At 63.8% G+C, this 56,457-nt stretch carries 55 protein-coding genes (1 of these 55 only partly in view); 33 read left to right on the top strand and 22 right to left on the bottom strand.

The annotated features are described in order from the left end of the window. The 8 genes from AT959_RS06055 to AT959_RS06020 form a co-directional block, all read left to right on the top strand. Positions 1–343 carry the 3' end of a DUF3422 family protein gene (locus AT959_RS06055; RefSeq protein ID WP_088178947.1) on the top strand. Its footprint begins 950 nt before the window's first position, so the window shows 343 of its 1,293 coding nt (coding positions 951–1,293); its start codon lies off the left edge, out of view; its stop codon occupies positions 341–343. A 35-nt stretch (positions 344–378) separates the two neighbouring features. After that, positions 379–1,311 carry a phosphoribosylaminoimidazolesuccinocarboxamide synthase gene (locus tag AT959_RS06050; RefSeq protein ID WP_088178946.1) on the top strand — a complete coding sequence of 311 codons (933 nt, stop codon included), beginning with the start codon at positions 379–381 and terminating at the stop codon, positions 1,309–1,311. 75 nt (positions 1,312–1,386) lie between these two features. Then, the gene (locus AT959_RS06045; protein ID WP_066881647.1) at positions 1,387–2,160 is read left to right on the top strand and encodes a DUF2189 domain-containing protein; all 774 of its coding nucleotides are present in this window, start codon (positions 1,387–1,389) and stop codon (positions 2,158–2,160) included. 64 nt (positions 2,161–2,224) lie between these two features. Continuing rightward, positions 2,225–4,279: a M3 family metallopeptidase gene (locus tag AT959_RS06040; RefSeq protein WP_205629837.1), complete on the top strand. Its 2,055-nt coding sequence runs from the start codon at positions 2,225–2,227 to the stop codon at positions 4,277–4,279. 19 nt (positions 4,280–4,298) lie between these two features. Continuing rightward, positions 4,299–4,787, top strand: a complete 489-nt coding sequence (locus AT959_RS06035; RefSeq protein ID WP_066881645.1) for a glutaredoxin family protein — start codon at positions 4,299–4,301, stop codon at positions 4,785–4,787. Then, positions 4,784–5,548 (top strand): exodeoxyribonuclease III, encoded by a 765-nt coding sequence (gene xth / locus AT959_RS06030; protein ID WP_066881643.1) that lies wholly within the window; start codon positions 4,784–4,786, stop codon positions 5,546–5,548. Before AT959_RS06035 ends, xth begins: the two co-directional genes overlap by 4 nt. Before the next feature lie 21 nt (positions 5,549–5,569). Continuing rightward, positions 5,570–6,250: a Crp/Fnr family transcriptional regulator gene (locus AT959_RS06025; protein WP_240481751.1), complete on the top strand. Its 681-nt coding sequence runs from the start codon at positions 5,570–5,572 to the stop codon at positions 6,248–6,250. Positions 6,251–6,324: 74 nt separating this feature from the next. Beyond that, a complete protein-coding gene (locus tag AT959_RS06020; protein WP_066881640.1) occupies positions 6,325–6,516 on the top strand; it encodes a YgaP family membrane protein in 192 nt (63 codons plus the stop codon). A 63-nt stretch (positions 6,517–6,579) separates the two neighbouring features. Here the strand turns inward: AT959_RS06020 and rsmA are convergent, their stop codons facing one another. From rsmA to AT959_RS06000, 4 genes are read right to left on the bottom strand one after another with little or no spacing between them, the layout of a single operon-like run. Beyond that, positions 6,580–7,347: a 16S rRNA (adenine(1518)-N(6)/adenine(1519)-N(6))-dimethyltransferase RsmA gene (gene rsmA, locus AT959_RS06015; RefSeq protein ID WP_066881638.1), complete on the bottom strand. Its 768-nt coding sequence runs from the start codon at positions 7,345–7,347 to the stop codon at positions 6,580–6,582. Continuing rightward, the gene (pdxA, locus tag AT959_RS06010) at positions 7,344–8,354 is read right to left on the bottom strand and encodes a 4-hydroxythreonine-4-phosphate dehydrogenase PdxA (protein ID WP_066881636.1); all 1,011 of its coding nucleotides are present in this window, start codon (positions 8,352–8,354) and stop codon (positions 7,344–7,346) included. The genes rsmA and pdxA overlap by 4 nt, the downstream gene beginning before the upstream one ends. Beyond that, entirely contained in the window at positions 8,354–9,661 is a 1,308-nt protein-coding gene (locus AT959_RS06005; protein ID WP_066881759.1) for a peptidylprolyl isomerase, read from the bottom strand. The genes pdxA and AT959_RS06005 overlap by 1 nt, the downstream gene beginning before the upstream one ends. A 5-nt stretch (positions 9,662–9,666) precedes the next feature. After that, entirely contained in the window at positions 9,667–12,207 is a 2,541-nt protein-coding gene (locus AT959_RS06000) for an LPS-assembly protein LptD (RefSeq protein WP_066881634.1), read from the bottom strand. Positions 12,208–12,298: 91 nt separating this feature from the next. On the opposite strand from AT959_RS06000, the gene AT959_RS05995 reads away from it, so the two are divergent. The 13 genes from AT959_RS05995 to hemF all read left to right on the top strand — a co-directional run bounded on the left by AT959_RS05995 (position 12,299) and on the right by hemF (position 25,073). Then, on the top strand, positions 12,299–13,321 hold the full coding sequence (locus AT959_RS05995) for an aminoglycoside phosphotransferase family protein (RefSeq protein ID WP_066881633.1): 1,023 nt from the start codon (positions 12,299–12,301) through the stop codon (positions 13,319–13,321). Between the two features lie 7 nt (positions 13,322–13,328). Further along, positions 13,329–14,015 carry an N-acetylmuramate alpha-1-phosphate uridylyltransferase MurU gene (gene murU, locus AT959_RS05990; RefSeq protein ID WP_066881632.1) on the top strand — a complete coding sequence of 229 codons (687 nt, stop codon included), beginning with the start codon at positions 13,329–13,331 and terminating at the stop codon, positions 14,013–14,015. Then, positions 14,012–15,322, top strand: coding sequence for an aminopeptidase P N-terminal domain-containing protein (locus tag AT959_RS05985; protein ID WP_066881630.1), 1,311 nt, complete (start codon positions 14,012–14,014; stop codon positions 15,320–15,322). The genes murU and AT959_RS05985 overlap by 4 nt, the downstream gene beginning before the upstream one ends. Next, a complete protein-coding gene (locus AT959_RS05980; protein ID WP_066881629.1) occupies positions 15,315–16,460 on the top strand; it encodes an FAD-dependent monooxygenase in 1,146 nt (381 codons plus the stop codon). The genes AT959_RS05985 and AT959_RS05980 overlap by 8 nt, the downstream gene beginning before the upstream one ends. Then, on the top strand, positions 16,451–17,338 hold the full coding sequence (locus AT959_RS05975) for a 1,4-dihydroxy-2-naphthoate polyprenyltransferase (protein WP_240481750.1): 888 nt from the start codon (positions 16,451–16,453) through the stop codon (positions 17,336–17,338). Before AT959_RS05980 ends, AT959_RS05975 begins: the two co-directional genes overlap by 10 nt. 70 nt (positions 17,339–17,408) lie before the next feature. After that, positions 17,409–18,698: an NCS2 family permease gene (locus AT959_RS05970; RefSeq protein WP_205629836.1), complete on the top strand. Its 1,290-nt coding sequence runs from the start codon at positions 17,409–17,411 to the stop codon at positions 18,696–18,698. A gap of 10 nt (positions 18,699–18,708) precedes the next feature. After that, on the top strand, positions 18,709–19,263 hold the full coding sequence (locus AT959_RS05965) for an adenine phosphoribosyltransferase (protein WP_066881628.1): 555 nt from the start codon (positions 18,709–18,711) through the stop codon (positions 19,261–19,263). A gap of 3 nt (positions 19,264–19,266) precedes the next feature. After that, a complete protein-coding gene (locus tag AT959_RS05960) occupies positions 19,267–19,827 on the top strand; it encodes a hypoxanthine-guanine phosphoribosyltransferase (protein ID WP_066881626.1) in 561 nt (186 codons plus the stop codon). A gap of 122 nt (positions 19,828–19,949) precedes the next feature. Further along, on the top strand, positions 19,950–20,966 hold the full coding sequence (gene dusB / locus AT959_RS05955; protein ID WP_066881624.1) for a tRNA dihydrouridine synthase DusB: 1,017 nt from the start codon (positions 19,950–19,952) through the stop codon (positions 20,964–20,966). Beyond that, on the top strand, positions 20,963–21,196 hold the full coding sequence (locus tag AT959_RS05950) for a Fis family transcriptional regulator (protein WP_066881622.1): 234 nt from the start codon (positions 20,963–20,965) through the stop codon (positions 21,194–21,196). The genes dusB and AT959_RS05950 overlap by 4 nt, the downstream gene beginning before the upstream one ends. Positions 21,197–21,201: 5 nt before the next feature. Continuing rightward, the gene (purH, locus tag AT959_RS05945; protein WP_066881620.1) at positions 21,202–22,794 is read left to right on the top strand and encodes a bifunctional phosphoribosylaminoimidazolecarboxamide formyltransferase/IMP cyclohydrolase; all 1,593 of its coding nucleotides are present in this window, start codon (positions 21,202–21,204) and stop codon (positions 22,792–22,794) included. Between the two features lie 27 nt (positions 22,795–22,821). After that, complete coding sequence (gene purD / locus AT959_RS05940; protein WP_066881618.1) at positions 22,822–24,099, top strand: phosphoribosylamine--glycine ligase; 1,278 nt, start codon at positions 22,822–22,824, stop codon at positions 24,097–24,099. A gap of 77 nt (positions 24,100–24,176) precedes the next feature. Then, on the top strand, positions 24,177–25,073 hold the full coding sequence (hemF, locus tag AT959_RS05935; protein WP_066881616.1) for an oxygen-dependent coproporphyrinogen oxidase: 897 nt from the start codon (positions 24,177–24,179) through the stop codon (positions 25,071–25,073). 18 nt (positions 25,074–25,091) lie between these two features. Here hemF and AT959_RS05930 read toward each other — a convergent pair whose 3' ends face one another. From AT959_RS05930 to hemC, 5 genes are read right to left on the bottom strand one after another with little or no spacing between them, the layout of a single operon-like run. Next, complete coding sequence (locus tag AT959_RS05930) at positions 25,092–25,331, bottom strand: hypothetical protein (RefSeq protein ID WP_066881614.1); 240 nt, start codon at positions 25,329–25,331, stop codon at positions 25,092–25,094. A 27-nt stretch (positions 25,332–25,358) separates the two neighbouring features. Further along, positions 25,359–26,543, bottom strand: a complete 1,185-nt coding sequence (locus tag AT959_RS05925) for a heme biosynthesis HemY N-terminal domain-containing protein (RefSeq protein ID WP_066881612.1) — start codon at positions 26,541–26,543, stop codon at positions 25,359–25,361. Further along, positions 26,540–27,556, bottom strand: a complete 1,017-nt coding sequence (locus AT959_RS05920; protein ID WP_240481748.1) for a uroporphyrinogen-III C-methyltransferase — start codon at positions 27,554–27,556, stop codon at positions 26,540–26,542. Before AT959_RS05920 ends, AT959_RS05925 begins: the two co-directional genes overlap by 4 nt. A gap of 32 nt (positions 27,557–27,588) precedes the next feature. Then, positions 27,589–28,371, bottom strand: a complete 783-nt coding sequence (locus tag AT959_RS05915) for a uroporphyrinogen-III synthase (protein WP_066881610.1) — start codon at positions 28,369–28,371, stop codon at positions 27,589–27,591. Beyond that, complete coding sequence (hemC, locus tag AT959_RS05910; RefSeq protein WP_066881608.1) at positions 28,368–29,303, bottom strand: hydroxymethylbilane synthase; 936 nt, start codon at positions 29,301–29,303, stop codon at positions 28,368–28,370. The genes AT959_RS05915 and hemC overlap by 4 nt, the downstream gene beginning before the upstream one ends. Positions 29,304–29,345: 42 nt before the next feature. Between hemC and AT959_RS05905 the strand changes: the two genes are divergently transcribed. The 4 genes from AT959_RS05905 (at position 29,346) to AT959_RS05890 (ending at position 33,698) form a co-directional block, all read left to right on the top strand. Next, a complete protein-coding gene (locus AT959_RS05905; RefSeq protein ID WP_066881606.1) occupies positions 29,346–29,969 on the top strand; it encodes a methyltransferase domain-containing protein in 624 nt (207 codons plus the stop codon). 50 nt (positions 29,970–30,019) lie between these two features. Beyond that, positions 30,020–30,568 (top strand): glutathione peroxidase, encoded by a 549-nt coding sequence (locus AT959_RS05900; RefSeq protein ID WP_066881605.1) that lies wholly within the window; start codon positions 30,020–30,022, stop codon positions 30,566–30,568. 96 nt (positions 30,569–30,664) lie between these two features. Next, on the top strand, positions 30,665–33,250 hold the full coding sequence (pepN, locus tag AT959_RS05895) for an aminopeptidase N (RefSeq protein WP_066881603.1): 2,586 nt from the start codon (positions 30,665–30,667) through the stop codon (positions 33,248–33,250). Positions 33,251–33,437: 187 nt separating this feature from the next. Continuing rightward, positions 33,438–33,698, top strand: a complete 261-nt coding sequence (locus tag AT959_RS05890; RefSeq protein WP_066881599.1) for a hypothetical protein — start codon at positions 33,438–33,440, stop codon at positions 33,696–33,698. 28 nt (positions 33,699–33,726) lie between these two features. Here AT959_RS05890 and AT959_RS05885 read toward each other — a convergent pair whose 3' ends face one another. The 3 genes from AT959_RS05885 to AT959_RS05875 are packed head-to-tail and all read right to left on the bottom strand — an operon-like array spanning position 33,727 to position 36,051. Further along, positions 33,727–34,242: a glutaredoxin family protein gene (locus AT959_RS05885; protein WP_066881752.1), complete on the bottom strand. Its 516-nt coding sequence runs from the start codon at positions 34,240–34,242 to the stop codon at positions 33,727–33,729. Between the two features lie 25 nt (positions 34,243–34,267). Further along, positions 34,268–35,059, bottom strand: a complete 792-nt coding sequence (locus tag AT959_RS05880; RefSeq protein WP_066881597.1) for a LytR/AlgR family response regulator transcription factor — start codon at positions 35,057–35,059, stop codon at positions 34,268–34,270. Continuing rightward, positions 35,035–36,051 (bottom strand): sensor histidine kinase, encoded by a 1,017-nt coding sequence (locus AT959_RS05875; protein WP_066881594.1) that lies wholly within the window; start codon positions 36,049–36,051, stop codon positions 35,035–35,037. Before AT959_RS05875 ends, AT959_RS05880 begins: the two co-directional genes overlap by 25 nt. Before the next feature lie 58 nt (positions 36,052–36,109). Between AT959_RS05875 and argH the strand changes: the two genes are divergently transcribed. The 3 genes from argH (at position 36,110) to AT959_RS05860 (ending at position 39,320) form a co-directional block, all read left to right on the top strand. Then, entirely contained in the window at positions 36,110–37,495 is a 1,386-nt protein-coding gene (gene argH, locus AT959_RS05870) for an argininosuccinate lyase (protein ID WP_066881592.1), read from the top strand. A gap of 18 nt (positions 37,496–37,513) precedes the next feature. Then, positions 37,514–38,794, top strand: coding sequence for a serine/threonine-protein kinase (locus AT959_RS05865; protein ID WP_066881591.1), 1,281 nt, complete (start codon positions 37,514–37,516; stop codon positions 38,792–38,794). A 148-nt stretch (positions 38,795–38,942) separates the two neighbouring features. Then, positions 38,943–39,320: an OsmC family protein gene (locus AT959_RS05860; RefSeq protein ID WP_066881590.1), complete on the top strand. Its 378-nt coding sequence runs from the start codon at positions 38,943–38,945 to the stop codon at positions 39,318–39,320. Positions 39,321–39,395: 75 nt separating this feature from the next. On the opposite strand, the gene grxD is transcribed toward AT959_RS05860, so the two are convergent. From grxD to prfA, 3 genes are read right to left on the bottom strand one after another with little or no spacing between them, the layout of a single operon-like run. After that, positions 39,396–39,731: a Grx4 family monothiol glutaredoxin gene (grxD, locus tag AT959_RS05855; RefSeq protein WP_066881588.1), complete on the bottom strand. Its 336-nt coding sequence runs from the start codon at positions 39,729–39,731 to the stop codon at positions 39,396–39,398. Between the two features lie 12 nt (positions 39,732–39,743). Next, positions 39,744–40,565 (bottom strand): peptide chain release factor N(5)-glutamine methyltransferase, encoded by an 822-nt coding sequence (gene prmC, locus AT959_RS05850; RefSeq protein WP_066881587.1) that lies wholly within the window; start codon positions 40,563–40,565, stop codon positions 39,744–39,746. Positions 40,566–40,567: 2 nt separating this feature from the next. Beyond that, positions 40,568–41,650 carry a peptide chain release factor 1 gene (prfA, locus tag AT959_RS05845; protein WP_066881583.1) on the bottom strand — a complete coding sequence of 361 codons (1,083 nt, stop codon included), beginning with the start codon at positions 41,648–41,650 and terminating at the stop codon, positions 40,568–40,570. Between the two features lie 131 nt (positions 41,651–41,781). Here prfA and AT959_RS05840 point away from each other — a divergent pair, with 131 nt between their 5' ends. After that, positions 41,782–43,449, top strand: a complete 1,668-nt coding sequence (locus tag AT959_RS05840) for a GGDEF domain-containing response regulator (protein WP_066881580.1) — start codon at positions 41,782–41,784, stop codon at positions 43,447–43,449. Here the strand turns inward: AT959_RS05840 and hemA are convergent. The 5 genes from hemA to AT959_RS05815 all read right to left on the bottom strand — a co-directional run bounded on the left by hemA (position 43,408) and on the right by AT959_RS05815 (position 48,529). Further along, the gene (hemA, locus tag AT959_RS05835; protein ID WP_066881578.1) at positions 43,408–44,658 is read right to left on the bottom strand and encodes a glutamyl-tRNA reductase; all 1,251 of its coding nucleotides are present in this window, start codon (positions 44,656–44,658) and stop codon (positions 43,408–43,410) included. The genes AT959_RS05840 and hemA overlap by 42 nt on opposite strands. A gap of 72 nt (positions 44,659–44,730) precedes the next feature. After that, positions 44,731–45,798: a sulfate/molybdate ABC transporter ATP-binding protein gene (locus tag AT959_RS05830; RefSeq protein WP_066881575.1), complete on the bottom strand. Its 1,068-nt coding sequence runs from the start codon at positions 45,796–45,798 to the stop codon at positions 44,731–44,733. Continuing rightward, on the bottom strand, positions 45,798–46,661 hold the full coding sequence (gene cysW, locus AT959_RS05825; RefSeq protein WP_066881573.1) for a sulfate ABC transporter permease subunit CysW: 864 nt from the start codon (positions 46,659–46,661) through the stop codon (positions 45,798–45,800). The genes AT959_RS05830 and cysW overlap by 1 nt, the downstream gene beginning before the upstream one ends. Continuing rightward, on the bottom strand, positions 46,658–47,530 hold the full coding sequence (gene cysT / locus AT959_RS05820; RefSeq protein ID WP_066881568.1) for a sulfate ABC transporter permease subunit CysT: 873 nt from the start codon (positions 47,528–47,530) through the stop codon (positions 46,658–46,660). Before cysT ends, cysW begins: the two co-directional genes overlap by 4 nt. Then, a complete protein-coding gene (locus AT959_RS05815; RefSeq protein ID WP_066881566.1) occupies positions 47,531–48,529 on the bottom strand; it encodes a sulfate ABC transporter substrate-binding protein in 999 nt (332 codons plus the stop codon). Between the two features lie 180 nt (positions 48,530–48,709). On the opposite strand from AT959_RS05815, the gene AT959_RS05810 reads away from it, so the two are divergent. After that, on the top strand, positions 48,710–49,279 hold the full coding sequence (locus AT959_RS05810) for an OmpA family protein (RefSeq protein WP_066881562.1): 570 nt from the start codon (positions 48,710–48,712) through the stop codon (positions 49,277–49,279). Between the two features lie 93 nt (positions 49,280–49,372). Here AT959_RS05810 and AT959_RS05805 read toward each other — a convergent pair whose 3' ends face one another. Further along, positions 49,373–49,561 carry a hypothetical protein gene (locus tag AT959_RS05805; RefSeq protein WP_066881558.1) on the bottom strand — a complete coding sequence of 63 codons (189 nt, stop codon included), beginning with the start codon at positions 49,559–49,561 and terminating at the stop codon, positions 49,373–49,375. A 232-nt stretch (positions 49,562–49,793) separates the two neighbouring features. On the opposite strand from AT959_RS05805, the gene ovoA reads away from it, so the two are divergent. From ovoA to AT959_RS05790, 3 genes are all read left to right on the top strand, one after another. Beyond that, positions 49,794–51,908 (top strand): 5-histidylcysteine sulfoxide synthase, encoded by a 2,115-nt coding sequence (gene ovoA, locus AT959_RS05800; RefSeq protein WP_066881553.1) that lies wholly within the window; start codon positions 49,794–49,796, stop codon positions 51,906–51,908. A 213-nt stretch (positions 51,909–52,121) separates the two neighbouring features. Then, the gene (locus AT959_RS05795; RefSeq protein WP_066881545.1) at positions 52,122–53,087 is read left to right on the top strand and encodes a methyltransferase; all 966 of its coding nucleotides are present in this window, start codon (positions 52,122–52,124) and stop codon (positions 53,085–53,087) included. A gap of 132 nt (positions 53,088–53,219) precedes the next feature. Next, positions 53,220–55,421, top strand: coding sequence for an OsmC domain/YcaO domain-containing protein (locus AT959_RS05790; RefSeq protein ID WP_066881543.1), 2,202 nt, complete (start codon positions 53,220–53,222; stop codon positions 55,419–55,421). A gap of 235 nt (positions 55,422–55,656) precedes the next feature. Here AT959_RS05790 and AT959_RS21030 read toward each other — a convergent pair whose 3' ends face one another. Beyond that, positions 55,657–55,824 carry a hypothetical protein gene (locus AT959_RS21030; protein WP_157651221.1) on the bottom strand — a complete coding sequence of 56 codons (168 nt, stop codon included), beginning with the start codon at positions 55,822–55,824 and terminating at the stop codon, positions 55,657–55,659. Positions 55,825–56,457: the final 633 nt, after the last annotated feature.

Raw genomic sequence — 56,457 nt, 5'->3', positions numbered from 1 at the left:
GGAAGACCTCTCGGCCCGTATTGCCCGGACCAGCCAACTGTTGCGTACCCGCGTCGATATCGAACTGGAACGCCAGAATCAGGAAGTGCTGTCGCAGATGAACCGCCGCGCCAAGCTGCAACTGCGCCTGCAGGAAACCGTCGAAGGCCTGTCGGTGGTCGTCCTCACCTACTACGGCTCGCAACTGGTGCAGTATCTGGCCAAGGGCAGCAAGGAACTGCACCACCTGAACACCGATCAGATCACCGCCATTTCGATTCCGGTGATCGCCTGCGTCGTGGCCTGGGGAACTCGCCAGATGCGCAAGAAGCTCGCCGCCGAAGAAGGCGAAGCCGCGCATTAATTTATAATTGTCGTTTTGCTTTCGGGAACATGACCGTGACCGCACCTCTCTTCCAGTCGTCCATCACCAGCCTGCCACTGCTCTCCAAGGGCAAGGTCCGCGACATCTACGCGGTCGACGCCGACAAACTGCTGATTATCACCACCGACCGCCTGTCGGCCTTCGACGTCATCCTGCCCGATCCGATCCCGCGCAAGGGTGAAGTGCTGCAGGCCGTCGCCAACTTCTGGTTCGAGAAGCTCGGCCACATCGTGCCGAACCAGCTGACCGGCATCGATCCGGAGTCGGTTGTTGCCGAGAATGAACGCAAGCAGGTGCGCGGCCGTGCCGTCGTCGTCAAGCGTCTGAAGCCGCTGCCGATCGAAGCCGTCGTCCGCGGCTACGTGATCGGCTCCGGCTGGAAGGATTACCAGGAAACCGGCGCCATCTGCGGCATCCCGCTACCGGCCGGCCTGAAAATGGCGGCCAAGCTGCCGGCCCCGATCTTCACCCCGGCGACCAAGGCCGAAGTCGGCGATCACGACGAAAACGTCTCCTTCGCCCAGGCCCAGGCCAACTGCGACAGCACCTTGGCCGACGCCCTGAAAGGCACCGGCAAGACCGGCGCCCAACTGTGCGCCGAAGCCCGCGACGCCGCCATCCGTCTGTACGAGGAAGCTTCGGTTTACGCGGCAACGCGCGGCATCATCATCGCCGACACCAAGTTCGAGTTCGGCATCGACGCCGCCGGCACGCTGCACCTGATCGACGAAGCGCTGACCCCGGATTCCTCGCGCTTCTGGCCGGCCGACCAGTATCAGGAAGGCAGCAACCCGCCGTCCTACGACAAGCAGTACGTCCGCGATTATCTCGAAACCTTGGACTGGGGCAAGGTCGCCCCCGGCCCGAAGCTACCGGATGATGTCGTGGCCCGGACCAGCGCCAAATACATCGAGGCCTACGAGCGCCTGACCGGCCAGGCGCTGTAAAAAGTACTACGTCATTACGGAACCCGGCCGCCATGGCCGGGTCAAACGGCAGTTCCGCCATTCGAGGAGGCTGCCATGAGACCGCATATCCATCTCCACTTGCCGGGCGTGTCACTGCCGGCGATCCGCCAAGTCGGCTGGGACCGGCCATTTTCCTGGCTGATGGCCGGGGTCGATGACCTCAAGGCGAACCCACTCCCCTCGCTGGCCTACGGCTTGCTGTTCGCCCTCGGTGGCGACCTGATCATCCTCGCCACGCTGCGTTACCCGTACCTGGTCACCGTCGCCATCTCCGGCTTTTTCCTCGTTGCGCCGCTGCTCGCCGCCGGCTTGTACGAGTTGAGCCGCCAAACCGCCCGCGGCAAGAAACCGCTGTTCATCGACTCCCTGCGCTGCTACCGGCGCAACGGCCAATCAATGGCCATGTTCGGCCTGCTCATCGCACTTGCCGTCGTCTTCTGGGAGCGCTTCTCGGCGATCGCTTTCGCCCTGCTCGGCCCGACTTCGAGCGGCGATACCGGCATTTTCCTCAGCCGCATCATCTTCAGCGGCGAGCATGACCTCTTTGCCCTGACCTGGCTGGCGCTCGGCGGCCTGCTCGCCCTGCTCGTCTTCGCGCTCAGCGTCATCTCGGTACCGATGATGCTTGATCAGGAGAGCGACTTCGTCACCGCCATGGCGACCAGTCTGCAAGCCTGCCTCGACAACCCCGGCCCGCTACTGCTCTGGGCGGCGCTCATCGTCGCCTTGACCCTGGTCGGCTTTGCCACCGCGCTCTTTGGCCTGATCCTGATTATGCCGATTCTCGGTCACGCCTCGTGGCACGCCTATCGGGAACTTGTAGAATAGGCCCATCGCCTCACCATCCGACGGGCGGCCTCGACCGCCCGTTTTTGTTGCCCGGAATACAATAATGACGACTACCAATCCCCTGCTCGATTTCACCGACCTCCCCCGCTTCGACACCGTTCGACCGGAAGACGTCAAACCTGCCATCGAATCACTGCTGGCCGACGGCCGTGCCCTGATCGAGCGCCTGACCGCCGACAGCACACCGGCCACCTGGGCCGATTTCGCCGGCGCCCTGTCCGATGGCCTGGAACCGTTCGGCCGTGCCTGGGGCATCGTCGGCCACCTGCACTCGGTCAATGACATCCCGGCCTGGCGCGAGGCCTACAATGAAATGCTGCCGGACGTTTCGCGCTTCTATGCCGAACTCGGCCAGAACCTCAAGCTGTTCGAGAAGTACAAGGCGCTACGCGCCAGTGCCGAGTACGCCACGCTGTCCGTCGAACAAAAGAAAGTCGTCGACAACGAAGTCCGCGATTTCCGCCTGAGCGGCGCCGAACTGCCGGAAGACCAGAAGCCGCGCTTCCAGGCGATCATGGAAGAGTTGTCGCAACTGTCGGCCAAGTTCTCCGAGAACGTGCTCGACGCGACCAACGCCTTCGCCGAAGTCGTCACCGACGAAGCGCTGCTCGCCGGCCTGCCCGACGACGCCAAGGAAGCCGCCCGTACGGCCGCCGAGAAGGCCGGTGTCGCCGGCTGGCGCTTCAGCCTGCAGGCGCCGTCCTACGGGCCGGTCATGCAATATGCCGACAACCGCGAACTGCGCGCCCGCATGTACCGCGCCTACGCCACCCGCGCCGCCGAATTCACCGACGGCAGCAGCAAGCCGGAATGGGACAACACCCCGGTCATGCAGCGCATGCTGGAGCTGCGCCAGGAAGACGCCAGGATGCTCGGTTTCAACAATTTTGCCGAAGTCTCGCTCGCCCCCAAGATGGCCGACACCCCGGCCCAGGTACTGGCCTTCCTGCGCGAATTGGCGGCCAAGGCCAAGCCGTTTGCCGAAAAGGACATCGCCGAACTGCGCACCTTTGCGCAGGACGAACTCGGTCTGGCCGACTTCCAGCCGTGGGATGCTGCCTACGTCTCCGAAAAACTGCTGCAGCAGCGCTATGCTTTCTCGGAGCAGGAAGTGAAGCAGTACTTCACCGAGCCGAAGGTTTTGGGCGGCCTGTTCAAGGTCATCGAGAGCCTGTTCAACGTCAAGGTCAAACCGGACACGGCGCCGGTCTGGCATGAGGATGTCCGTTTTTACCGTCTGGAGACGTCGACCGGCGGACTGGTCGGCCAGTTCTACCTCGACCTCTATGCCCGCGAAACCAAGCGCGGCGGAGCCTGGATGGACGAAGCCCGCTCACGTCGACGCACCGCTGGCGGCATCCAGAAGCCGATCGCCTACCTGAACTGCAACTTCGCCCGCCCGGTCGGCGACAAACCGAGCACTTTCACCCACGACGAAGTGACCACGCTGTTCCATGAAACCGGCCACGGCCTCCACCACCTGCTGACCCGCGGCGAGGAACTGGGCGTTTCCGGCATCCACGGCGTCGAATGGGATGCCGTCGAACTGCCCTCGCAATTCATGGAAAACTACTGCTGGGAGTGGGAGGTCGTCCAGGAGATGACCGCCCATGTCGACACCGGCGCCCCGCTGCCGCGCGAACTGTTCGACAAGATGCTGGCCGCCAAGAATTTCCAGAGCGGCATGATGGCGGTGCGCCAGATCGAGTTTTCGCTGTTCGACATGCTGCTGCATTCGGAATTCGACCCGGCCGGCTCGCAGAGCGTCATGGACTTGCTCAATGAAGTCCGCCAGGAAGTCGCCGTGCTCATGCCGCCGGCCTGGCATCGCTTCCCGAACAGCTTCTCGCACATTTTTGGCGGCGGCTACGGCGCCGGCTATTTCAGCTACAAGTGGGCCGAGGTGCTGTCGGCCGACGCCTACGCTGCCTTCGAGGAAGCCGGCGACCCGTTCGACGCCACCGTCGGCAAACGCTTCCTCGACGAGATCCTGTCGGTCGGCGGCTCACGTCCGGCGATCGAATCCTTCAAGGCCTTCCGCGGCCGCGAACCCAGTGTCGATGCACTGCTCCGCCACAGCGGTATGATTGCTGCGTAAGCCGTTCAGGGAGAACACCATGCGCCACTTTCTTGTGCTCTGCCTGCTGCTCGCCGGCAGCAGTGCCTTTGCCGAAACCTATCGCTGGCTCGACTCGGCGGGTCGCGTCGTCATTTCCGATACGCCACCACCGGGAAAGACCAAAGCCATCGTCAAGACTGGCGACTCTGCCGAGAGCAGCGACGCCCTGCCCTACGCCGTCAAGAAAGCGGCCGAAGACTTTCCGGTCACGCTGTACACAACGCCCGATTGCGTCAGCGAATGCAAACAGGCGCGTGACTTGCTGAACGGACGCGGTGTCCCTTTCAGCGAAAAAATGCTGCAGAAAGCCGAGGATTTTGCCGAACTGAAGCAACTGGTCGGCGACGCTTTCGTACCCAGCCTCAAGGTCGGCAAGCAAAGCTCGCGCGGCTTCGAAGCCAGCACCTACCACAACCTGCTCGATCTCGCCGGCTATCCAAAAACGGCGCCCTACGGCAGCAAACCCTCGGGCGGGCTGGCCAAGTGAAAATCGCTGCCTGGAATGTCAATTCGCTTAAAGTCCGCTTGCCCCACCTGCTCGACTGGCTGGCCGAGGCCAAGCCCGATGCCTTGTGCCTGCAGGAACTGAAGCTCGAAGACCATAATTTTCCGCGCGCCGAGATCGAAGCGGCCGGCTACCATGTCGCTTTTTCCGGCCAGAAGACCTACAACGGCGTGGCCCTGCTCGCCCGCCAGCCGATCACCGACGTCGTGGTCGGCAACCCGCATTTCCCCGATGAGCAGAAGCGCCTGATCACCGGCAGCGTCGGCGACACTCGCATCGTCTGCGCCTACATGCCGAATGGCCAGGAAGTCGGCTGCGACAAGTACGACTACAAGCTGCGCTGGCTGGATGCGCTGGCCGTCTGGCTCGGCGAGGAACTGGCGGCGCATCCGAAACTGGCCCTGTGCGGCGACTACAACATCGCCCCCGATGACCGCGACGTGCATGATCCGGTTCGCTGGGCCGATGGCATTCTCTGTTCGCCGCCCGAACGCGCCGCCTTCCAGCGCCTGCTTGGCCTCGGCCTAAGCGACAGTTTCCGGCTCTTCGAACAACCGGAAAAGACCTTTTCCTGGTGGGATTACCGGATGCTCGGTTTCCAGAAGAACCTCGGCCTGCGCATCGACCACATCCTGCTTTCGCAACCGCTCGCCGAAAAATGCACGGCGGCCGGCGTCGACCGCGCGCCGCGCAAACGCGAACGTCCGTCCGACCACGCGCCCGTCTGGGCAGAAGTCGGCTGATTCCCGATGATTCCGGCGACCATGGAAACAAAGGCTGGCCGTACGGTCGACCTGCAAAAAGTACTGGATTTGTATCCGGCCCTGGCCGGCCTGCCGGCAGATCGCCGGCAGGCCCTGCTCCAGCCGCAGGCCGTCATGCAGCTGCCGGCCGGCACCCAGGTCTTTGCCGAGCAGCAGCCCTGCCAGGGCTTTCCGCTACTGATCGAAGGCAGCATCAAGGTCGCCAAGCTGGCGGCCAGCGGCCGCGAACTGGTGCTCTACCGGGTAACGCCCGGCGGTTCATGCATCATCAGTTCCAGTTGCCTGCTTGGCCACAGCGACTATAACGCCCGCGGCATCGCCGAAACGCCGCTCACCCTGCTCGCCCTACCGGTCGCCGACTTTTCCCGGCTGATGCTCGAGCATGCACCTTTCCGCGACTTCGTCTTTCACCTGTTTGCCGAACGGATCGGCGAATTGATGCAACTGGTCGAGGAAGTCGCCTTTGCCCGCCTCGACCAGCGGCTGGCCAAGCTGCTGCTGGCCCGTAACGAGACGGTGATCAACGTCACGCACCAGCAACTGGCCGACGAACTAGGCAGCGTCCGCGAAATCGTCAGTCGCCTGCTCAAAGGCTTCGCCAGCCAGGGCCTGGTCATGCTCGGCCGCGAGCAGTTGAGCATCAGCGACCGGACCGGGCTGCAAAAACTCGCCGCTGTGTGACCCAGGTTACATACGCTGTCATCCGCGGTGGCTAAAGTAGGCGCCGTACCTATTTACTCAACGGAGAACAGATCATGAAAAGCAATGTTGGTGGTATCGATAAAATCCTGCGTATCGTTGTCGGCGCCGGCCTGATTGGCGCCACCGTCGCCGGCCTGCTGCCGGCCTGGGGCTATATCGGCATCGTACCCCTTGCCACAGGGCTGATGGGATGGTGCCCGCTCTACCCGCTGCTCGGCATGAGCACCTGCCCGATGAAGAAGTAAGCTGCCGTTTCCGGCACAAAAAAACCCGCCGGCGGCGGGTTTTCTTTTGGCGGTCGCCCTCCGTCAAGAAAGATAATTGGCGATCCGCACGTAGTCGGCAACCGGGATATCTTCAGCCCGGCGAGTCGGGTCGATGCCGAGTTCGGTGAAGCCGGCATCGCTCAGCACGCCTTTCAGCGTGTTGCGCAGCATCTTGCGCCGTTGCGAGAAGGCGGCGAGGACCACTTGCGACAACTTGGCGGTGCTTTTCGCGTTGAGTTCGGAAACATCCTTCGGAATCAGGCGGACGACGGCCGACTGGACCTTCGGTGGTGGCTCGAAACTCTCCGGTGGGACGTCGATCAGCCACTCGATGTGGAAGCGGTACTGCAGCATCACCGAGATGCGGCTGAAGTCGGACTCGCCGGGCTCTGCCACCATGCGCTCGACGACTTCCTTCTGCAGCATGAAGTGCATGTCGTAGACGATCTCGGCATAGTCCGCCAGATGGAAGAGCAGCGGCGTCGAGATGTTGTAGGGCAGGTTGCCGACCAGGCGCAGCTTGCGGCCGATGCTGGCGAAATCGAAGGCCAGCGCGTCGCCTTCGTGGATGGTCATGCGCTCGCGCGGGTATTGTTTTTTCAGGCGGGCGATCAGGTCGCGGTCGATCTCGACGACATGCAGGTGATCGAGGCGAGCCAGCAGCGGCTCGGTGATGGCGCCGAGGCCGGGACCGATTTCAACCAGGGTATCGCTGCGCTGCGGCGCAATGGCGGAAACGATGGCGCCGATGATGCCGCTATCGACGAGGAAATTCTGGCCGAAGCGCTTGCGGGCGACGTGCTCTTTCATTGAATCTGAACCTTTCTGGTGGCCATGCGGGCCGCTTCTGCCACCGCTTCGAACAGGCTGCCCGGATCGGCCCGGCCGCTGCCGGCGAGTTCGAGCGCGGTGCCGTGGTCGACCGAGGTGCGGATAATCGGCAGGCCGAGGGTGACATTGATGCCATGGCCGAAGGTGGCGTACTTCAGGGCGGTCAGGCCCTGATCGTGGTACATGGCGAGCACGGCATCGCCCTGGGCGAGGACCGGCGGCGTGAACATGGTGTCGGCCGGATGCGGGCCGGAGAGCAGCATGCCCTCGCTGCGCAGTTGGTCGAGCACCGGGCTGATGATGTCGATTTCCTCGCGACCAAGGTAACCGCCTTCGCCGGCATGCGGATTGAGGCCGGCGACCAGGATGCGTGGCGCGGCAATGCCGTACTTGCCGCGCAGGTCGGCGTGCAGGATGCGCAGGGTCTGGGCCAGAACGTCCGGCGTGATCGCTGCCGGCACATCCTTCAGCGGCAGGTGGGTGGTGACCAGCGCGACGCGCAGCGGCCCGCGCTCGGTGTTGCCGGCCAGCATCATGACGACCAGCGGCGTGCCGGTCTGTTCGGCGAGGTATTCGGTGTGGCCGGTGAAAGGCACGCCGGCTTCGTTGATGACGCCCTTGTGCACTGGCGCCGTCGCCATCGCCGCGAATTCGCCGGACTGGCAACCGGCCAGCGCCCGGTCGAGCAGGGCCAGCACATAGCGGCCATTGGCCGCATCGAGTCGCCCGGGCACCGCCGGTACGGCGAGCGGCATGTGCAGCACGTCCAGCGTGCCGGCCGGCAAAGGCCGGCGGTCGACACTGTTTTCGGGGCAAAAATCGCGGAAGCTGAGATTCAGGCCGAGTTGGGCGGCCCGTGAAGCCAGCAATTGGCGGTCACCCAAGATGACCGGCTGCGCCTCGCCGGCATAGTCGGCCAGGCGCAGGCAGAGTTCCGGCCCGATCCCGGCCGGTTCGCCGCTGGTGACCGCGATCAGCGGCCGCATTACTGCTCTTGCATCCGGTTTTCGACGTAGGTGCGGTCGCGCAACTGGCGCAGCCAGTCCTGATACGCCTCGTCGAGCTTGCGCTCGCGCAGGGCCTGGCGAGCGACACCACGCTGACGTTCGGCCGAGACGTCGCGCTCGCGGCGTTCCTGGACCTGGATGATGTGCATGCCGAACGGCGACTGGATGACCGGGCTCATTTCATTGACCTTCAGCGCATCCATCGCCCGCTCGAATTCCGGCACGGTATCGCCCGGATTCAGCCAGCCGAGATCGCCGCCCTTGGCAGCGGAGCCGTCCTGCGAATAAAGACGGGCCTGCTCGGCGAAATCGACGCCATTGACGATGCGCTCGCGGACGTTTTCCAGCTTGCGACGTGCTTCGGACTCGGAAACAATTTCGTTGATGCGGACCAGGATGTGCCGGGCCCGGGTTTGCTGGATCGAAGCCGGCGCGCTGCCGCCGCGCTTGCCGAGCAGCTTGACGATGTGGAAACCGGCCGAGGAGCGCAGCAGTTCGCTGATCTGGCCAGCCTGCAAGCGAGCGGCGACATCGGCATAGAGGCTGGGCAGGCGCTCCAGTTGCCGCCAGCCGAGGTCGCCGCCTTTCAGGGCATCCGGCGCATCGGAGAAGGCGGCGGTCAGTTCGGCGAAGTTCTCGCCGGCCAGCGCCCGCTTCAGCGCCTGCTCACCACGCAGGCGGAGTTTTTGCAGTTGTTCCGGGCTGGCCGACTCCGGGGCGCGCAACAGGATATGGGCCAGCTGATATTCCTCGCTGCCGCCGTTGGCAGCCTGGTTGGACAAATAATTGTCGATCTCGCCATCGGAAATGACCAGTTTGCTATCGACCTCGCGTTCGCGCAGGCGGACCATGGTCATTTCGGTACGGATCTCCTCACGGAACTTGGCGTACTTGATGCCGTCCTTTTCCAGGGTTTGCCGGAATTGCTGCGGCGTCATCTTGTTATTGGCGGCAATCCGGCCGATCGCCTGATCGAGCTGGATGTCGTCGACGCGCAGGCCGGTTTCCCGGGCGTACTGCAGTTGCACACGATCCATGATGACCCGTTCGAGCATCTGGCGCTCAAGCACATCCTGCGGTGGCAGCGGCGTACCCTGCTTCTCCAGCTGCTTGAGCGCCGACTCCAGGCGGCTGCGCAGTTCGTAATAAGTGACCACTTCGTCACCGACCACGGCCACGATATGGTCGGCCTCGATAGGCTCTTGCGAAGCGGCGAACAGCGGCTGGGCGAAGAACCCGCACAGGCAGCAGATCAGGACAAGAAGACGGCGAAGGATGTTGGGCATGGTGGTCATTGGGTGGAGAGCAGGCTGCCGCTGTTGGGCAGTTCGTTGGTTTTACCGTAGCCGGGGATGCTGCGCCGGAGCAGGCCGAGCGGATTGGAGCCGATGCTGCCGAAATCGTTGAGTTCGAGCTGGAAGTAAAACGTCGTGTTGGGCGTGCCGGAAACAGCCTCCAGTCGCTGCACGACACCGCGCACCGACCAGCAACCGGCATTGTATTCGAGACCGCCGATGGCTTCGAGCAACTGGCTGTCCTTCATCGACCAGTTGTAACGGCCGACGGCATACCACTGCCCGTTGAGCGGCCACTGACCGGCGATGTCGAACTGATCGACCGTCGATTTGTCGGTCAGCGGGTCGCGCGTATAGCGGTAACTGGCGCTCAAGACCTTGCCCAGTTCTGGCTGGAAGCGCATGCCCAGCGACAGACGTTCGTTGGTACCGTCGCGGTAGTTGTATTCCCAGGCCGCATCGGCATAGGTTTTCGGCCAGATCAGGCCGTTGACCGCAGCCACCAGATTGGAGAAGTCGGCCGCCCGGGTCGTTTCGCCGGGAATGGTGACGCGCTGCGGCTTGAAGTAGTAGCGCTGGCCGAGCATCGCCTTGAAGCGCTCGACGCCGGTCGAGGCATCGAGGAAGCGGGTGGTCACCGCCGCCGTCAGCTGATTGGCATCGTTGACCCGGTCGAAGCCGCTGTAGCGGTTTTCGGAGAAGATCTGTGCGAAATTGAAGTCGGTGAGACCGGAGTCGAAGATCGGGATCTTGCTCTGGTCCTTGTACGGAATATTGACGTAGTAAAGACGCGGCTCCAGCGTCTGGATATAGTTGGTATCGAGCCAGTTGCTTTCCCGTTCGAAAATCACCGTCGAATCGAGCGTGAAGGTCGGCAGCGTCCGGCTGAGGCTGGTCGGCTCGCCAATCGTCTGCTGGTCCAGCGCATACTTGGTCATATGCACGCCGAGCTTGGGCGTGATCTGGAAAGCCGGATGGACAATGGGCAAGGAAACTTGCGGGTAGAAGACCATACGGTCGCCCACCACCTTGTCCGGATGCGTGAAGCGCGAGAACTGGGCGATCATGCTGAGATCGGTCTTCAGCACATTCGGCTTGAAACCGACCACGTTCAGTTGCGGCTCCAGGAAGTAGGGGCGGGCAATCGGATTATTCGGGTCCGGCTGCAAGGTCTGGTAACGCAGGACCTGCATATTGCTCTGCAACCACGGCGTCGGCGAATAATTCAGGATGACCTGCTTCGGCAACTGGGTCTGCGAAGTCTGCAGCAGACGCGAGGACATGTCCTCCCAGTAATTGTCGTCGGAAACACCATTCCAGTTCACCGAGGCCGAGAAACCCCGCCCGAAATTGTGCTGGTGCTGGATGTTGTAGGCGTAGCGACGAGCATTCTCGATTTCGTCATTCGGCATGTACTCGAGGCGCGTCATGCCACGGTAGTTGTAATCGAGATAATTCGCTTCGACACCGAGTTGCAAGCCGCGCTTGGCCATGTAGCGTGGGTAGAGGGTCAGGTCGTAATTGGGCGCGATCGACCAGTAATACGGTGTCGTGATGTCGAAGCCGTTATTGGTCGAGGTCGAGAAAAAGGGATGCAAAAAACCGGTTTTGCGCTGATGGTTCAGCGCAAAGGAAGTCGCCGGCGCGTAAAAAATCGGCACGCCCTTGAACCACAGGGAGGCATGCTTGGCCTCACCAACGTCGCGGTCATAGTCGAGCAGCATTTCCGAGCTTTGCAGGTACCAGTCGTTCTGTCCCGGCTTGCAGGTCGAATAAGTCGAGTCCGCCATCCGGATATGGTTTTCGCCTTCGAAATTGACCATGTCGGCATGACCGCTCCCTTCCGAAGGGCGGCGGGCTGGGCCAACTGTTGGCAAACCGTAGCTGTTCGGCACATTGAGCATCATCGGCGCCCCGGTCGACACCGCGCTGCTGCTCGCCACCGTCACCACCGTCTGCTGCTGGCGGTAGAACTTGCTCGCCACGTCCTTGACGATGTAGTAGTCGGCCTGCTCGGCAAAGCCGATCTGCTCGGTCAGCTTCATCCGCAGATGCGGCGTCTCGACCTCGGTGCCTTCCTGGAGCAGGCGGACATTGCCGGTCGCCTCGACCTCGTCCTCGAGCGGCCAGTGGGTCAGCTTGTCGGCAAAGATCAGGGTGCCTGCCTTGCGGACCTCGACCTCCCCCTCCGCCTCGGTCACTTCGTCGGCCCGGCCTTGGATATTGTCGGCGACGATGAACATCGGATAGCTGTCATCCTTGTTCAGTTCGACCGGATGCTCGATCCCGACGCCAGGCACGAGCGGCGCCTTCTTCTTGCCCAGCACGTTGAATTTGCGCTCGACGCGCAGGCGGACCGGCGTGTCGTTGGCGGCCAGCCGCAGGCCGGCGGCAGACACATCTTTCGGCGCAGAATTGCCGGCCTCGCCCGTCGGCAACGACAGACGCGCCGTGTCGATTGCGGCGTGGCTGGCCTGCATGCCGGCGAACATGCAACAGACAAAAACAGCGAGCGGACGGCGGGCAAAACCGGTCATCAAGGCAATCAGGAAAGGGCCAGGACCGGAATGGCCGGAACCCGAGTGTTAAAATCCCGGCATTTTACAACGAACCGAACCCTGCCCGCTTATGCAAGCCACGCCGCGCGATCAACTTGTTACAGACTGGGTCGCCAGTCGCTTTCCCGATCAGTCCGTCCAGATCACCCCCGCTTCGGCCGATGCCAGCTTCCGCCGTTACTTCCGCCTGACCTGGCCGGACGGCAACACGCGCATCCTGATGGACGCGCCGCCGGACAAGGAAGATTGCAAGCCCTTCATCCACGTCGCCGGCCTGCTCGCCAAAGCCGACCTCGCCGCACCGCGCATTCTCGACCAGGATCTCGAGCACGGCTTCCTGGTCCTCACCGACCTCGGCCGCATCGGTTACCTCGATGCCCTCAACGCCGACCTGTCGATGGCCGACCTGCTGATCCGCCCGGTCCTCGACAGCCTCGTCCAATGGCAACTCGCCTCGAAGGCGAGCACGCTGCCGCCCTACGACGCCACCCTGCTGCGCCGCGAACTCAACCTCTTCCCGGAATGGTTCGTCGGCCGCCACCTCGGCGTACAACTGAGCGATGACGAAAAATCGATGCTCGACCGGACCTTCAAGTTTCTGATCAACTCGGCGCTGAACCAGCCCAAGGTCTTCGTGCACCGCGACTTCATGCCGCGCAACCTGATGCTGGTCGAAAGCGCCGAACGCCTGACCCCGGGCATCATCGACTTTCAGGATGCCGTCTACGGACCAATCGCCTACGACGTCGTCTCGCTGTTCCGCGACGCCTTCATTTCCTGGGAAGAAGAGCAGGAAATCGACTGGGTCGTCCGCTACTGGGAAAAGGCCCGCGCCGCTGGCCTGCCGGTGCGCGCCGACTTCGGCGATTTCTGGCGCGACTATGAACTGATGGGCCTGCAGCGCCACCTCAAGGTACTCGGCATCTTCTGCCGCCTGAAATACCGAGACGGCAAGGAAAAATACAGCGAAGACCTGCCCCGCTTCATGAACTACGCCCGCAAGACAGCCAGCCGCTACATTGCGCTGAAGCCGCTGCTCAACCTGCTCGACAAGCTGGAAGGCAACACCGAGCAGATCGGCTACCGGCGTTAAGGGCAAAATGAAAGCCTTCATCCTCGCCGCCGGCCGCGGCGAACGCATGCGGCCGCTGACCGACCACACACCCAAGCCGCTGCTGCCGGCCGGCGGCAAGCCGCTCATCGCCTGGCATCTAGAACGGCTGGCGGCGGCAGGGTTCAAGGAAATCGTCATCAACCACGCCCACCTCGGTTCGTTGATCGAGCAAACGCTTGGCGACGGGTCGCAATGGGGCCTGCACATTCAGTACTCGCCGGAACCGCCGGGCGCCCTGGAAACCGCTGGCGGCATCGCCAGCGCCCTTCCGCTGCTCGGCGACCAGCCCTTCCTGGTGGTCAATGGCGATGTTTATTGCGATTTGGATTTTGGCCGTTTTGCCGGGTGGACCGCCGGAATGGCGCACCTCGTCATGGTGGAGAACCCGGCCCACCACACCGCCGGCGACTTCAGCCTGGACGGCGAGCGCGTCACTTACGCCAACGGTGAGCAAACACTCACTTATGCTGGGATTGGCGTTTTTTCGCCAGCCTTCTTCGCCGACGTCCAACCCGGCACGGTCATGAAACTGCGCCCGCTGCTTGATGCCGCCATCGCCGCCGGCACGCTGACCGGAGAACGCTTCGCCGGCCGCTGGGTCGATGTAGGAACGCCGCAACGCCTGGCCGAGTTGGACCAGGAACTTCGGGATACCGAATTGAGGACCGCATGAGCCACGCCCACTTTCTCGCCCGCCGCAAGCGCCTGCTGCAAACCATCGGCGACGGCGTCGCCATCGTACCGACCGCACCGGAAGTCATCCGCAACCGCGACGCACACCATCTCTACCGCTTCGACAGTTACTTCTGGTATCTGACCGGCTTTCCGGAGCCGGAAGCGGTCGTTGTGCTGATCGGCGCCAAGGATGGCAAAAGCAAACCGAAATCCATCCTGTTCTGCCGCGAAAAGCATGAAGAGCGCGAAATCTGGGACGGCTACCGCTACGGGCCGAAAGCCGCCAAGACCGCCTTCGGCTTCGATGCCGCCTACCCGATCGAGCAACTCGACAAGAAACTGGCCGAATTCCTCGTCGACCGCGACACCCTGTGGCATGCCATCGGCCACGACAGTAGCTGGGATACCCGCATTGCCAGGGCCTTGAACGAAGTCCGTGCCCAGACCCGGGCCGGCAAGCGGGCGCCGCGCGCCATCCACGACCTGCGCGCCGAACTCGATGCCATGCGCCTGATCAAGGATGCCGCCGAGGCCGGCATCCAGCAACGCTCGGCCGACATCGCCAGCGCCGGCCATGCCCGCGCCATGCGCGCCTGCCGCCCCGGCATGGCCGAGTACGAACTGGAAGCCGAACTGAGCTACGAATTCAGGAAGCGTGGCGCCGATGCCCACGCCTACACGCCGATCGTCGCCGGCGGCGCCAATGCCTGCGTGCTCCACTACGTCTCCAACGACAAGATCCTCAACGACCACACCCTGGTCCTGATCGATGCCGGCTGCGAGGTCGAAGGCTACGCCGCCGACATCACCCGCACCTTCCCGGTCAATGGCCGCTTCAATGCGGCGCAGAAGGACGTCTATGAAATCGTCCTCGCCGCCCAGGCGGCAGCCATCCAGGCGACGGCGCCCGGCCGCCACTTCATGGAAGGCCACGATGCCGCCGTCCGCGTACTGACCCAGGGCCTGATCGATCTCAAACTGCTCCAGGGCGACCTCGACAACCTGATCGAAAAAGGCGATTTCCGCCGCTTCTACATGCACCGCACCGGCCACTGGCTCGGCCTCGACGTGCATGATGCCGGCGAATACAAGGTCGGCGACGAGTGGACCCGGCTGGTGCCGGGCATGACGCTGACCGTCGAACCCGGCCTCTACATCCGTCCCGGCGCCGATATCCCGCCGGCGCTGGCCGGCATCGGCATCCGCATCGAGGACGACGTCCGGGTCACCGAGTCAGGCTGCGACGTCTACACCACGGCGCCAAAGACGGTGGCCGAGATCGAGGAAGTGATGCGCCATGACTGAAGGGCTTGTCGAACAGGTCGACATCCTGATCGTCGGCGCCGGCCCGGTCGGCATGACGCTGCACCTGGCACTCGCCGCCGGCGGCCAGAAATCATTACTTTTGGACCGTCGACCGCTGGCTTCCCAGCAAGGCGACCCGCGCGCCCTCGCCTTGTCGTACGGCGCCCGCCAGCTGCTCGAACAGATCAATAGCTGGCCGAGCCGCGCCGCGACACCGATCGAAACCATCCACATCTCGCAAAAGGATGGCTTCGGCCGGACGCTGATCGACCGCGCCGACTACGCGCTGCCGGCACTCGGCTACGTCGTCCGCTACCGCGATCTGGCGGCGGCCCTGGCGGCGCAGTTGCCGCCCGACGCCATGCTGGCCGAGGCGGAAATTCTCGACATCACCCCGGGTGACGATCACGTCACCGTAACGCTGCGCCATGCCGGCCAGTTGCGCACCATCCAGAGCAAGCTGCTCGTCCACGCCGAAGGCACGCCGGGCGACGACCCGGCGGTCAAGGTCAGCGATTACGAACAGCATGCCGTGATCGCCGAAATCACGCCGACGCCGGGCCATAACAAGCGCGCCTGGGAACGCTTCACGCCGGACGGCCCGCTCGCCCTGCTGCCGCTTGGCGACGAATATTCGGTCGTCTTCACGCTGCCGCCGGCCAAGGCCGATGCCGTGATGGCGATGGACGACACCGCTTTCACCGTCGCCCTGCAAAACCAGTTCGGCCGACGCCTGAGTTTCGCCAAGCCCGGTCCGCGCAGCCGCTTTCCTCTCGCCCTGCGCCTGCGTGAAACGCTGGTCAAGGGCAAGGAAGTGTGGATCGGCAATACGGCGCAAACCCTGCACCCGGTCTCCGGCCAGGGTTTCAATCTCGGCATCCGCGACGCCTGGCAACTGGCGGAAATATTGCTCAAAAATGGCGTCGACCGTGGCAGTCTGGCCGACTATGCCGCCAGTCGCCGCCTCGACCGCAAGGGCAGCGCCTTCTTCACCGACCAGATCGTCCGCACCTTCTCCAACGATTGCGGCCCGCTCAAGCTGGCGCGCGGTCTTGGCCTGCTTGCCCTCGACCTCTGTCCGCCGGTCCGTCACTTCGTCGCCAAGCGGATGATCTGGGGAGCACGCGCTTGGCCGTAAATCCCGGGCGGCTGCAAGCCTGGTTCCTCGCCTGCCGCCCCAAGACCCTGTCCGTCTCGCTGTCACCGGTGCTGGTCGGCACCGCCATCGCCTGGCACGACAGCGGCGCCTTGCTCTGGCTGCCGCTGCTCGCTGCCGCCCTCGGCGCCGGCTTCATCCAGATCGGCACCAACCTGTTCAACGACGTCGGCGACTTCCTGCGCGGCACCGACACGCCGGATCGCCTCGGCCCGAAACGCGCCACCGCCGAAGGCTGGCTCAGCGTCGGCCGCGTCAAACTCGGCGCCTGGCTGGCCTTTGCCCTCGCCTTCCTGTGCGGCATCTATCTGGTCTGGCATGGCGGCTGGCCGATCGTCGCCATCGGCCTCGCCTCGCTGGCCGCCGGCTGGGCCTACACCGGCGGCCCGAAGCCGATTGCCTACGGTCCACTCGGTGAAATCTTCGTTTTTCTCTTTTTTGGTCTGGTCGCCGTCGGCGGCAGCTATTACCTGCAAACCCTCGGCCTGAGTCCGGCGGCACTGATCGCCGCCGCCCTGGTCGGCATCCATGCCGCGGCAGTGATTACCGTCAATAACTACCGCGACCTCGACGGCGATGCCCGAAACGGCAAGAACACGCTGGCCGTCCGCCTAGGCCGCCCGGCGACGCGCCGGATCTACGCCGGCGAAATGCTCCTCCCTTACGCCCTGCTCCCCCTGCTCGGCGCCGAGCTTGGCGCGCTGGCGGCGCTGCCGCTGCTGTCGCTGCCGCTGGCCGGCCGCCTGATCCAGCGTTTCCACCGGGAAGCACCGGGGCCGGTTTTTAACCAGATTCTGGCGTTGACCGCCGGACTGCAACTGGCCTTCGCGCTGCTGCTGACCCTCGCCTTCAGCCTCTGAAGCGAGCCGAAGGCCGGGCCAGAGCGGCCCGTTCTTGTTAAAATGCGCTGCTTTTTCCCGGAGCATCCCCGTGCTTGAACGCCTGTTCCAGCTCCAAGCCCATGGCACCACGGTCCGTACCGAGCTACTCGCCGGTCTGACCACTTTCCTGACCATGGCCTACATCGTCTTCGTCAATCCCGACATTCTCTCGGCCGCCGGCATGCCGAAAGATGCGGTCTTTGTCGCGACCTGCCTGGCCGCCGCCATCGGCACCGGCATCATGGGGCTGTACGCCAATTACCCGGTGGCGCTGGCGCCGGCCATGGGCCTCAACGCCTATTTCGCCTTCACCGTCGTCCAGGGCATGCACTACACCTGGCAGGCGGCACTCGGCGCCGTGCTGATTTCCGGCCTGCTCTTTGTCGCCGTCAGCCTGTTCCGGGTCCGCGAGTGGATCGTCAATGCCATCCCGACCTCGCTCAAATACTCAATCTCGGCCGGCATCGGCCTCTTTCTCGCCATCATCGGCCTGAAAAATGCCGGCCTGATCACCGCCCATCCCGCCACCCTGCTCACCCTCGGTGACCTGCACACGCCGGGCCCGCTGCTCGCCTCGGCCGGCTTCATGCTGATCGTCGGCCTCGAATACCGCCGAGTGCCGGGCGCCATCATCATCGCCATTCTGTCGGTGACGGCCGCCTCGGTCGCCCTGGGCCTGACCGAATTCCACGGCGTCGTCGCGCCGCCGCCCTCGCTGGCTCCGACGTTCCTGCAGATGGACCTGGCCGGCGCGCTCAATGCCGGCCTGCTCACCGTCGTCCTGACCTTCTTCATCGTCGAACTGTTCGACGCCTCCGGCACGCTGATCGGTGTCTGCCACCGGGCCGGCCTGCTCGATGCCAACGGCCGCCTGCCCCGCCTGAAGAAGGCGCTGCTCGCCGACTCGCTGGCGATCACCGCCGGCGCCTGCCTCGGCACCTCGTCGACCACGGCCTACATCGAATCGGCGGCCGGCACCGCGGCCGGCGGTCGCACTGGCCTGACCGCCGTCGTCGTCGCCCTGCTTTTTCTCGCCGCCGTCGTCTTCGCCCCGCTGGCCAGCACCGTGCCGGCCTACGCCACCGCCCCGGCGCTGTGCTACGTAGCCATCCTGATGTCGCGCGGCCTGGCCGAAATCGACTGGGACGACCTGACCGAAGCGACGCCGGCCGTCGTCACCGCCATCACCATCCCGTTCACCTTCTCGATCGCCAACGGCATCGCCTTCGGCTTCATCTCCTACGTCGCGATCAAGTTGCTGGCCGGCCGCTCACGCGACCTCTCACCGACCGTGGCGCTGATCGCCGCCGCCTTCATCGCCAAGTTCGCCCTGCTCTGAGGCTACCGCCATGACCACCGACCCGCTGTTCGACACCGCCTTCCTGCGCCAGCGCATCCGCACCGTCGCCGACTGGCCCAGCCCGGGCATCCAGTTTCGCGACATCACGCCGCTGCTGCAGGATCCGCGCGCCTTCCGCCTGCTCGTCGAGGCCTTCGTGCTGCGCTACATGAACGCCGGAATCGACCTGGTGGCCGGCATCGACGCCCGCGGTTTCATTCTCGGCAGCGTCGTCGCCCACCAGTTGAACCGCGGCTTCATCCCGGTCCGCAAGAAGGGCAAGCTGCCCTTCGCCACGGTCGCCGAGGAATACGAACTCGAATACGGCAACGCCACCGTCGAAATCCATACCGACGCCGTCGCCGCCGGCCAGCGTGTGCTGCTGATCGACGACCTGATCGCCACCGGCGGCACGATGATGGCCGCCGCCCGCCTGCTCCAGCGCCTGGAGGCAACCGTCGTCGAAGCGGCGGCGATTGTCGACCTGCCCGAACTGGGCGGCTCGAAACTGCTCAAGGACGCCGGCCTGCCGGTCTTTACCGTTTGCGACTTTGCCGGACACTGAACCATGACTACCGATCTCGAAGAAATCCGCCGCGCCCTGGCCGAAGCCGACTGCCTGGCCAGCCCCGAACAGGTTGACGCCGCGCTCGATCGCCTGGCGGCCGCCATTACCGCCGAACTGGCCGAGCAGAACCCGCTGGTCTATTGCGTGATGAACGGCGGCCTGATCTTCGCCGGCCGCCTGCTTGCCCGCCTCGCCTTCCCGCTCGAAGTCTCCTACCTGCACGCCAGCCGCTACGGCCACCAGCTCGAAGGCAACAGCCTGCTCGACTGGCGCGTGCGCCCGGCGCACGACCTGAAAGGGCGCAGCGTCCTGGTCATCGACGACATCCTCGATGAAGGCCACACCCTGCAGGCGATCTGCCAGCACCTGCTGGAAGAAGGTGCCGCCCGCGTGTCGACCGCCGTCCTTGTGCACAAGGTGCACGAGCGCAAGGCGTCACCGGGCATGCGCGCCGATTTCAGCGGCCTGGACATCCCGGATCGCTTCCTGTTCGGCTGCGGCATGGACTACAAAGGTTACTGGCGCAACGCACCTGGCATCTATGCACTGAAAGGCCATTAAATCAACAGTCAACATAGCGCCGGCCGGACATATTTTCGGCCGGCTTTGACTATTTTTTAAGCGGCCACTGCGGTACAATTCGCCCCCTCCCCGAACCCCCCCTGCCTCGTCTTTTCGCGCCCATGGAATTTGTCGGCTTCACCCTTCGCAACAACCTGTTCGTCGCGCCGATGGCCGGCGTCACCGATCGCCCCTTCCGCCAACTGTGCAAGAAAATGGGCGCCGGACTGGCTGTTTCCGAAATGGTGACCAGCAATTCCCTCCTCTACGGCAGCGCCAAGACCTTGCGCCGGGCCAATCACACCGGGGAAGTGGCGCCGATTTCGGTGCAGATCGCCGGCGCCGATCCGGCCATGATGGCCGAGGCCGCCCGCCACAACGTCGATAATGGTGCCCAGATCATCGACATCAACATGGGCTGCCCGGCCAAGAAGGTCTGCAACGTGATGGCCGGCTCGGCCCTGATGCAGGACGAGGAACTGGTCGGCAAGATCCTCGACGCCGTCGTCGGCGCCATCCCGAACACGCCGGTAACGCTGAAATTCCGTACCGGCTGGAACCTGGCCAACCGCAACGCGCCGACCATCGCGCGCATTGCCGAAAGCGCTGGCGTCCGTGCCGTCGCCATCCACGGCCGGACACGCTGCCAGCAATACACCGGTGAAGCCGAGTACGACACCATCGCCATGGTCAAGACGCTGATCAAGATTCCGGTCATCGCCAACGGCGACATCACGACACCGGAAAAGGCCAAGCACGTCCTCGACGTCACCGGCGCCGACGGCGTCATGATCGGCCGCGCCGCCCAAGGCCGCCCCTGGCTGTTCCGCGAAATCGAGCACTATCTGAAAACCGGCGAGCACCTGCCGCCGGCCGAGGTCAAGGAGATCCACAGCATCCTGCTGGCGCATCTCGAAGACCTCTACGCTTTCTACGGCCCGGAAACGGGGTTCAAGGTCGCCCGCAAGCACATCTCCTGGTACACCAAGGGGCTGGTCGGCTCGGCGGCCTTCCGCAAGGAAATGAACGTTCTGCCCAGCATCGAACAACAGATGCAGGCGGTAAACGACTTTTTCTGCCAACTCGCGGCAGAGCATGCACACCTAAAATACAATTCAGAGGAGGCGTTGGCAGCATGAGCCAACAGGATTTGGGGAAATGTGTCACGAACTCGCTGGAACAATACTTTCGTGACCTCGACGGCGAAAAACCCGCCGCGATTTATGACATGGTTCTACGCAGCATCGAAAAGCCGATGCTCGAAGTAGTGCTCGCCAAGGCGGGCAGCAACCAGACGCTGGCCGCGGAGATGCTCGGCATCAACCGCAACACCCTGCGCAAGAAACTTACCGAACATCAACTACTGTAATCGCCATGACCATCAAGCAAGCACTGATTTCCGTCTCCGATAAAACCGGCGTTCTTGAATTTGCCCAGGGCCTCGCCGCCCAAGGCGTCAAGCTGCTGTCCACCGGCGGCACCGCCAAGATGCTGCGTGACGCCGGCCTGGCCGTCACCGAAATCGGCGACTACACCGGCTTCCCGGAAATGCTCGACGGTCGCGTCAAGACCCTGCACCCGAAGGTACACGGCGGCATCCTGGCCCGCCGCGATCTGCCTGAGCACATGGCGACCATCGAACAGCACGGCATTCCGATGATCGATCTGGTCTGCGTGAACCTCTATCCGTTCGCCGCCACCATCGCCAAGGATGGCGTCACCCTGGAAGACGCGATCGAGAACATCGACATCGGCGGTCCGGCCATGGTCCGCTCCTCGGCCAAGAATTACGCTGGCGTCGCCATCGTCACCGATCCGGAAGACTACCAGCCGCTGCTCGCCGAAATGCAGGCCAATGCCGGCGCCCTGCAACTGGCGACCCGTTTCGGCCTGGCCAAGAAGGCCTTCACGCATACCGCCCGCTACGACAGCATGATCGCCAACTGGCTGACCGGCCTCGACGAAGGTGCCGAAGCCAAGCCGGCTGAAGCTGCCCCGACACCGGCCACCTTCCCGGCCAAGCTGCAACTGGCTTTCGACCGTACCGAGATCCTCCGTTACGGCGAGAATTCGCACCAGAGCGCCGCCTTCTACCGCGACACCAATCCGGTCGCCGGCAGCATCGCCGCCTACACGCAGTTGCAGGGCAAGGAACTGTCCTACAACAATATCGCCGACTCCGATGCCGCCTGGGAGTGCGTCAAGACCTTCGATGCCCCGGCCTGCGTCATCGTCAAGCACGCCAACCCCTGTGGCGTGGCCATCGACGGCACCCTGCTCGGCGCCTACGAAAAATCCTTCAAGACCGACTCGACCTCGGCCTTCGGCGGCATCATCGCCTTCAACGGCGAAGTTGGCATCGACGTGGTCAACGCCATGAACGAGCGCAAGCACTTCGTCGAAGTCCTGATTGCCCCCTCCTTCACCGCCGAAGCCAAGGCCGCGCTGGCCGCCAAGGCCAATCTGCGCGTCCTCGTCGTGCCGATCTCCCGCGCCCTCAACGCGCTGGAATTCAAGCGTGTCGGTGGCGGCCTGCTGGTCCAGACGCCGGACAACTTCACAGCGCAGGCCTCCGGCCTGAAGATCGTCACCAAGGTGCAGCCGACCGCGCAGCAGATCGAAGACCTGCTCTTCGCCGAACGTGTCGCCAAGTTCGTCAAGTCGAACGCCATCGTGTTCTGCGGCAACGGCATGACGCTCGGTGTCGGTGCCGGCCAGATGAGCCGCGTCGATTCGACCAAGATCGCCAGCATCAAGGCCCAGCACGCCGGCCTCGAACTCAAGGGTTCAGTCGTCGCGTCGGATGCCTTCTTCCCGTTCCGTGACGGCGTCGACGTGCTGGCCGAAGCCGGCGCCAAGGCTGTCATCCAGCCGGGTGGTTCGATGCGCGACGAGGAAGTCATCGCCGCCGCCGACGAACATGGCCTGGCCATGGTCTTCACCGGCAACCGTCACTTCCGTCACTAATAACAAGCACACTCGAAGAGATCAGCCATGAAACTACTGGTAATCGGTTCCGGCGGCCGCGAGCACGCCATGGCCTGGCGCCTGGCCAAGACGCCCGGCCTGCAGAAGGTTTACGTTGCCCCCGGCAACGCCGGTACGGCGCGCGAACACGAGCTGGAAAACCTCAACATCACCGACCCGGAAGCGCTGGCTGATTTCGCCGAGCAGAACAAGATCCACCTCACCGTCGTCGGCCCGGAAGCGCCACTGGCGGCTGGCGTGGTCAACGTTTTCCGAGCCCGCGGCCTGAAGATCTTCGGCCCGACCAAGGAAGCCGCCCAGCTCGAATCCTCCAAGGATTTCGCCAAGCGCTTCATGGCCCGCCACAACATCCCGACCGCGGAATTTGCCACGTTTACCGAGTCGACCGCAGCCCACGCCTACATCGACCAGAAAGGCGCTCCCATCGTCATCAAGGCCGACGGCCTGGCTGCCGGCAAGGGCGTTGTCGTCGCCATGTCGCTGGAAGAAGCGCATGCCGCGATCGACGACATGCTGTCCGGCAACAAGCTGGGCGATGCCGGCGCCCGCGTCGTCATCGAGGAATTCCTCGACGGCGAGGAAGCCAGCTTCATCGTCATGGTCGACGGCAAGAACGTGCTCGCCCTGGCCTCCAGCCAGGACCACAAGCGGATCGGCGACGGCGACACCGGCCCCAACACCGGCGGCATGGGTGCCTACTCGCCGGCCCCGGTGGTCACGCCGGAAGTGCACGCCAAGGCGATGCGCGAAATCATCCTGCCCACCGTGCGCGGCATGGCGGCCGACGGCATTCCGTTCAGCGGCTTCCTCTACGCCGGCCTGATGATCGGCAAGGATGGCAGCGTCAAGACGCTGGAATTCAACTGCCGGATGGGCGACCCGGAAACCCAGCCGATCCTGATGCGCTTGAAGTCGGATTTCGTCGATCTGCTGGAGCACGGCATCAACGGCACGCTCGACCAGGTCGAAGCCGAATGGGACCGCCGCATCGCGCTGGGCGTCGTGCTGGCCGCCGCCAACTACCCGGACACCCCGCGCAAGGGCGACCAGATCACCGGCCTGCCGAACGGCAACAGCTTCGGTGAAGATGCTCATGTCTTCCATGCCGGCACCGCCAACCAGGACAGCAAGGTCGTCACCAGCGGCGGCCGCGTGCTGTGCGTCACGGCACTCGGCGAAAACATCAAGCTGGCCCAGAAACTGGCTTACGAATCGGCTGTCCAGATTCATTTTGACGGCATGCAGTTCCGCAAGGACATCGGCCACCGGGCGATCAGCCGCTGAACCATTACGGCGCAACCGACTCTGACGGGCGGCTCATTTGGTAGATGAGCCGCCCGTTTTTCATTTCCGGAGACTCAATGGACACTACCCGCCTCAAGGATTTCTTCACCGGCTTGCAGAGCCGCATCGTCGCTGAACTCGAAGCCTTCGACGGCCAGCCTTTCCGCACTGATTCCTGGGAACGCCCGGAAGGCGGCGGCGGCATTTCGCGGCTGATCGAGGAAGGCGGCTTCTTCGAGCGTGGCGGCGTCAATTTCTCGCACGTCACCGGATCTTCGCTGCCCGCCTCGGCCACCGCCGTCCGCCCGCAACTGGCCGGGCGCGCCTGGGAAGCGATGGGCGTCTCGCTGGTCCTGCATCCGCGCAATCCCTACTGTCCGACGGCGCACATGAACGTCCGCTGCTTCGTTGCCAGCAAACCGGGCGAGGACGATGTCTGGTGGTTCGGCGGCGGCATGGACATGACGCCTTACTACGGTCGACGCGAGGATGTGGCGCATTTTCACCAGACCTGCAAGGACGCCCTGGCCCCGTTCGGCGACGCCGTTTACCCGAAATACAAGAAGTGGTGCGACGACTACTTCTTCCTGAAGCATCGCAACGAACCGCGTGGGGTCGGCGGCGTCTTTTTCGATGATCTCAACGAAGGCGGCTTCGAGCGCTGCTTCGACCTGACCCAGGCGGTCGGCAACGCCTTCACCGAGGCCTACCTGCCGGTGCTGGCCAAGCGTCGTGAAATACCCTACGGCGAGCGCGAACGCGACTTCCAGGCCTATCGCCGTGGTCGCTATGTCGAATTCAACCTGGTCTGGGACCGCGGCACGCTGTTCGGCCTGCAGTCGGGCGGGCGCACCGAGTCGATCCTGATGTCGCTGCCCCCGATCGTCAAATGGCGCTACGACTGGCAGCCGGCCGCCGGCACGCCGGAAGCCGAACTCTACGAAGTTTTCCTCAAGCCGCAGGACTGGGCCTAAGCCCGGGGGCGTCGCCCCTTACTTCAGCTTGCCCCTGACGACCCGGACCCGTGCCGGGTCTTTTACCGCCAGCTTGCCGCCGCCACCGGCCAGATTGCCGCAGACGCAGGCTGCCTTGATGTGGGGCACCGAATTGACGACAGCAGTGCAATCGAGGCACTCGTAATAAAGATCGCCGCCGGTCGGCAGGCTGCCCGGCTCGGGCGCCGGCTCGACCGGATAAAAATTGTAGATCTTGCGCATGTCGATATTCAGCATTTCCCCTCCGCTCCCTTTTTATGGAACCTAGCGCGCTTCGAGTTTGGCGCTGGCCCGGTAGTGTTTGTTGGCTTCTTCCGGCCGTTCCAGCTGATCGAACAGGCGAGCCAGTTCGAGATGCCCTTCCGGCGTATCGCGCACCGCCAGCGAGGCTTCCAGATAGCTTTGCGCCTTGCCCCACAGCCGCTGGCGCAGGCACATCCGGCCCAGCGCCTTGAGCAGTCGGGCATCTTCGGGATGCTTGCGGAGCCAGCCTTCGGCCTTGGCGATACGCGCCGTTTGCTCGCCGCCGGTCAGGCGACCGTAGATCGCCACCAGCTCAGGCTGCCATTCGTCGTTGCTGGCAGTATCGAGTACCGCCTCGATCAGTTTCTGCGCTTCGCTTTCGGCGCCCAGCGCGACCAGGGCCCGGGCGGCGGCGAGCACGACGCGCTGACTACGTTCCTCGGCCGGCAGGGCGCGCAGGTAGGCGGTCAGCAAGCCCTGATCGGCGCCCCGTTTGGCGATATTGCCCAGATGCGCCTGGGTCCGGACTTCGCGGACCACTTCGGCAGGCAGCGCAGCACGCTTGTCGAGCTGGCGGGCCAGCTTGAGCACGCCATCCCAGTCGCCCGCCCCCTGCCGCGCCCGCAACTCCAGACGCAAGGCCGCGATATGGCGTCCCTGTTTGGCCTGCAGGCGCTCGAGCGCGAGCAGCGCCTCGTCGAAACGGCGCGCCTCGTTCATCATCTCGGCTTCCAGCATCAGCGTCGCCGCTTCGGTGCGCGGATCGTCCAGCGTGGCGCGCTCCATCCAGCCCTGCTGCTTTTCCGATTCGCGCATGCGCTGCGCCGCCCGCGCCGCGATCAGGGCCGACAAGCCCGGCGCCGTACCGGCAGCATGCGCCTCGCTGGCTTTTTTCAGGGCCTGGCCAAAGCGGCCTTCGAACAACAGGCGAACCGCATCCTGGAAAACCAGGCCGGCCTTTTCGCGTTGCCGCTGGGCGCGGTATTCGCTGACCCGCTTAGGCAACCCCAAAGTCAGCGCCAGGCCGCGCAGCAGGGCGTAGAAGGCAGCAAACGAGGCGAGCAGTGCCAGGATCAGCAGATTCAGCGAGATCTCGGCCCGCCACGGCGGCAAGACCAGCAAGACGTAGCCGTCATTGAGCTTGGCGCCGAGCGCCACCGCTACGGCCAGCGCAAACAGCGCAACCAACCAGAACAGGCCCTTCACCGCTTTTCCTTACCGCCACGCAGGGTGCGCAAAGCGCCCTGGGTTTCGCTGAGGTTGGGCAGATCGCTGTTCAGCGCGACGCCAGCCATCTGCCCGAGGGTGGCCTGGGCGGCCTGCACCGCCTTGTCGTCGACAACGAAATGGCGGCCGAGCCAGCTCTGGGCCTGCTTGAGCTCGTTGCGAAAAGTCGTCTGATCGCGCGAGAACAGGGCGAGCCGGGCATTAAGCAGGCGCAGCTTGAGGTTTTCGCGCAGGAAAAATTCCTGGCCGGGGGCGAGCAAGGCGGGATCGGTACCATCGAAACGCTGGATGCGAACGAGGCCCTTGATCTCCTGCCAGAGCTGCCGGCCGGCGCCCTGCCACCACGGCTCGGCGGCCGGCGCTGGGGCATTTTCGGCCTTTTCCGAGGGGCGACCGTAGCTAGCCAGCGGCAAGCGCTCAGCGGCCAGCACGACCTGTTCGAGACGCAGGCTGATCCCGGCCTGATCGACGAAAGGCAGCGCATTCAGGCGCTCGATATCCTTGGCCAGCGCCTTGCGCAAGGGCAGGTAAGCGGATCGGTCGAGGCGGGCCAGACGGGCATCGGCGGTTTGCAGGGCGAGCAGCGCAACCGGCACGTTGCCGGCCAGTTGCAGTTGCTGCCCGGCCAATGTGATGGCTTGTTCGACTTCGAGCAGCAGCGCCTCTTCGCGACTGCGCGCGATGTCCTGGTAAAGACTTTGCAGGGCGACGCTCTGGCCCTGGAATTCGTTGAGCTTGCCTTCGAAGGCGCCCTGGCGGGATTGCAGGTCTTCGATCTGCTCGCGCAACTGCTTCTGGGCGCCGCGCTCTTCCTGGTTGCCGGCCTCGGCTTCGGCCAGCCGGCGCGTCACTTCCTGCTGCGTGTCGGCCAGTTTCTGGCGGGTTTCCAGCCACTGCCAGCCGGCCAGGCCGAGGGCGACGACGGCGATCAGCAGGGTCAGGTTTTGCCGGTAGGAGCGAGGGGACGCGGGGAGCGCGGCGGGCAAGTTCATATTCGGAGCGGGGGTTTGTTCGTTATCAGGCATCATGCCGCCCAATTATAAGCACCTAAGCCGGCAAGCAGGCCGGCGTCGGCGGCTTCGGTCAGGATAATCTTGCTCAAGCCGAGGGCCCGGGCATTTTCGGCAATGCGGGCATGCGGCACGAAAAGCGGGGTTTTTTGCAGGAAGGCACGGCCTTCGGCGTCGAGCAGATCGACCAGATAGCGCAGGCCTTCGCTGCTCGACACGGTCAGCGCATCGAGCCGCCCGGCGCGCCAGGCGGCGAGCAGCGGCGCGATGCCGTCAGCCGGGCCGGAACGGCGGTAGCAGGTGATGCAATCGACGGTCGCCCCACGCTGGCGCAAGGTATCGGCCAGCAATTCGCGGCCGCCGTCGCCGCGAAAGATGGCGACTCGCCGACCGGCGATCTGCGCTGCGGCCAGTTCCGGCAATTCGAGCAGGGCTTCGGAATCGAAACGCGTGCTCGGCGCGATGCAGCCGTCAATACCCAGCCCGGCAAGGGCCTTCACCGTGCCCTGGCCGACGGCAGCCGGAATCAGTCCGGCCGGCCACGGACCGCGGGCCAGCATGGCCGGCACCGCGTAGTCGACGGCATTCGGGCTGATGAAGACGGCCAGACGGTACGCGGCGAGCTGTGCGATGGCGGCGGCCAGCGGCTGCGGGTCGCCGGCCGGTGAAATTTCGAGCAAGGGGAAGAGCAGCGGCATGCCGCCGGCCTCGGCAATGGCCGCGGCCAGGGGCGCGGCCTGCGCCCGCGGCCGGGTGACCACGATGGTTTTGCCGGCGAGCGGGCCGGGCTGGCTCATTTGCAGTGGGCGAGCTTTTCCAGAATGGCGTCGGCGCCCTTGGCGCGCAGTTCGGCCGCCAGTTGCAGGCCGAGCTTTTCGTCATCGGCCGGATTGCCGCGCAGTTCAGCACTGACCATTTCGCTGCCGTCGACGGTGGCGACGAAACCGCGCAGCCAGAGCTGGCCGTTGTCGATGATGGCGTAGCCGCCGAGCGGCACCTGGCAGCTGCCGCCGAGGGCGCGCGAGAAGGCGCGTTCGGCCTTGACGCAGTGGGCGGTTTCCGGGTCGTTCAAGGGGGCGACGACGGCGGCCATCGTCGCATCGCCATCGACCAGTTCGATGCCGAGCGCGCCCTGGCCGGGGGCCGGCAGCGACTGTTCGGCGGCCAACACCGATTTGATGCGATTTTCCAGGCCGAGGCGGATCAGGCCGGCGGCGGCCAGGATGATCGCGTCGTATTCGCCGGCGTCGAGTTTCTTCAGGCGAGTATCGAGGTTGCCGCGCAGGCTCTTGATGACCAGTTGCGGGTACTTGGCGCGCAGGATGGATTCGCGGCGCAGGCTGGAAGTGCCAACGACGGCGCCGGCCGGCAGGTCATCGAGGCCGTTGTACTTGTTCGAGACGAAGGCATCGCGCGGGTTTTCGCGGGCCGAGATGGCGGCCAGCACGAAGCCTTCCGGCATCACCATCGGCACGTCCTTCATCGAGTGGACGGCGAGGTGGGCGCGGCCTTCCTGCATCGCCACTTCGAGTTCCTTGATGAACAGGCCTTTGCCGCCGATTTCGGCGAGCGGCCGGTCGAGAATCTGGTCGCCCTTGGTGGTCATGCCTAGAATGACGACTTCAGCCCCCGGATTCTGGTCGGCCAGACGGCCCTGGACATGCACGGCCTGCCACATGGCCAGGCGGGATTCGCGGGAAGCGATGATGATCTTGGAAGGAGCAGACATGAAGCGGCACGCAGCAAGGGTTTCGAAGAGGGCAATCTTAGCATGAGCGAACAGACGCCCTCCCCGACCCAGATCAAACCACCGGAGCAGCGCCCCGAACACCCGGATTTCTGGAGCAAACGCTTCGGCGAAGGCACCACGCCGTGGGACGCCGGCAAGGTGCCGACCGCCCTGGCCGACTTCATCGCCCGCCAGCCGGCCCCAGTCAATACGCTGATTCCCGGTTGCGGCAGCGCCTGGGAGGCAGTGCATCTGGCCGAACGCGCCTGGCCGGTGACGGCGCTCGACTTTTCGCCGGTCGCCGTCGACCGGGCGCGCGCCGTGCTCGCCGATGTCGCGGTCGACCTGGTCTGCGCAGACTTTTTCACGTTCACGCCGGCAGCCCCCTATCAACTGATCTACGAACGCGCCTTCCTCTGCGCCCTACCGCGCAAACTGTGGGCCGACTGGGGCCGCCGCGTCGCCGAACTACTGCCGCCGGGCGGCCGGCTGGCCGGTTTCTTCTTCCTCTGCGAACAGCCAAAAGGGCCGCCGTTCGGCATCCTGCCGGGCGAACTCGACGCCTTGCTCGCCGCAAATTTCGAACGCATCGAGGATGCCGCGGTCGACGATTCAATTCCGGTATTTTCCGGCCGCGAACGCTGGCAGGTCTGGCAACGGCGCTGAGCCGGCGCTAACCGGTCGCGGCGAACGCCCAACCCAACAAGGAAATCAACATGACTGCAGCGCTCTACGACATCCCCCTGAACAAAATCGACGGCAGCGCCGCCAGCCTGCGCGAGCACGCCGGCGAAGTGCTGCTGATCGTCAACGTCGCCTCGAAATGCGGCCTGACGCCGCAATATGCCGGCCTGGAAAAGCTGCACGAGACTTACGGCGAGCGGAAATTCGCCGTACTCGGCTTTCCGACCAACGATTTCGCCGGCCAGGAACCGGGCAGCGACAGCGAGATCGCGGCCTTCTGCACGGCCAATTTCGGCGTCCAGTTCCCGATGTACAGCAAGCTGGTCGCCACCGGCCCGGACAAGCACCCGCTCTACGTGCATCTGACCGCGGCCCAGCCCGAGACCGAAGGCCGCGCCGCCGTCGAAACGATGCTGCGCGGCTACAAGATCGAACCGACGGCGGCGCCCGAGGTGGTCTGGAATTTCGAGAAATTCCTGGTCGACCGCAGCGGCCGGGTCGTCCGGCGCTTCGCCCCGGACATCGTGCCCGACGCTGCGGAACTGGTCGGCGCCATCGAAAGCGAAATCGCCCGCGCCTGAACGCGGCAGTGCAGCCCCAGCCGGGGTGGCTCAATGGCCGCCCCGGTGCGCGGTTTGACGTATCATCGGGCGTATTCCCCAACCGTTCGTCAAATAATGAAAACCGATACCCCGCCGACCATTTATCTCAAGGACTACACCGCGCCCGCCTATCTGGTCGACACGGTTGATCTCGATTTCGTCATCGCCACTGGCGCCACCACGGTCAGCGCGACGCTGGCCATGCGCCGCAACCCCGCCGTTGCCGCCCAGCCGCTGGTCCTTGATGGCGAAGAGCTGGAAACGCTGAGCGTTGCGGTCGACGGTGAAAAAGTGCCGTTTTCGACGACACCGACGACGCTGACCATCGCCGACCTGCCCGATGCCTTCACGCTGCACACCGTGGTCCGCATCGACCCCGACCGCAACACCCGTCTCTCCGGCCTCTACCGCTCCAAGGACGGCTACTTCACGCAGTGCGAGGCGCAGGGCTTCCGCCGCATCACCTGGTTCCTCGACCGCCCCGACGTCATGTCCACCTACACGGTGACGCTGCACGCCGATAAAGCGACCTACCCGGTGCTGCTCGCCAACGGCAACCCGGTGGCCAGCGGCGAAGAAGCCGACGGCCGTCACTGGGCAACCTGGAATGATCCGTTCAGGAAGCCGGCCTACCTGTTCGCCCTCGTCGCCGGCAAGCTCGATGGCCTGTTCGACACCTTCCAGACCGCCTCCGGGCGCAGCGTGCAGCTCGCCATCTACGTCGAACCGGGCAAGCTCGACCAGTGCCCGCACGCGATGGCCGCGCTGCAAAAGTCGATGAAATGGGACGAAGAACGTTTCGGCCTCGAATGCGACCTCGACCATTACATGATCGTCGCCGTCGGCGATTTCAACATGGGCGCCATGGAGAACAAGGGCCTCAACATCTTCAACACCAAGTACGTGCTGGCCCGCGCCGACGTGGCGACCGACGTCGATTTCGAAAATATCGACCGCGTCGTCGCCCACGAGTATTTCCACAACTGGACCGGCAACCGCGTCACCTGCCGCGACTGGTTCCAGCTGTCGCTCAAGGAAGGCCTGACCGTCTTCCGCGACCAGGAATTCGGTGCCGACCTGCACAACCGGCAGACCGCCCGCATCCGCGAAGTGCGCGGCCTGCGCGCCGCCCAGTTCCCGGAAGACGCCGGCCCGATGGCGCATCCGATCCGGCCGGCCAGCTTTGTCGAGATCAACAATTTCTACACCTCGACCGTCTATGAAAAAGGCGCCGAAGTCATCCGCATGATCCAGACCCTGATCGGCCGCGACGGTTTCCGCGCCGGCATGGACGAATACTTCCGCCGCCATGACGGCCAGGCCGTCACCTGCGAGGATTTCGTCGCTGCCATGGCTGCCGCCAGCGGTTTCGACTTCACGCAGTTCATGCGCTGGTACAACCAGCCGGGCACGCCGCATCTGGCGGTGGACAGCGTTTTCGAGGCAAAAACCGGGCGCTATACGCTGCACATCAAGCAGAGCAACCCGCGCGCCAGCGACAATCATCCCTACCTGATCCCGATCCGTATCGCGCTGTTTGACGCTGGCGGCCAAATTATTGCGGGTAGCGACCGGACGCTGCTGCTCACCGAAAACAGCCAGCAGTTCCATTTCGACGGCATTGCCGCCGAACCGGTGCCCTCGCTGCTGCGCGACTTCTCGGCGCCGGTCGTCCTCGACTACGCCTACACGCCGCAACAACTGACCCTGCTGCTGGCCCACGAAAGCGACCCGTTCAATGCCTGGGAAGCCGGCCAGCGCCTGGCTTCGACGTTGATTCTCGACGCCACTGCGGCCATCGCCGCCGGCCAGGCGCCGGTCTGGCCGGCCAGTTTCGTCGACGCCGCCCGTCGCCTGCTGCAAACACAAGCCGAGCGCGGCGCCGCCTTCGTCGCCGAAGCCCTGACCCTGCCCGGCGAATCGACGCTGGCCGAAGCGCTCGACATCGTCGATCCCGATGCACTGCACGCCGCCCGCAACAGCCTGCGCCGCCACCTAGCCGAGCAACTGGAGGGCGAATTCGCCGGCCTCTACGCCGGCCTCGCCCCCCACGGTGCCTACACACCAAGCAGCGAGGAAGCCGGCCGCCGTGCCCTGCGCAATACCTGCCTGGCCTATCTGCTCGAACTGAACACGCCGGCCGTTCGCCAACTGGCGCTGCAGCAGTTCCGCAGCGCCGACAACATGACTGACCAGTTCGCCGCCCTCGCCGCACTGGCCCAGACCGAGTGCACCGAACGCGAAACGGCGCTCGCCGAGTTCTACCAGCGCTGGCAACACGAAGCCCTGGTCGTCGACAAATGGCTGGCCGTGCAGTCCGGCAGCCGTTTGCCGGATACGCTGGCAACCGTCAAACGCCTGACCGGCCACCCAGCCTTCGACATCGGCAACCCGAACAAGGTCTATGCGCTGTTGCGCAACTTCGGCGCCAACCTCGCCCGCTTCCACACGCCGGCTGGCTACGCCTTCCTGGCCGAGCAAACCCAGCTACTCGACGGCAAGAACCCGCAGGTCGCCTCACGCTTGGCGCGCTGCTTCGACCGCTGGAAGAAGTTCGACGGCGAGCGCCAGAAACACGCCCGCCTGGCACTGGAAAGCATCCGCGACCATCAGGGCCTGTCGCGCGATGTGCTGGAAATCGTCAACCGCGCCCTCGGCTAAGGCCGGCAGCATTGCCATGCCTGCGGTGGACCGCCCCAAAACGCCGTTTTTCAACGGCTGGCGGGGCGGTCTCGACCAACAGACGGAAAGATAATGGAGAAGAAAATGAAATATCCCGCCCAGTGTGCAATACGCCACAAGCAAGCGCAGCAGGTCAGGTTAAGCTACGCCAATGCGAGGTGAAATCATGACAACCAATGCAACCGTAGCGTTCTTCAAGAACGAATTTGTTGCCGAACTAAGCACTGGCCAGAAAGTTACGCACGCCGAACTGCGCGACATGGCCTATGCCCTCTATTGCGCCGGCGTGCACGCCGCCGACATCCAGTTTGAATGGCAGGCCGGCCAGCGCATGATCACGGCCGGCCAGCAAGCCGCCCTGCGGGCCGAAATCAATCGCCTGCAGCGCGAACACAGCATTACCCCAACCCGCGCCTTCGCTGCCTGAGCCAGGCGCCGCGCGCTGCCGACCATGCTCAGCCCTTGATCCAGGGGCCGAGCAGTTGGCGCAGCGCCGCTTCGTTGTAGCCATTGACCACTTCGCCGCCGACCACGATCAAGGGCACGCCGTTACCGCCCAGTTTCTTGTGTTCGGCGAGCGCCACCGAACTCTTCTCGATATCGTGCTCGATGTAGCGGATGCCGTTGGCCGAGAAAAATTCGCGACTCGCCTTGCAGTACCCGCACCAGTCGGTCGCATAGAGCAGCACCTCGGGCTGACTGGCGGCGACGGCCGCCGCGGCTTGGGCAGTACGCTGTTCGAACAGCGGCCGGCCGAACCAGAAGGCGACGCCGAGCACCAGCAACAGCAGCAACCACTTGCCGGCCCCGCCTGGGCGCGGCTCGGCCGCCGCCCCGTACTGGCGAAAGCCGGCCGGCGGCAGACTGTTGCCGCCTTTGGCATAGGCTTTCTCGCAGGCCGGGCATTGCCAGTCCGGCGTCGTATCGCTGCTTTTGCGGGCGTAATTGCAATGCGGACAGATCTGGCTCACCGGCATACTCGCTTTCGTTAAAAATTCAGGAATTCTTGACCAGCGCCTTGGCCGGCGCCCATTGCCGGCGACTGACCGGCAGCTTCTCCGGCACGCCGCGCAGCAGCGCCCAACCATAGGCTTCGGCATCGTCGCCGGCCGCCCGCTCGAAGCCGGCCAGCGCAGCACGGGCGACCAGCACGGCACGGTGCAGGCGGATGAAGCGCTCGGCAAATTCGCTTTCGAGATGGGTCAGCGCATCATCGAGCAGATATTCGCGCTCTACCGTGCGCGCCGTGACGTATTTCAGGTCGGCCTTCAGGTAGAGGATTTCATTGACCGGGACCAGCAACAGGCGGCCGCGCTCGTGGCAGGAAAGATGACTGCGCCCGCCGCCCCGCACTTCGCGGCCGATACTGGCGAGCAGGGCGGGATCCAGGTGGGGAACGGCCGGGATCTTCTGCAACGCGGTCAGCAGGCGCTGGGCACGCACCGGCTTGAGCAAGTAATCGACTGCGTTCAGATCGAAGGCCTGCACCGCGTAATTGTCGTAGGCGGTCGTGAAGATGACGGCCGGCGCCTGCTCCAGGCTGCCGAGATGGCCGGCCAGCTCGATACCGTCCATGCCCGGCATGCGGATATCAGCCAACACGACATCGACCGGCTGCTCGCGCAAAAAGGCCAGCGCCGCCAGGCCATTGCCGGCCTCGCCGACCACTTCGCTCGGCAACTGGCCGGCGATATCGCCGAGCAGGGTGCGCAGGCGGTCGCGTGCCAGCGGCTCGTCGTCGACCAGCAGGATTTTCAAGGGACTCACGGATGAACCCGGCGGCGGCATGGCAGCATGATGCGAACCTGATAAATGTTTTCACCGGCCACAATTTCGAGCCGCGCCTCGAGATCGTAATACAGGGCCAGCCGTTCGCGAATATTGGCCACCGCCATCTGGTTGCCGGCGGCATGCTGCGCCTGACCGGCGGTCGGATTGGCAATGGCGATGTGCAGTTCGTCGCCGCGCTGCGCGATGACGACCTGCACCGTGCCGCCCTCCGGAGCCGGCTCGATGCCGTGATAGACGGCGTTTTCGAGCAGCGGCTGGAGCATCAGCGGCGGAATCGGCAGATCCAGGGAAACCGCCCCGATTTGCCAGTCGACCGCCAGGCGGTCGCCGAGGCGCAGGTGCTCGAGTTCCAGATACTGCTTGCCGAGGGAAATTTCGTCGGCCAGGCTGACCAATTCGCCCGGATCGCGCATCGCGGCGCGAAAGAGGTCGGAGAGCGCCTCCAGCGCCGCCTCGGCCTGCTGCGGCCGAGCCCGGATCAGCGACAGCACGGCATTCAGCGAGTTGAACAGGAAGTGCGGCCGGATACGGGCATTCAGCGCCGCCAGCCGCGCTTCGGTCTGGGCCGGCGAAAAAGCCCGCGAGCGCAACTCGAAGTAACCGAGCAGCAAGGCGGCGGCAGCCATCGCCAGCAAGGCACTGCGCCAGCCGCTGCTCCCTTCGATCAGCGACAGGGCGCGGGTGTACAGGAAAAAACCGGCAGCCAGCCCGCCGGCCAAAGCCAGCACCAGGGCCTGGCCGAGGCGCAGCGGCAGGCGCCAGAGCAGGTCGCGGGCCAGCGAGAGCAGGCCGAGGGCGATCAGCAACAAGGGTTCGACGATGGCGGCCAGTTCGACGTAATGCCCCAGCCAGCCGGCCAGATCGGACGTTTGGACGAGCGCGGCAAGCAGCGCCAGCGCATTGATGCCGAGCAGCACGCGCAGCATCACCCCGAAATTGCGCCAGTCGGGCAGCGGGTGAGTCGCGGGAAAGTGCCGTATACTTGTCATTCTTGATGCGGATTGTTGTTCAATTCGTCGCTTAACTGCCCCATTCTAGACCAGAGTCATGACTTCCAACGCCACGCAATACACTTGGGCCGGCCGTTTCTCCGAGCCAGTTTCCGATCTCGTCAAACGCTATACCGCTTCCGTCGATTTCGACCAGCGCATGTGGCGCCAGGACATTCGCGGTTCGCTGGCCCACGCCAAGATGCTCGCCAAGCAGGGCATCATCAGCGCCGGCGACCTGGCCGACATCGAACGCGGCATGGCCATCGTCACCGGGGAAATCGAAGCCGGCACCTTCGAATGGTCGCTCGATCTGGAAGACGTACACCTCAATATCGAAAAACGCCTGACTGCACTCGTCGGCGACGCCGGCAAGCGCCTGCATACCGGCCGTTCGCGCAACGACCAGGTCGCCACCGACATCCGCCTCTACCTGCGCGACTCGATCGATGACATTCTGGCCCTGATCAAGGCCTTCCGCTCGGCGCTGGTCGACCTGGCCGAGAAGGAAGCAGCGACGCCGATGCCCGGCTTCACACACCTGCAGGTCGCCCAGCCGGTGACTTTCGGTCATCACGTGCTGGCCTACTTCGAAATGTTCGGCCGCGATGCCGAGCGCTTCGCCGACGCCCGCAAGCGCACCAACCGCCTACCGCTCGGTGCCGCCGCCCTGGCCGGCACGACCTACCCGATCGACCGCGCCTTCGTTGCCGCCGAACTGGGCTTCGATTACGTTTGCGAAAACTCGCTGGACGCCGTGTCGGATCGTGACTTCGCCATCGAATTCACCGCCGCCTGCGCGCTGCTGATGATGCACATCAGCCGCCTGTCCGAGGAACTGGTGATGTGGATGAGCCCGCGCATCGGCTTCATCCAGATCGCCGACCGTTTCTGCACCGGCTCGTCGATCATGCCGCAGAAGAAGAATCCGGATGTGCCGGAACTGGCCCGCGGCAAGACCGGCCGCGTCTATGGCCAGCTGATGAGCCTGCTGACCCTGATGAAGTCGCAGCCGCTGGCCTACAACAAGGACAACCAGGAAGACAAGGAACCCTTGTTCGACGCCGTGGACACCGTCACTGACACGCTGCGCATCTTCGCCGACATGGCCGGCGGCATCACCGTCCGCGCCGACAACATGCAGGCCGCGCTGACCCAGGGCTTTGCCACCGCCACCGACCTCGCCGACTACCTGGTCAAGAAGGGCCTGCCCTTCCGTGACGCGCACGAAGCGGTCGGCCACGCGGTCAAGGCGGCCGAAGCGAAGGGCGTCGATCTGCCGCAACTCTCCCTGAGCGAACTGCAGGCCTTCTGCCCGCAAGTGGAAAACGATGTTTTCGCGGTGTTGACCGTCGAAGGCTCGCTCGCCTCGCGCGACCACATCGGCGGCACCGCGCCGGCCCAGGTCAAGGCCGCCATCGCCCGGGCCCGCAGCCGCCTGTAACAAGACTGGCGCCAGGCGATGATCGAGAAGCTCGGCAAGTACGAGCTTTTGCAAAAGCTCGGCGAAGGCGCGACCAGTACCGTTTATCTCGGTCGCGACCCCTTCGCCCAGCGCGACGTGGCGATCAAGGTCGCCAGCCCCGCCGTCCTCAACGACCCGAAGCGGGGTCGCCTGTACACCAATCTCTTCCTCAACGAAGCCTCGCTGGTCGGCCAGCTCAACCACCCGCACATCGTGCAGATCTACGATGCGGTGGTCACCGACAAGCTCTGCTACATCGTCATGGAGTATGTCGCCGGCGGCACGCTGGAAGAGCGTGCCCGGCCGGGGCGCCTGCTGGCGGTCGACCGCGTCGTCGAGCTCATTTTCAAATGCACGCGCGCCCTCGATTTCGCGCACCGCCTCGGCATTACGCACCGCGACATCAAGCCGGCCAACATCCTGCTGACCGGCGAATCGGACATCAAGATCACCGATTTCGGCACCGCCATCATCAGCCGCCAGACCGAGCGCACCCAGGTCACCAGCATCGGCTCGCCGGGCTACATGTCGCCCGAACAGGTCCAGGAAAACCCGCTCGACCACCGCACCGACATCTATTCGCTCGGCGTCGTCATGTTCCAACTGCTGACCGGGCGCCTGCCATTCGAGGCCGACAGCAATTACAAGATGATCTACCAGATCATCCACGGCGACCCGCCGCAGCCGTCCAGCCTGCGCCCCGAGCTACCGCCGGTGCTCGACCAGATCGTCGGCCGGGCGATGGCCCGCGACCGCAACGCGCGCTACCAGAGCTGGGGCGCCTTCGCCCAGGACCTGACGCAGGCGGTGCGCGACCGGCAGTTGCAAACACCGGGCGGCGACTTCGCCGATACCGAGAAATTCGACATCCTGCGCGCCATGCCCTTCTTCGCCGAATTCAGCGACGTCGAAATCTGGGAAGTGCTGCGCTTCTCGCAATGGCAGCGCGTGCCGCCCGGCAGCGTAATCATGCGCGACGGCGAACCGGGCGACTTTTTCTGCTTCCTCGCCGCCGGCAACCTCAAGGTCAGCAAGGGCGGCAAGATGCTCGACATCCTGAGCAAGGGCGAATGCTTCGGTGAGATGGCGGTGATCGGCCGGCAGCACCAGCTACGCGGCGCCGACATCACGGCGCAGAACGCCGCCGATCTCATCAGCGTCAGCGGCACAGCACTGCAGCAGGCTTCCGCCGCCTGCCGCATGCACTTCTACCAGAGCTTCGCCGAAGTGCTGGCCAGCCGCCTGTCGCTGGCCAACCAGCGCCTGGCCACCCGCTAGAACAACCGCTCCCGCGGCCCGCGGGCGGCGTCGATCAAGAAATCCTTGCCTTGCGATATATTAGCCAATTATTATATTCAATGGTGTTGATATTTAAGCAGGCAACCCCCGCCCGGACGCCATAAAACCAACAGCAAGGAAGACCAGCATGTATTCAACCGTTGTCGACAACACACCGCTCATTCACGTCAATGCCGGCAAGCACGCCGCAGACTATGCCGTAAATGGCTCCCTGATGAACCCGCTGGAAGCCTTCTATGCCTCGCTGGCCGCCTGCGCCGCCGTCTTTGCCAAGAAGAGCTGCAAGGAACTGGGCGTGCCGGCCGCCGGCATCGAAATCAACTGCAAGCCGTTTGCCGGCCCGGGCGGCCCGCTGACCCTGGGCAAATTCAAGACCGAAGTGCGCTTCCCCGAACAGTTCACGGCCGAACAAAAAACTGCCATTCTCGAGAGCATCACCCATTGCGCGGTCAAGGACATCGTCCAGGACGGCGCCGCGATCGAGTTCTCGGTCACTGAAATCTAGGCCGCAGGCGCCAGGTCGCGCCCATGAAAAAGGCCCGCCGAACTGGCGGGCCTGGCATTTGGCGCGGCGAAAAACTCAGGCCTGGGCCTGAGCCTGGGCGATGTCTTGCAGCATGGTCTGCAGTTCACCCGCCTGGTACATCTCTTTCATGATGTCGCAGCCGCCGACGAATTCGCCCTTGATGTAGAGCTGCGGAATGGTCGGCCAGTTGGCGTATTCCTTGACGCCATTGCGGATTTCTTCGTCGGCCAGCACATTGACCGTCACGAAATCGTTAACGCCGCACAGCTTGAGGATCTGCACGGCCGTGGCCGAGAAACCGCACTGCGGGAAACGGGCGTCACCCTTCATGTAGAGGACGACGGGGTTGGTGGTCACGGTTTGGTGGATGCGTTGCTGAACGTCGGACATTTTTTCTCCAGATTACAAATGACCCCCCGAGACGCGATCGATCTCGGCCAGGTCGGGAAAGGTAGATGCGGCTTTGAACCCGGCATCGTGCAATAAGTTCCGGCTGGCTGCGCCCTGATCGTAGCCATGCTCGAACAAAAGCCAGCCGCCCGCCGTCAGATGGGCCGGCGCGTCGGCGACGATGCGGCGGATGCAGGCCAGGCCGTTGCCGCCGGCCTCGCCGTCGCTGAGCGCCATTTGCGGCTCGAAAGGCAGGCCGTCGCGACTCAGGTGCGGGTCACCCTCGGCAACGTAGGGCGGGTTGGAAACGATCAGGTCGAAACGCTGGCCAGCCAGTTCGGCAAACCAGTCGCTCGCGCAGAAGGCAAGCTTCGCCCCGAGCCGGCCGGCATTGTTGCGCGCCACGGAAATGGCCTCTTTTGACAGGTCGACCGCCAGAACCTCGGCTGCCGGGCATTCCAGGGCCAGCGAAATGGCGACGATACCGCTGCCGGTGCCGAGATCGAGCACTTTCGGCGCCGTCAGGCCGCGCAGCTTTTCCAGCGCCAGATCGATCAGTACTTCGGTTTCCGGCCGCGGAATCAACACCGCTGGCGAGACCTGGAAAACGCGACCACGAAACTCGGCCTCGCCGACCAGGTAGGCCAGCGGCTCGCCGGCCGCCCGCCGCTCGACCCATTCGGCAAACTGCGCGTAGGCCGGCGCGATGACCGGCGTTTCCGGGCGCGCCAGCAGATCGGTGTGCGAGCAGCCGGTGGCGTATTGCAGCAGCAGACGCGCGTCGAGCCGGTCGATTTTCTGCCGGGCGGCGGTCAACGCCTCGAAAAGCGTCATTTTCAGTTCTGTTCGGCCAGCTCGGCCAGCAAGTCGGCCTGGTGTTCGGCGGCCAGCGCACCGAGCAGTTCGTCCATGTCGCCGTCCATGATCGCGGCGATCTTGTACAGCGTCAGGTTGATCCGGTGGTCGGTGATCCGCCCCTGCGGGAAGTTGTAGGTCCGGATGCGTTCGGAACGGTCGCCGGAGCCGATCAGGCTCTTCCGGGTACTGGAAATGTGGGCTTGCTGGGCGCGGACCTGGACGTCCTTGATCCGCGCCGCCAGCACCTTCATCGCCGACGCCTTGTTGGCGTGCTGCGAGCGGCCATCCTGGCATTCGGCGACGATGCCGGTCGGCAGGTGGGTGATGCGCACCGCCGAATCGGTCTTGTTGATGTGTTGACCGCCGGCCCCGGAGGCGCGGAAGGTGTCGATCCGAAGGTCGGCCGGATTGAGGTTCACATCCTCGACCTCATCGACTTCCGGCATGATCGCCACGGTACAGGCCGAGGTATGGATGCGGCCCTGGGTTTCGGTTTCCGGCACGCGCTGCACGCGGTGGCCACCCGATTCGAACTTGAGCCGCGAATAAGCGCCATTACCACCGATCCGGCAGATGATTTCGCGGTAACCGCCGAGTTCCGACTCGCTGGCCGACATTACTTCGACCTGCCAGCGCTGACGCTCGGCATAGCGCGAATACATCCGGAAAAGGTCGCCGGCGAACAGCGCCGACTCGTCGCCGCCGGTCCCGGCGCGGATTTCGAGCAGCACGCCGCGCTCGTCGTTGGGGTCTTTCGGCAGCAGCAGCTTCTGCAACTCGGTTTCGAGTTCGGGCAGGCGCGCCTTGGCGGCGGCGATTTCCTCTTCGGCGAAATCGCGCATTTCCGGGTCATCACGCATCGCCTCGGCCTCGGCCAAGTCGTTCTCGGCCTGGCGGAAGGCGTTGAACTGGAGGATCACCGGCTCGATTTCGGCCCGCTCGCGCGACAGCTTGCGGAACTGATCCATATCGCCGGCCGTGCTCGGCGCCGACAGCATGCGATCGATTTCGTCGAGGCGATCGACCAGCAGATCAAGTTTTTGGCGAATGCTCGATTTCATTTCGGATAGCCAGCCGGCCCGGGTGTGCGAAGGGGCGTAATGGTACCCGAGAACACCTTCCGTCGGCGATGGATGGCGATTGCCACACAGCCTTTCAAATAGCATAATCCGCCGATTGCGGAAGTCATCCCATGCCAGCCATCTCCCATTCGGTCATCGCCCTTGCAGAAACGCTTGAACTGCGCTGGAAAAGCTATCGTGAGGGCGGCGATTCGGACGTTTTCGTCGAATTCACGCTGTCCCTGAACGGGCTGACCGAACAGCTCAGCCGCCAGCATCTGCCCGGCCTGGTCCGCGCCTGCCAGGAACTGGAAAACGCAGCCCTGGCGCTGTTCGGCGACCGCTCGATGCACCCGATCCCGGATGACCAGGCCAGCGCCATCGAGCGCCAGCTCGGCATCATCCTGACCGAACTGCACCGCCATGAGACACCGGCCGTCCAGCCCCGCCGCCAGACCGACGAGCCGGACAACAACGACGAGGCCTGGCACCGGCCGCGCCGGGTGCTGATCGTTTCGCGCGCCGAGCACCCGTGGACCGCATCGCTCTCCGAACAACTGAGTTTTTTTGGTTTCAAGCCGGCCGAGCAGCGTTGGGAGAGCACCGCCTTCGACATCGAGAACGAGCCGCCGCTGGCCATCGTTTTCATCCCCGACCGCGAAGGCTGCGTTTATCCACTGAGCGCCATCACCGCCATCAAGGCCTTGCGCACCGCCTGCCCAACCAGCTATTTCTACTGCCTGTCGGTGCCCGCCAGCCTGGAAAGCATCGTCCAGTTGCAGCGAGCCGGCGCCGATGCCTGCGTGCCGGTCGGCAACAAGGTGAGCGACGTGCTGTCACGGATTCTCGATCTGGTCGAAACGCGCGAACATGAAGTGCATCGCGTCCTAGTCGTCGAGGACTCGGCCACCGCCATCGCCCACATCCGACGCTCGCTGTCGCAGCACGGCATCGACAGCCGCGCCATCGGCGACCCGCGCACGCTGCTGCAGGCGGCCGCCGACTATCGCCCCGATGCCATCCTGATGGACATGTACATGCCCTTCTGCACCGGCGTCGAAGTAACCAGCGCCCTGCGCCAGATTCCGGAATACCAGTCGTTGCCGGTGATTTACTTGTCGAGCGAAACCGATATCGCGCAGCAGGTCGAAGCCCTGCGCCTGGGCGGCGACCAGTTCCTGACCAAGCCGATCAACCCGATCATCCTCGCCTCGGTGGTAAGGACAAAGATCGAGCGCTACCGTGAAATGCTCTACTCGGGGCGGCACGACAGCCTGACCGGCCTGCTCAATCACTCGACCTCGAAGGGGCAACTGGAAAGCCTGCTGCGCACCAGTTCGCCGGCCCGCCATCTGGTCGTCGCGATGATCGACATCGACCGCTTCAAGTCGATCAACGACAACTACGGCCACCCGGTCGGCGACCAGGTCATCCGCAGCCTGGCCTGGCTGCTGCGCGGCCGCCTGCGCAACAGCGACCTGATCGGCCGCTATGGCGGCGAGGAATTCATCATTGCACTGCCCGATGCCGACCTCGAACGGGCCTGCAGCCTGCTCGACCGGATTCGTGAGGATTTTTCGCAGCTGCCGCATGCCCATGCCCGCGGTGCGCTGCGGGCCAGCTTCAGCTGCGGCGTTGCCGCGCTGCCGGATTACACGACGGCGGCCAGCCTGATCGAGGCGGCCGACCAGGCCTTGCTGGAAGCCAAGCGCAGCGGTCGCAACCGGCTGGTGCGGGCGCCCCGCCCGCAGCACGACTCAGTCGTTCGAATGCAGATGAAAGAGCCGGCTGGCGGCTGACTGAAGTTCGGCACGCTCGCCGCCTTCGGCCTGGTTCAGCGCCTGGGTCGGCGCATGCAGGAACTTGTTGGTCAGCCGCTGCGACAGGTGCTCGAGCACCCGCTCGGCCGACTCGCCCTTGGCCAGCAGCTTGATTGCATGTTCCATCTCGTGCCGGCGCATGCGCTCGGCCGAGTCGCGCAGCGAACGGATGACCGGCACCGTGTCGCGGGCCTGCAGCCAGCCGAGGAAATCCTGGACGCGGCTGGCAATGATGTCCTCGGCTTCGACCACCGCCGCCTGGCGCGACTCCAGACCGCTTTCGACGACCTGGGCCAGATCGTCGACGGTGTAGAGGAAGATGTCGTCGAGGGCGCCGACTTCTTCCTCGATATCGCGCGGCACGGCCAGGTCGACCATGAAGATCGGACGATGCCGGCGAATCTTGATCGCCCGTTCGACCATGCCGAGGCCGATGATCGGCAGCGGGCTGGCGGTACAGGAGACCACGATGTCGTGGGCGGCCAGATGCTCGCCCAGCTCATCGAGGCGGATGGCAGTGCCATTGAAACGCTCGGCCAGCGCCCGGCCGCGTTCCAGCGTCCGGTTGGCGATGGTCACCTGCTTTGGCTGACGGGCGCAGAAGTGGGCGGCGCACAGTTCGATCATTTCGCCGGCACCGATGAACAGGATGCGCTGGCCTTCGATCGATTCGAAAATGCGCTCGGCGAGATGCACGCCAGCCGCCGCCATCGACACGATGTTGGCGCCGATCGCCGTCGTGCTGCGCACTTCCTTGGCCACCGAGAAGGAACGCTGGAACAGCTTGTGCAGCTGCGTGCCGAGCGTGCCGCTCTCTTCCGCGGCGCGCACGGCGTCCTTCATCTGACCGAGAATCTGCGGTTCGCCGACGACCATCGAGTCGAGACCGCTGGCGACGCGGAAGGCATGGCGAATTGCTTCCGGCTGATCGTGCGTATAGAGGAAGGGCGACAGTTCGCCACGCTCGACCTGGTGATACTTGGCCAGCCAGTCGATCACCACGTCCGGCGTTTCGGCCGAGCAATAGATTTCGGTGCGGTTGCAGGTGGACAGGATCGCCACCTCCTTGACCGACTGGCTCCGGGTCAGGTCGGACAGCGCATGCTGCAGCTTGTCGGCGCCAAAAGCCACCCGTTCGCGAATGGCGAGCGGGGCGGAGTGATGGTTGATGCCGAGGGTAAAAATCACCGGATTGGGCTGGCGCGGTCAGAATGGGGGGCGATTATAACACCCGCCCCCGGCGCCCTTCCCCGATCTGGATCAGAACAAAAAGGCCTGTTTTTCAGGTGTTGACCGCGGCAACTGGTCGGCGCCGAACACTCGCATCTGCCGAGGCCGGAACCAGACCGCCTGACCGACGACCAGTTGCAGCGCCTCGTGCCGCTCGCGCGACAGCTCGACTTCGACGATTTCGCTGTTGTGCTGCAGCTCGATGCGGACCAGCGGCCCGATCGGATGGACATGCTGCACCGTCGCCTGCAGGCCATCCTCGAGCGGTTGCAGCGCGATGTCGATGTCGTGCGGGCGGACGAAAGCGGTGGTTTTCTCCGACGCCTCATGGCGCTCGACTTCGGCATAGCCGCCCTGGACCCGGCTGTGGAAGACATTGACGTTACCGAGAAACTGATAGACGAAGGGCGAGGCCGGGCTGGAATAGACTTCGTCGGGCGAGCCGATCTGCTCGATCTTGCCGTGGTTCATCACCACCACGCGGTCGGCCACTTCCAGCGCCTCTTCCTGGTCGTGGGTCACGAAGACGCTGGAGATGTGCATCTCGTCGTGCAGGCGGCGCAGCCAGCGGCGCAGTTCCTTGCGCACCTTGGTATCGAGGGCGCCGAACGGTTCGTCAAGCAGCAGCACTTTCGGCTCGACCGCCAATGCGCGGGCCAGCGCGATGCGCTGCCGTTGACCGCCGGACAGTTGCGACGGGTAGCGGTCAGCCAGCCAGTCCAGTTGCACCAGACCGAGCAGCTCCATGACCCGGCGCTTGATCTCGGCGTCGGACGGGCGCTCCTTGCGCGGCTTGACGCGCAGGCCGAAGGCGACGTTCTCGAACACCGTCATGTGGCGGAACAGCGCGTAATGCTGGAAGACGAAGCCGACATTGCGGTCGCGGGCGTGCAGGTGCGTCGCCTCGGCACCGGAAAAGAGGATTTCGCCCTGATCGGCGCTTTCCATGCCGGCGATGATGCGCAGCAGCGTCGTCTTGCCGCAGCCGGAGGGGCCGAGCAGGGCGACCAGTTCGCCGGTCGGGATGTCGAGATTGATGTTGTCGAGCGCGACGAAATTGCCGAAGCGCTTGGAAATGTTGCGGATTTCGATACTCATCAGGTTTTCTCCGGTGCCAGCACCGTGTTCAGCATTTCGGTTTCCTTCTTCATCCGCCACTCGACGATGGTCTTGGCGACCAGCGTGACCAGTGCCAGCAGGGCGAGGATGGAAGCGGCGGCGAAGGCGCCGATGGCGTTGTATTCGTTGTAGAGGATCTCGACATGCAGCGGCAGGGTGTTGGTTTCGCCGCGAATGTGGCCGGAAACCACCGACACCGCGCCGAACTCGCCCATCGCCCGGGCGTTGGACAAGATGACCCCGTAGAGCAAGCCCCACTTGATATTGGGCAGCGTCACCCGCCAGAACATCTGCCAACCCGAGGCACCGAGCGACACCGCCGCCTCTTCCTCGTCCTTGCCCTGCGACTGCATCAGCGGAATCAGTTCGCGGGCGATGAAGGGGAAGGTAATGAACAGCGTCGCGATGATCATGCCCGGCACCGCGAAGATGATCTTCAGATCGTGCTCGGCCAGCCACGGGCCAAAGGTGCCCTGGGCCCCGAACAGCAGGATGAAGATCAGGCCGGCGACGACCGGCGATACCGCGAAGGGCAGATCGATCAGCGTGATCAGCAGGCTCTTGCCCTTGAAATCGAACTTGGCGATGGCCCAGGCCGCCGCCACACCGAAGACGATGTTGAAAGGCAGCACGGCCAGCGCAATGCCGACGGTCAACCCGATGGCGGAGCGGGTTTCCGGCTCCTTCAGCGCTTCCAGGTAGACCGGCAGACCCTGGGCCAGCGCCTCGACGAAGACGGCGACCAGCGGCAGGCCGAGGAAGAAGAACAGGAAACCGAGGCCGACGCTGAGCAGCGTGTAGCGGACCCAGCGCGGTTCCTGCGTGGCGCGCGTGGACTTCATGCCACACCTCCGGCTTTGGCCGCCGTCACTTCCAGCGGCTCATTGTTCTTGTGGCGATTTGCCGTCCACCATTGCAGCACATTGACCGCCAGCAGCAGGATGAAGGACAACCCGAGCATGACCACGGCCAGCGCCGTGGCGCCGAGCACGTCGTACTGCTCGAGCTTGGAAATGATCAGCAAGGGGGTGATTTCGGAGATCAGCGGCAGGTTGCCGGCAATGAAGATCACCGAGCCGTACTCGCCGACGGCACGGGCGAAAGCCAGCGCGAAGCCGGTGAGCAGGGCCGGGAAGATGGCCGGGAAGATCACCTTGACGAAAGTCTGCCAGCGCGAGGCGCCGAGCGAAGCAGCGGCTTCCTCGACCTCGGTTTCGATGTCCTCGATCACCGGCTGCAAGGTCCGGACGACGAAAGGCAGCGTGATGAAGGTCAACGCGACGACGATACCCCACGGCGTATAGGCCACCTTGAAGCCGAGCGGCTCGATGTAGCGACCGAGCCAGCCATTACCGGCATAGAGCGTGGCCAGCGTGATACCGGCCACCGCGGTCGGCAACGCGAAGGGCAGATCGACCAGCGCATCGACGAAGCGCTTGCCCGGAAAGGGATAGCGCACCAGGATCCAGGCCACGATCAGGCCGAAGAAACCGTTGATCAGCGCCGCGATCAGCGAGGCGCCGAAAGTCACCCGAAAGGCGGCCAGCGAACGCTCGCTGAGGGCGATATCGATGATCTGCCCGAAGCCGAGCTCGGACGCCTTGAGAACCATGCCGCCCAGCGGCAGCAGGATCAGCAACGAGAGATAAACCAGCGTGTAGCCCAGCGCCAGACCGAAGCCGGGCAACACGCGATGCGTCTTTGCGGCCATTTATTTCTGCACGTAGATCTGGTCGAAGCTGCCGCCATCCTTGAAGTGGACAGCGAACGCCTTGTTCGCCCCACCGAACACTTCATCGACGGTAAAGGTCTTGACGGCCGGGAACTGGGCGGCGTACTTCTTCAGCAGTTCCGGATCACGCGGCCGCAGATAGTTCTGCGCAGCATTTTCCTGGCCATCCTTCGACCACAGATACTCCAGGTAAGCCTGCGCCTGCTTGCGCGTGCCCTTCTTGTCCACCACCTTTTCGACCAGGGCGACCGGGAACTCGGTCTGCATGGTCAGGCTCGGGTAAACCACCTCGAACTCGCCCTTGCCGAATTCCTTGGCGATCATTTCGGCCTCGGATTCGAAGGTAATCAGCACATCGCCCATCTTGCGCTGCATGAAGGTGGTCGTCGCATCGCGGCCGCCGGCGGCGAACAGCGGCGCGTTCTTCAGCAACTTGCCGAGGAATTCCTGTGCCTTCTGGTCGTTGCCGCCCGGCTGCTTGAGCGCCCAGGCCCAGGCCGACAGGTAGGTGTTGCGGCCGTTGCCGGTGTTCTTCGGATGCGGGATGATCATCTGCACGCCCGGAGCAGCGACGTCGGACCAATCCTTGATCGCCTTCGGGTTGCCCTTGCGGACGATGAACACCATCGCCGAGGTGTAGGGCGACGCATTGTTCGGGAATTTCTTCGCCCAGTCCTTGGCGACCAGCCCCTTGTCGGCCAGGAACTCGATATCGTTGGCCTGGTTCATCGTCACCACATCAGCCTCAAGGCCGTCGGCGACGGCGCGCACCTGCTTGGTCGAACCGCCGTGCGACTGTTTCAGCTCCAGACTTTCCCCCGCCTTCGCCTTCCAGTATTTCTGGAACATCGGGTTGAAGTCCTTGTAAACATCGCGAGCCACATCGTAGGAAGCATTCAGCAGTGTGGCATCGGCCAGCGCGGCGCTGGCCACCAGGCTCAACAGGAGCGCGGAAACGGATTTGCGAAATGAAGACATGGCACACCTTGTTCACGGAAGAAGGGAATGAAATTTAGCCGATGCTGTTATAACCACAAAGACAAATTACGCATTTGTTTATTTCCGGATCAGCTAAAACAGCGCACTACGGCCATCAGGCCTGTTCGTTCAACGGCCGAGCGGCTATCATTCGACATTCTTCTCGCAGCCCAATTCACGATGCGCGCCTCCCTGCCTGCCACCCTGTTGCTTTCCGCCCTGCTTGCCGCCTGTGCCTCGACCAAGGATGCGCCGGCCAACAAGAACATTTCCCAAAGCGGCGCCCTCAAGGTACACCCGGGCCTGCTCGGCCAGCCGGTGCCGCCGGAACTGCAGCAGGAACCCCGCGTTGCAACCAGCACGTCGGCCGCCACGGTGGAAAACGCGATCAAGATGGATGGCGCCGGCCTGCGTACCCAGCGCAGCGTCTATTTCGACTTTAACAGCACCGAGGTCAAGGCCGAGTTCAACCCGGCGCTGCAAGCCCACGCCCGCTACCTGGCGAGCAACCCGAAATCGCGCATCCGGATCGACGGCAACGCCGATGAACGCGGCGCCCCCGACTACAACCGGCAACTAGGCATGAAACGGGCCGAAAACGTTCGCCAGTCGCTGATCGGCCTCGGCGCCCCGGAAAAGCAGCTCAGCATCAAGACGCTGGGCGAGTCGCGCCCCAAGCTGAAGGGGCACGACGAAGAGTCCTGGTCGGAGAACCGCCGGGCCGATGTGGTGTACGAGCAGGAAAACTAAGCCTCTCCGGCCCGGCCCGAAGCTCGGCCCCCAAAGCAAAAAACCGCCAATTCGTGGCGGTTTTTTCATTGGCGGCGATCTTTTAAGCGGGACTCACACCTTCTCCACTTCCTTGACCTGATGGCCGGGGATGTGGGTCAGCCACTCGGAGAAGGGGATTTCCCTGACCTCGGGCAAGCGCCGCTCAACCGAGCGGCGGCGCTCCCGCCAGCCGGACGGCGGACCAAGATCGACACCTCGCCGATCATCACCGTTTTCCCGCTTGTTCTGCAACTTGCTCATCACCACTCCTGTCTTGCCTTCACGGCCAGTTGGCAGAACTGCCCTGCCCGAACCAGCGTACAGCCGAAGTGTAAATGGGGAGCCGGAAAACGGCGGTGAAATAACTCACGCCCGCGGCGACATCGACCAAGCAGTCGCAGCAAAAGGCGGCCGCCCCCGGTTATCGAAACGGCAGGCGAAGAGTATGCTTTGACGCTCCAAGCTGAATGGACTTCCTCGGTTGACTACAGCCATGAGCACGCCACTCTTTCCACGCAGCCCGCAACTGGCTGACCGGCCGGTCGACGCGGTCCGGCGCGACATTCTCGACACTTTCCACGCCACCTTCGATCGTTACGAACAACTGTTCGAAACCCTGGCCTGCGACGCCGCCTGGTACGAAAAAGCAATCCGGCTGCGCCATCCGCTGATTTTCTATTTCGGGCATACCGCGACCTTTTTCATCAACAAGCTGCTGTTGGCCGGCCTGATCGACCAACGCCTCAATCCGCGCTTCGAATCGATCTTCGCGGTCGGAGTCGACGAGATGAGCTGGGACGATCTCGACGAAACCCGCTACGACTGGCCCAGCGTCGCAGCCGTGCGCGACTACCGGAATCAGGTCCGCCAGCTGGTCGACCGCATCATCCGCACTACCGAACTGTCGCTGCCCATCGACTGGCAGCACCCGTGGTGGGCGATCCTGATGGGCATCGATCACGAGCGCATCCACCTGGAAACTTCGTCGGTCCTGATCCGCCAGCATCGACTGGACTATCTCCGCCCCCACCCGGCATGGGCACCATGCCGCATTAACGGCATACCTCCGGACAACACGCTGGTGGACATCCCGGCCGGCCGCGTGCGGCTGGGCAAGGACTTCAGGGACGATCACTATGGCTGGGACAACGAATACGGCACGCACCAGGCCGACATTGCGGCTTTTCGCAGCAGCCGCCTGCTGGTCTCGAATCGTGAATTCCTCGCCTTCGTCGACGCCGGCGGCTATGCCGACGACCGCTGGTGGCAGGAGGAGGGACTGGGCTGGCGTAATTTCACGCAGGCGACGCAGCCGAGCTTCTGGGTCCGTCAGCCCGATGATCGCTGGCAGCTGCGCCTGATGACCGAAGAAGTGCCGATGCCCTGGGATTGGCCGGTCGAGACCAATTACCACGAGGCCAAGGCCTTCTGTCAGTGGAAGACCGCGCAAAGCGGCCTACCGGTGCGCCTGCCGAGTGAGGACGAGTGGTATCGCCTGGTCGACTTTGCCGGTCTCGGCGAAATCGACCCCGAGCAGCCTGCCCCGGCCAACATCCACCTCGACCACTGGGCATCGCCCTGCCCGGTAGACCGCTTCGCCCACGGCCCGCTGTTCGATGTCGTCGGCAATGTCTGGCAATGGACGGAAACCCCGACCTACCCGTTCGACGGTTTTGCCGTCCATCCGATCTACGACGACTTCACGGCGCCGACCTTCGACGGGCGCCACAACCTGATCAAGGGCGGCGCCTGGGCTTCCTGCGGCGACGAGGCCCGACTGGCGGCGCGCTACGCCTTTCGCCGCCACTTCTTCCAGCACGCCGGCTTCCGCTATGTCGTTTCGGCGATGCCTGCGGTCAACCCCGCCTCGAACTATGAAACCGACGAACTGATGGCGCAGTACGCCGAGTTCCACTTCGGCGACAGCTATTACGGTGTCGCCAACTTCCCGGCCACCCTGGCCGCCCTGGCCGTCGCCGCCATGAGCGAGCAACCGAAGCGGCGCGCTCTCGACCTCGGCTGCGCCACCGGCCGCGCCTGTTTCGAACTGGCCCGGCATTTCGACGAAGTCACCGGCATCGACTTTTCCGCCCGCTTCATCGGCCTCGGCGCCCAGATGGCCGAACAGGGACGCATCCGCTACACCTTGCCGGAGGAAGGCGAACTCGTCACCTACCGCGAACGCACGCTGGCCGAACTCGGCCTCGCCGAGACGGCCAGTCGCGTCAGCTTCTGGCAGGGCGACGCCTGCAACCTGAAACCGAACTTCACCGCTTATGACCTGATTCTCGCCGCCAACCTGATCGACCGCCTGCACAGCCCGGCCCAGTTCCTGGCCGGCATCCACCAACGCCTGACCCCGGGCGGCCTGCTGCTGATCGCCTCGCCCTACACCTGGCTGGCCGAACATACCCGGCGCGAACACTGGCTCGGCGGCTTCAAGAAGGATGGCGAGAACTTCACGACCCTCGACGGTCTGCAGGCACTGCTCGCGCCGCATTTCGAACTGCTCGGCCCACCGCAGGATGTTCCCTTCGTGATTCGCGAGACCAAGCGCAAGTTCCAGCACACGCTCTCCGAAGTTACGCTCTGGCGGCTTCGACACTAGCTTCGTCAGCGGTAACGGCAAGACAATGCCCGCTCGCCGAAGCGGGATTGCGCTATCCTCCGGGCCTTCGAAAACCTCCTGCCCGGTCACGATGGCCAGATGCCCCTGGCCTGCTTTGGCTTGACCGAGCCCCAACAAAACATGACAAAGACAACAACGACCCGGGTCCCCAAACCCGATGTTTGCCAGCCGACCGGCTCGGCAGAGCTAGCCATGCTGGATGTCTACATGCCGATGATGAAATCATCAGCCATCATCTCGGCCGGGCGTTTGGGGCTGTTTGAAGCCTTGGCCCAAGGCCCGCTTTCGGTAGCCCAACTGGCGACAAAGATCGAATCCAGCACCAAAGGTACGGCAACCCTGGCCGATTTCCTGATTGCCCTCGGCTACCTGGAAAAACAGGAAGGGCTTTTGGCCAATACGGCGAGTACGCAACGCTGGTTTACCAGTCTCGGCCAGGTGGATTACACCCCGGGCCTGCTCTGGACGCATGAAGCCTGGCCGATGATGGGCGGCCTGGCCGAAGCGGTGCGTAGCGGCCACCCCGAGAAAACGCTCTGGGATGCCATGGTCGAGCACTCCCATCTCGGTGAATTGTTTTCGTCGTACATGGCCGCCTTTGCCTCGGATCTCGGGCCGGATCTGCTCAAGCACGTCCCCGTATCAGCGGAACAGCATCGACTGCTCGACCTGGGCGGCTCGCATGGCCTGCATGCAATCCGGTTTTGCCGGCACTATCCCCAACTCGGCGCCGCCATCGTCGACCTGCCCAGTGCCTTGACGGAGACCGGGACGACCATCGCGAACGAGGGGCTGGCCGAGCGTATCCGCCTGATCCCCGGGGATTTGCAGGAGCAGGACTGGGGCAACGAACATGACCTGGTGTTTTATCTCTCGGTCGCCCACAACCATACAGCAGAAGAAAATCGCCAGATCATCGAGCGTATCGGCAACTCCCTCGCCCGGGGCGGCCTGCTGGTCATTCACGAGTACCTGGCCGAATCGCCGCTTGACGCACTGGACGCCGCATTCCGCCTGACCCTGCTGGTCGAAACCGGCACCCAGACCTATCGTTACGAAGATTATTGCAATTGGCTGACGGCCGCCGGCTTCGCGTCAATCGAACGCATCGACCTCAATCCGCGCGAAAAAGGCTCATTGATACTGGCTCGGCGCTAGCGCCAACAACAATGCATGCGCTTGTCGGCGCCAGTCACCGACTTCCCCAACTGCCGGGAAGCGCGGTTTTCCCACAAGGAAAGCCGGATAATGGCGGCCAATTCGTTGTGAACGCTATTTTTGGATTCCCGTATGGAAATTAAGGTCAATTTTCTCGACAAGCTTCGTCTCGAGGCCAAGTTCGACGACTTCACGGTCATCGCCGATCAGCCGATCCGCTACAAGGGCGACGGCTCGGCGCCGGGGCCGTTCGATTACTTTCTGGCTTCGTCGGCCTTGTGTGCGGCCTACTTCGTCAAGCTCTACTGCGATACGCGCAACATTCCGACCGAGCACATCCGCCTGTCGCAGAACAACATCGTCGATCCGGAAAACCGCTATCAGCAGATTTTCAAGATCCAGGTCGAGTTGCCGGCGGATATTTCCGCCAAGGACCGCCAGGGCATTTTGCGCTCCATCGAGCGGTGTACTGTCAAGAAGGTGGTGCAGACCGGGCCGGAGTTCGTGATCGAGGAGGTCGAGAATCTCGACGCCGATGCACAGGCTTTGCTGACGCTGAATTCGGATTCGGCAGCGAGCACCTATATCGCCGGCAAGGATCTGCCGCTGGAGCAGACCATCGCCAACATGTCCGGCATTCTGGCCGGGCTGGGCATGAAGATCGAGATCGCGTCGTGGCGCAACCTGGTGCCCAACGTTTGGTCGCTGCATATCCGCGATGCGCATTCGCCGATGTGCTTCACCAACGGCAAGGGGGCCACCAAGGAAAGCGCGCTGGCCTCGGCGCTGGGCGAGTTTATCGAGCGGGCCAATTGCAATCACTTCTACAACGACCAGTTCTGGGGCGAAGAGATCGCCAACGCGGCTTTCGTGCATTACCCGAGCGAGCGCTGGTTCAAGCCAGGCAAGAAGGACGCGCTGCCCAAGGGCCTGCTCGACGACTACTGCCTGGAAATCTATAACCCGGACGGCGAGCTGCGCGGCTCGCATCTCTACGACACCAATTCCGGCAATACCGAGCGCGGCATCTGCGCGCTGCCCTACGTGCGCCAGTCGGACGGCGAAACGGTGTATTTCCCGACCAACCTGATCGACAACCTTTTCCTGAGCAACGGCATGAGCGCCGGCAACACGCTGGCCGAAGCGCAGGTGCAGTGCCTGTCGGAAATCTTCGAGCGGGCCGTCAAACGCGAAATCCTCGAAGGCGAAATCGCGCTGCCCGACGTGCCGGCCGAGGTGCTGGCGAAATACCCGGGCATCGTCGCCGGCATTGCCGAACTGGAAAACCAGGGCTTCCCGGTGCTGGTCAAGGATGCGTCGCTGGGCGGCGAATTCCCGGTGATGTGCGTGACCCTGATGAACCCGCGCACCGGCGGCGTCTTTGCCTCCTTCGGCGCGCATCCGAGCCTGGAAGTGGCGCTCGAACGCAGCCTCACCGAGCTGCTGCAGGGGCGCAGCTTCGAAGGCCTCAACGACCTGCCGCGGCCGACCTTCGAGAGCAACGCCGTCACCGAGCCGAACAACTTCGTCGAGCACTTCATCGATTCGAGCGGCGTGGTGTCCTGGCGCTTCTTCAGTGCCAAGGCGGATTACGAATTTGTCGAGTGGGATTTCTCGGGCGAGGGTGAAAATTCCAACGCCGACGAAGCCGCGACCTTGTTCGGCATCCTCGAAGACCTGGGCAAGGAAGTGTACATGGCGGTCTACGACCAGCTCGGCGCCACCGCCTGCCGCATCCTGGTGCCGGGTTACTCGGAAATCTACCCGGTCGACGACCTGATCTGGGACAACACCAACAAGGCGCTGGCCTTCCGCGCCGACATCCTCAACCTGCACCGCCTCGACGACGCCGGACTGGAAGCCTTGCTCGAACGTCTGGAAGACAGCGAACTCGACGACTACACCGACATCATCACGCTGATCGGTGTTGAATTCGACGAGAACACCGACTGGGGGCAGCTGACCATCCTCGAACTGAAGCTGCTGATCAACCTTGCGCTGCAGGACTTTGCGGCCGCCAAGGAGCAGGTCGAGGCCTACCTGCAGTACAACGAAAACACCGTCGAGCGCGGCCTGTTCTACCAGGCGCTCAACGTGGTGCTGGAAGTGCTGCTCGACGACGAACTGGAACTGGACGATTACGTGGTGAATTTCCGCCGTATGTTCGGCAACCCGCGCATGGATGCGGTGCTCGGCTCGGTGGACGGCAGCGTGCGCTTCCACGGCCTGACGCCAACCAGCCTGCAACTGGAAGGGCTGGATCGGCACCAGCGCCTGATCGACAGCTACAAGAAACTGCACGTGGCGCGGGCCAAGGTAGCGCCTTTAGAGTAACGGGGAGCCGCCCCTCCCCGCTTCGGTAGCCGTTACCTGCAAGGCCAACGTCCGCTGCCGGTTGGCCTGACCGTCCGCAATGGGTTGCAGTCATTGGCCAATTCTTGAGCCAACGGCCGCTAAGGCCGACGTCCTTCCGTTGGCCATAAGGCAGGTTTCGGTGTGGAGCAGCCCTTTTACGGTCAGCTATCTGGCGAGGATGTACGCACGCTCCTGGCTGTGTGCTGTAGTAGCCCTACATCCACCAAGGATCTGACCCTGTATCTTCATCGTCATCCGTTTCGATCCCTTCTTCTTCACGTTCATCATGAAAAGGGTGATCTGGTTTATGGGGATGATGGATAGGATCTTTGGGATTTTGGGTGTCGGGCTCTATGGGCTGACGGCCCGGTGAAGTCGGCATAAACATTCCTTACTACAATCGTTCAGGTCCATTGGGCAGATATCCATATACAAGGTTGCAACTCATTGAACATGCAGTTCAAGGGAGACAATGATCATTGGAGTTCTACAAGCAGCTACCCTTGTGCGCATTCATCCGAACGACAGCTGTACTTCGGAAGCTGACGGAAGAACAATTCACACTACTCGGCCAAAGCTGACCTTGGGAGTCCGGACAGAATTGGGCAGCAATGCGCCGCTCAACTGCCGTTCATTCGCTGACGCTGGTCAATGACTGCTTCGTTATCTCGGAGGGGCAGCACCCGACCCGCTGCTGTCCTCGTAGCTTGGCCTGCAAATGTCAGCTGTGCAGCGATAGCTGCCATTTGCCGAACAGCCCAGCCGTCCAATTTCGCTTCGTAGCGGTCACCCATGTCGTGACGTTGGTTTGGGAACAATGACTGCTTTTGAGTGAAGCTCCGACAGTGTCTGCAACCTACCCTAGTGCTGACTAGTCAACCATCATGACTCAGTACACAAGTTATACTGTTTGTAACAAATGGATCAGTTAGGCAATTAAGTTGCAATCAATCTTGGAGGTGGCCGTTTTAGGGCTGATTTAACTCTGCAGTTTCATGCCATTTAAGTGTCGCAA

Origin of the sequence: Dechloromonas denitrificans (assembly GCF_001551835.1) — a bacterium.
Classification (GTDB): Bacteria; Pseudomonadota; Gammaproteobacteria; order Burkholderiales; family Rhodocyclaceae; genus Azonexus; species Azonexus denitrificans.
The sequence above is the reverse complement of the archived record's forward strand: the minus strand, read 5'-3'. Positions and strand labels throughout refer to the sequence as shown.

Bases quoted from the DNA above. Each gene is read 5' to 3' on its own strand.
- AT959_RS06045 (WP_066881647.1), top strand. From the start codon at position 1,387: ATGAGACCGCATATCCATCTCCACTTGCCGGGCGTGTCACTGCCGGCG.
- AT959_RS06040 (WP_205629837.1), top strand. From the start codon at position 2,225: ATGACGACTACCAATCCCCTGCTCGATTTCACCGACCTCCCCCGCTTC.
- AT959_RS06035 (WP_066881645.1), top strand. From the start codon at position 4,299: ATGCGCCACTTTCTTGTGCTCTGCCTGCTGCTCGCCGGCAGCAGTGCC.
- AT959_RS06025 (WP_240481751.1), top strand. From the start codon at position 5,570: ATGGAAACAAAGGCTGGCCGTACGGTCGACCTGCAAAAAGTACTGGAT.
- AT959_RS06020 (WP_066881640.1), top strand. From the start codon at position 6,325: ATGAAAAGCAATGTTGGTGGTATCGATAAAATCCTGCGTATCGTTGTC.
- rsmA (WP_066881638.1), bottom strand. From the start codon at position 7,347: ATGAAAGAGCACGTCGCCCGCAAGCGCTTCGGCCAGAATTTCCTCGTC.
- pdxA (WP_066881636.1), bottom strand. From the start codon at position 8,354: ATGCGGCCGCTGATCGCGGTCACCAGCGGCGAACCGGCCGGGATCGGG.
- AT959_RS06005 (WP_066881759.1), bottom strand. From the start codon at position 9,661: ATGCCCAACATCCTTCGCCGTCTTCTTGTCCTGATCTGCTGCCTGTGC.
- AT959_RS06000 (WP_066881634.1), bottom strand. From the start codon at position 12,207: ATGACCGGTTTTGCCCGCCGTCCGCTCGCTGTTTTTGTCTGTTGCATG.
- AT959_RS05995 (WP_066881633.1), top strand. From the start codon at position 12,299: ATGCAAGCCACGCCGCGCGATCAACTTGTTACAGACTGGGTCGCCAGT.
- murU (WP_066881632.1), top strand. From the start codon at position 13,329: ATGAAAGCCTTCATCCTCGCCGCCGGCCGCGGCGAACGCATGCGGCCG.
- AT959_RS05985 (WP_066881630.1), top strand. From the start codon at position 14,012: ATGAGCCACGCCCACTTTCTCGCCCGCCGCAAGCGCCTGCTGCAAACC.
- AT959_RS05980 (WP_066881629.1), top strand. From the start codon at position 15,315: ATGACTGAAGGGCTTGTCGAACAGGTCGACATCCTGATCGTCGGCGCC.
- AT959_RS05965 (WP_066881628.1), top strand. From the start codon at position 18,709: ATGACCACCGACCCGCTGTTCGACACCGCCTTCCTGCGCCAGCGCATC.
- AT959_RS05960 (WP_066881626.1), top strand. From the start codon at position 19,267: ATGACTACCGATCTCGAAGAAATCCGCCGCGCCCTGGCCGAAGCCGAC.
- dusB (WP_066881624.1), top strand. From the start codon at position 19,950: ATGGAATTTGTCGGCTTCACCCTTCGCAACAACCTGTTCGTCGCGCCG.
- AT959_RS05950 (WP_066881622.1), top strand. From the start codon at position 20,963: ATGAGCCAACAGGATTTGGGGAAATGTGTCACGAACTCGCTGGAACAA.
- purH (WP_066881620.1), top strand. From the start codon at position 21,202: ATGACCATCAAGCAAGCACTGATTTCCGTCTCCGATAAAACCGGCGTT.
- purD (WP_066881618.1), top strand. From the start codon at position 22,822: ATGAAACTACTGGTAATCGGTTCCGGCGGCCGCGAGCACGCCATGGCC.
- hemF (WP_066881616.1), top strand. From the start codon at position 24,177: ATGGACACTACCCGCCTCAAGGATTTCTTCACCGGCTTGCAGAGCCGC.
- AT959_RS05930 (WP_066881614.1), bottom strand. From the start codon at position 25,331: ATGCTGAATATCGACATGCGCAAGATCTACAATTTTTATCCGGTCGAG.
- AT959_RS05920 (WP_240481748.1), bottom strand. From the start codon at position 27,556: ATGAACTTGCCCGCCGCGCTCCCCGCGTCCCCTCGCTCCTACCGGCAA.
- AT959_RS05915 (WP_066881610.1), bottom strand. From the start codon at position 28,371: ATGAGCCAGCCCGGCCCGCTCGCCGGCAAAACCATCGTGGTCACCCGG.
- hemC (WP_066881608.1), bottom strand. From the start codon at position 29,303: ATGTCTGCTCCTTCCAAGATCATCATCGCTTCCCGCGAATCCCGCCTG.
- AT959_RS05905 (WP_066881606.1), top strand. From the start codon at position 29,346: ATGAGCGAACAGACGCCCTCCCCGACCCAGATCAAACCACCGGAGCAG.
- AT959_RS05900 (WP_066881605.1), top strand. From the start codon at position 30,020: ATGACTGCAGCGCTCTACGACATCCCCCTGAACAAAATCGACGGCAGC.
- pepN (WP_066881603.1), top strand. From the start codon at position 30,665: ATGAAAACCGATACCCCGCCGACCATTTATCTCAAGGACTACACCGCG.
- AT959_RS05890 (WP_066881599.1), top strand. From the start codon at position 33,438: ATGACAACCAATGCAACCGTAGCGTTCTTCAAGAACGAATTTGTTGCC.
- AT959_RS05880 (WP_066881597.1), bottom strand. From the start codon at position 35,059: ATGCCGCCGCCGGGTTCATCCGTGAGTCCCTTGAAAATCCTGCTGGTC.
- AT959_RS05875 (WP_066881594.1), bottom strand. From the start codon at position 36,051: ATGACAAGTATACGGCACTTTCCCGCGACTCACCCGCTGCCCGACTGG.
- argH (WP_066881592.1), top strand. From the start codon at position 36,110: ATGACTTCCAACGCCACGCAATACACTTGGGCCGGCCGTTTCTCCGAG.
- AT959_RS05865 (WP_066881591.1), top strand. From the start codon at position 37,514: ATGATCGAGAAGCTCGGCAAGTACGAGCTTTTGCAAAAGCTCGGCGAA.
- AT959_RS05860 (WP_066881590.1), top strand. From the start codon at position 38,943: ATGTATTCAACCGTTGTCGACAACACACCGCTCATTCACGTCAATGCC.
- grxD (WP_066881588.1), bottom strand. From the start codon at position 39,731: ATGTCCGACGTTCAGCAACGCATCCACCAAACCGTGACCACCAACCCC.
- prmC (WP_066881587.1), bottom strand. From the start codon at position 40,565: ATGACGCTTTTCGAGGCGTTGACCGCCGCCCGGCAGAAAATCGACCGG.
- prfA (WP_066881583.1), bottom strand. From the start codon at position 41,650: ATGAAATCGAGCATTCGCCAAAAACTTGATCTGCTGGTCGATCGCCTC.
- AT959_RS05840 (WP_066881580.1), top strand. From the start codon at position 41,782: ATGCCAGCCATCTCCCATTCGGTCATCGCCCTTGCAGAAACGCTTGAA.
- AT959_RS05830 (WP_066881575.1), bottom strand. From the start codon at position 45,798: ATGAGTATCGAAATCCGCAACATTTCCAAGCGCTTCGGCAATTTCGTC.
- cysW (WP_066881573.1), bottom strand. From the start codon at position 46,661: ATGAAGTCCACGCGCGCCACGCAGGAACCGCGCTGGGTCCGCTACACG.
- cysT (WP_066881568.1), bottom strand. From the start codon at position 47,530: ATGGCCGCAAAGACGCATCGCGTGTTGCCCGGCTTCGGTCTGGCGCTG.
- AT959_RS05815 (WP_066881566.1), bottom strand. From the start codon at position 48,529: ATGTCTTCATTTCGCAAATCCGTTTCCGCGCTCCTGTTGAGCCTGGTG.
- AT959_RS05810 (WP_066881562.1), top strand. From the start codon at position 48,710: ATGCGCGCCTCCCTGCCTGCCACCCTGTTGCTTTCCGCCCTGCTTGCC.
- AT959_RS05805 (WP_066881558.1), bottom strand. From the start codon at position 49,561: ATGAGCAAGTTGCAGAACAAGCGGGAAAACGGTGATGATCGGCGAGGT.
- ovoA (WP_066881553.1), top strand. From the start codon at position 49,794: ATGAGCACGCCACTCTTTCCACGCAGCCCGCAACTGGCTGACCGGCCG.
- AT959_RS05795 (WP_066881545.1), top strand. From the start codon at position 52,122: ATGCTGGATGTCTACATGCCGATGATGAAATCATCAGCCATCATCTCG.
- AT959_RS05790 (WP_066881543.1), top strand. From the start codon at position 53,220: ATGGAAATTAAGGTCAATTTTCTCGACAAGCTTCGTCTCGAGGCCAAG.
- AT959_RS21030 (WP_157651221.1), bottom strand. From the start codon at position 55,824: ATGCCGACTTCACCGGGCCGTCAGCCCATAGAGCCCGACACCCAAAAT.